The 42945-nt window shown below is 66.0% G+C and carries 38 protein-coding genes, 2 pseudogenes and 1 other annotated feature; of the genes and pseudogenes, 22 read left to right on the forward strand and 18 right to left on the reverse strand.

Annotated elements, in window-relative coordinates; all coding sequences use genetic code 11:
* From SI859A1_RS00815 to SI859A1_RS00830, 3 genes and pseudogenes are all read right to left on the reverse strand, one after another.
* Positions 1 to 745 (reverse strand): annotated as a pseudogene (locus SI859A1_RS00815) (IS256 family transposase); the annotation flags it as partial.
* 57 nt (positions 746 to 802) lie between these two features.
* Positions 803 to 1446: pseudogene (locus SI859A1_RS20645) on the reverse strand (IS3 family transposase); the annotation flags it as partial.
* Positions 1046 to 1162: a sequence feature (AL1L pseudoknot), on the reverse strand. Its footprint overlaps the pseudogene before it by 117 nt.
* On the reverse strand, positions 1403 to 2185 hold the full coding sequence (locus tag SI859A1_RS00830; protein ID WP_009207985.1) for a LysR family transcriptional regulator: 783 nt from the start codon (positions 2183 to 2185) through the stop codon (positions 1403 to 1405). The pseudogene SI859A1_RS20645 and the gene SI859A1_RS00830, both read right to left, overlap by 44 nt.
* 122 nt (positions 2186 to 2307) lie before the next feature.
* Between SI859A1_RS00830 and SI859A1_RS00835 the strand changes: the two genes are divergently transcribed.
* Positions 2308 to 3237 (forward strand): alpha/beta fold hydrolase, encoded by a 930-nt coding sequence (locus SI859A1_RS00835; protein WP_040326112.1) that lies wholly within the window; start codon positions 2308 to 2310, stop codon positions 3235 to 3237.
* Between the two features lie 254 nt (positions 3238 to 3491).
* Here the strand turns inward: SI859A1_RS00835 and SI859A1_RS00840 are convergent, their stop codons facing one another.
* From SI859A1_RS00840 to SI859A1_RS00865, 6 genes are all read right to left on the reverse strand, one after another.
* The gene (locus SI859A1_RS00840; RefSeq protein WP_009207987.1) at positions 3492 to 4865 is read right to left on the reverse strand and encodes a four-carbon acid sugar kinase family protein; all 1374 of its coding nucleotides are present in this window, start codon (positions 4863 to 4865) and stop codon (positions 3492 to 3494) included.
* Positions 4862 to 6103 carry a ribulose-bisphosphate carboxylase large subunit family protein gene (locus tag SI859A1_RS00845; RefSeq protein ID WP_009207988.1) on the reverse strand — a complete coding sequence of 414 codons (1242 nt, stop codon included), beginning with the start codon at positions 6101 to 6103 and terminating at the stop codon, positions 4862 to 4864. The genes SI859A1_RS00840 and SI859A1_RS00845 overlap by 4 nt, the downstream gene beginning before the upstream one ends.
* A 24-nt stretch (positions 6104 to 6127) precedes the next feature.
* The gene (locus tag SI859A1_RS00850) at positions 6128 to 7087 is read right to left on the reverse strand and encodes an NAD-dependent epimerase/dehydratase family protein (protein WP_009207989.1); all 960 of its coding nucleotides are present in this window, start codon (positions 7085 to 7087) and stop codon (positions 6128 to 6130) included.
* 32 nt (positions 7088 to 7119) lie between these two features.
* Positions 7120 to 8412: a TRAP transporter large permease gene (locus SI859A1_RS00855; RefSeq protein WP_009207990.1), complete on the reverse strand. Its 1293-nt coding sequence runs from the start codon at positions 8410 to 8412 to the stop codon at positions 7120 to 7122.
* Positions 8409 to 8927 (reverse strand): TRAP transporter small permease, encoded by a 519-nt coding sequence (locus SI859A1_RS00860; RefSeq protein ID WP_244400840.1) that lies wholly within the window; start codon positions 8925 to 8927, stop codon positions 8409 to 8411. The genes SI859A1_RS00855 and SI859A1_RS00860 overlap by 4 nt, the downstream gene beginning before the upstream one ends.
* A 75-nt stretch (positions 8928 to 9002) precedes the next feature.
* Positions 9003 to 9968 carry a TRAP transporter substrate-binding protein gene (locus SI859A1_RS00865; RefSeq protein WP_040324934.1) on the reverse strand — a complete coding sequence of 322 codons (966 nt, stop codon included), beginning with the start codon at positions 9966 to 9968 and terminating at the stop codon, positions 9003 to 9005.
* 247 nt (positions 9969 to 10215) lie between these two features.
* Here SI859A1_RS00865 and SI859A1_RS00870 point away from each other — a divergent pair, with 247 nt between their 5' ends.
* Entirely contained in the window at positions 10216 to 10899 is a 684-nt protein-coding gene (locus tag SI859A1_RS00870) for an FCD domain-containing protein (RefSeq protein WP_040324936.1), read from the forward strand.
* 261 nt (positions 10900 to 11160) lie between these two features.
* Positions 11161 to 12138, forward strand: coding sequence for a nucleoside recognition domain-containing protein (locus tag SI859A1_RS00875; protein ID WP_009207994.1), 978 nt, complete (start codon positions 11161 to 11163; stop codon positions 12136 to 12138).
* Between the two features lie 167 nt (positions 12139 to 12305).
* On the opposite strand, the gene SI859A1_RS00880 is transcribed toward SI859A1_RS00875, so the two are convergent.
* Positions 12306 to 13127 carry an amidase family protein gene (locus SI859A1_RS00880; protein WP_081451299.1) on the reverse strand — a complete coding sequence of 274 codons (822 nt, stop codon included), beginning with the start codon at positions 13125 to 13127 and terminating at the stop codon, positions 12306 to 12308.
* A 138-nt stretch (positions 13128 to 13265) separates the two neighbouring features.
* On the opposite strand from SI859A1_RS00880, the gene SI859A1_RS00885 reads away from it, so the two are divergent.
* Positions 13266 to 14015 carry a transcriptional regulator gene (locus SI859A1_RS00885; RefSeq protein ID WP_161600096.1) on the forward strand — a complete coding sequence of 250 codons (750 nt, stop codon included), beginning with the start codon at positions 13266 to 13268 and terminating at the stop codon, positions 14013 to 14015.
* Between the two features lie 86 nt (positions 14016 to 14101).
* Here SI859A1_RS00885 and SI859A1_RS00890 read toward each other — a convergent pair whose 3' ends face one another.
* The gene (locus SI859A1_RS00890) at positions 14102 to 15010 is read right to left on the reverse strand and encodes a LysR family transcriptional regulator (protein WP_009207997.1); all 909 of its coding nucleotides are present in this window, start codon (positions 15008 to 15010) and stop codon (positions 14102 to 14104) included.
* Positions 15011 to 15112: 102 nt separating this feature from the next.
* Between SI859A1_RS00890 and SI859A1_RS00895 the strand changes: the two genes are divergently transcribed.
* The 9 genes from SI859A1_RS00895 to SI859A1_RS00935 all read left to right on the forward strand — a co-directional run bounded on the left by SI859A1_RS00895 (position 15113) and on the right by SI859A1_RS00935 (position 24032).
* Positions 15113 to 15787, forward strand: a complete 675-nt coding sequence (locus SI859A1_RS00895) for an RraA family protein (RefSeq protein ID WP_202797858.1) — start codon at positions 15113 to 15115, stop codon at positions 15785 to 15787.
* A 65-nt stretch (positions 15788 to 15852) separates the two neighbouring features.
* On the forward strand, positions 15853 to 16815 hold the full coding sequence (locus tag SI859A1_RS00900) for a Bug family tripartite tricarboxylate transporter substrate binding protein (RefSeq protein WP_244400844.1): 963 nt from the start codon (positions 15853 to 15855) through the stop codon (positions 16813 to 16815).
* Entirely contained in the window at positions 16812 to 17276 is a 465-nt protein-coding gene (locus SI859A1_RS00905; RefSeq protein ID WP_009208000.1) for a tripartite tricarboxylate transporter TctB family protein, read from the forward strand. Before SI859A1_RS00900 ends, SI859A1_RS00905 begins: the two co-directional genes overlap by 4 nt.
* Positions 17277 to 17306: 30 nt before the next feature.
* On the forward strand, positions 17307 to 18812 hold the full coding sequence (locus tag SI859A1_RS00910) for a tripartite tricarboxylate transporter permease (RefSeq protein ID WP_244400846.1): 1506 nt from the start codon (positions 17307 to 17309) through the stop codon (positions 18810 to 18812).
* Positions 18809 to 19708, forward strand: a complete 900-nt coding sequence (locus tag SI859A1_RS00915; RefSeq protein ID WP_040324940.1) for an NAD(P)-dependent oxidoreductase — start codon at positions 18809 to 18811, stop codon at positions 19706 to 19708. The genes SI859A1_RS00910 and SI859A1_RS00915 overlap by 4 nt, the downstream gene beginning before the upstream one ends.
* Complete coding sequence (locus SI859A1_RS00920; RefSeq protein ID WP_009208002.1) at positions 19705 to 20763, forward strand: Ldh family oxidoreductase; 1059 nt, start codon at positions 19705 to 19707, stop codon at positions 20761 to 20763. Before SI859A1_RS00915 ends, SI859A1_RS00920 begins: the two co-directional genes overlap by 4 nt.
* Before the next feature lie 320 nt (positions 20764 to 21083).
* Positions 21084 to 21380 carry a GntR family transcriptional regulator gene (locus SI859A1_RS21715; protein ID WP_161600097.1) on the forward strand — a complete coding sequence of 99 codons (297 nt, stop codon included), beginning with the start codon at positions 21084 to 21086 and terminating at the stop codon, positions 21378 to 21380.
* An 82-nt stretch (positions 21381 to 21462) separates the two neighbouring features.
* Complete coding sequence (locus SI859A1_RS00930; RefSeq protein ID WP_009208003.1) at positions 21463 to 22419, forward strand: hydroxymethylglutaryl-CoA lyase; 957 nt, start codon at positions 21463 to 21465, stop codon at positions 22417 to 22419.
* 413 nt (positions 22420 to 22832) lie between these two features.
* Complete coding sequence (locus SI859A1_RS00935) at positions 22833 to 24032, forward strand: CaiB/BaiF CoA transferase family protein (protein WP_244400848.1); 1200 nt, start codon at positions 22833 to 22835, stop codon at positions 24030 to 24032.
* 30 nt (positions 24033 to 24062) lie between these two features.
* Here the strand turns inward: SI859A1_RS00935 and SI859A1_RS00940 are convergent, their stop codons facing one another.
* From SI859A1_RS00940 to SI859A1_RS00955, 4 genes are read right to left on the reverse strand one after another with little or no spacing between them, the layout of a single operon-like run.
* The gene (locus tag SI859A1_RS00940) at positions 24063 to 25007 is read right to left on the reverse strand and encodes an ABC transporter permease (RefSeq protein ID WP_009208005.1); all 945 of its coding nucleotides are present in this window, start codon (positions 25005 to 25007) and stop codon (positions 24063 to 24065) included.
* The gene (locus SI859A1_RS00945) at positions 25004 to 25939 is read right to left on the reverse strand and encodes an ABC transporter permease (RefSeq protein WP_009208006.1); all 936 of its coding nucleotides are present in this window, start codon (positions 25937 to 25939) and stop codon (positions 25004 to 25006) included. Before SI859A1_RS00945 ends, SI859A1_RS00940 begins: the two co-directional genes overlap by 4 nt.
* The gene (locus SI859A1_RS00950; RefSeq protein WP_009208007.1) at positions 25936 to 27405 is read right to left on the reverse strand and encodes an ATP-binding cassette domain-containing protein; all 1470 of its coding nucleotides are present in this window, start codon (positions 27403 to 27405) and stop codon (positions 25936 to 25938) included. The genes SI859A1_RS00945 and SI859A1_RS00950 overlap by 4 nt, the downstream gene beginning before the upstream one ends.
* 10 nt (positions 27406 to 27415) lie before the next feature.
* Positions 27416 to 28426 (reverse strand): ABC transporter substrate-binding protein, encoded by a 1011-nt coding sequence (locus SI859A1_RS00955; protein ID WP_009208008.1) that lies wholly within the window; start codon positions 28424 to 28426, stop codon positions 27416 to 27418.
* Between the two features lie 353 nt (positions 28427 to 28779).
* Between SI859A1_RS00955 and SI859A1_RS00960 the strand changes: the two genes are divergently transcribed.
* A complete protein-coding gene (locus tag SI859A1_RS00960; RefSeq protein WP_040326116.1) occupies positions 28780 to 29550 on the forward strand; it encodes an SDR family oxidoreductase in 771 nt (256 codons plus the stop codon).
* A 77-nt stretch (positions 29551 to 29627) separates the two neighbouring features.
* On the forward strand, positions 29628 to 30719 hold the full coding sequence (locus tag SI859A1_RS00965; RefSeq protein WP_009208010.1) for a TRAP transporter substrate-binding protein: 1092 nt from the start codon (positions 29628 to 29630) through the stop codon (positions 30717 to 30719).
* Positions 30720 to 30794: 75 nt separating this feature from the next.
* Here SI859A1_RS00965 and SI859A1_RS00970 read toward each other — a convergent pair whose 3' ends face one another.
* The 3 genes from SI859A1_RS00970 to SI859A1_RS00980 form a co-directional block, all read right to left on the reverse strand.
* Positions 30795 to 31565 (reverse strand): MauE/DoxX family redox-associated membrane protein, encoded by a 771-nt coding sequence (locus SI859A1_RS00970; protein ID WP_009208011.1) that lies wholly within the window; start codon positions 31563 to 31565, stop codon positions 30795 to 30797.
* A gap of 184 nt (positions 31566 to 31749) precedes the next feature.
* Positions 31750 to 32649, reverse strand: a complete 900-nt coding sequence (locus SI859A1_RS00975) for a response regulator transcription factor (protein WP_009208012.1) — start codon at positions 32647 to 32649, stop codon at positions 31750 to 31752.
* Positions 32646 to 36029 carry a hybrid sensor histidine kinase/response regulator gene (locus tag SI859A1_RS00980; RefSeq protein ID WP_009208013.1) on the reverse strand — a complete coding sequence of 1128 codons (3384 nt, stop codon included), beginning with the start codon at positions 36027 to 36029 and terminating at the stop codon, positions 32646 to 32648. The genes SI859A1_RS00975 and SI859A1_RS00980 overlap by 4 nt, the downstream gene beginning before the upstream one ends.
* Positions 36030 to 36338: 309 nt before the next feature.
* On the opposite strand from SI859A1_RS00980, the gene urtA reads away from it, so the two are divergent.
* From urtA to SI859A1_RS01015, 7 genes are all read left to right on the forward strand, one after another.
* Positions 36339 to 37607, forward strand: a complete 1269-nt coding sequence (gene urtA / locus SI859A1_RS00985) for an urea ABC transporter substrate-binding protein (protein WP_050767389.1) — start codon at positions 36339 to 36341, stop codon at positions 37605 to 37607.
* Positions 37608 to 37761: 154 nt separating this feature from the next.
* Positions 37762 to 38688: an urea ABC transporter permease subunit UrtB gene (gene urtB, locus SI859A1_RS00990; protein ID WP_009208015.1), complete on the forward strand. Its 927-nt coding sequence runs from the start codon at positions 37762 to 37764 to the stop codon at positions 38686 to 38688.
* A gap of 10 nt (positions 38689 to 38698) precedes the next feature.
* Positions 38699 to 39847 carry an urea ABC transporter permease subunit UrtC gene (gene urtC / locus SI859A1_RS00995; RefSeq protein ID WP_009208016.1) on the forward strand — a complete coding sequence of 383 codons (1149 nt, stop codon included), beginning with the start codon at positions 38699 to 38701 and terminating at the stop codon, positions 39845 to 39847.
* 11 nt (positions 39848 to 39858) lie between these two features.
* A complete protein-coding gene (gene urtD, locus SI859A1_RS01000; RefSeq protein ID WP_009208017.1) occupies positions 39859 to 40605 on the forward strand; it encodes an urea ABC transporter ATP-binding protein UrtD in 747 nt (248 codons plus the stop codon).
* 11 nt (positions 40606 to 40616) lie between these two features.
* Positions 40617 to 41306: an urea ABC transporter ATP-binding subunit UrtE gene (gene urtE, locus SI859A1_RS01005; RefSeq protein ID WP_009208018.1), complete on the forward strand. Its 690-nt coding sequence runs from the start codon at positions 40617 to 40619 to the stop codon at positions 41304 to 41306.
* Between the two features lie 42 nt (positions 41307 to 41348).
* Positions 41349 to 42578 carry a formamidase gene (gene fmdA, locus SI859A1_RS01010; RefSeq protein ID WP_009208020.1) on the forward strand — a complete coding sequence of 410 codons (1230 nt, stop codon included), beginning with the start codon at positions 41349 to 41351 and terminating at the stop codon, positions 42576 to 42578.
* A gap of 4 nt (positions 42579 to 42582) precedes the next feature.
* Positions 42583 to 42924 carry an FmdB family zinc ribbon protein gene (locus tag SI859A1_RS01015; protein ID WP_009208021.1) on the forward strand — a complete coding sequence of 114 codons (342 nt, stop codon included), beginning with the start codon at positions 42583 to 42585 and terminating at the stop codon, positions 42922 to 42924.
* Positions 42925 to 42945: the final 21 nt, after the last annotated feature.

A 42945-nucleotide genomic window follows, 5' to 3' on the forward strand; every position in this document is an offset into this window, starting at 1 on the left:
TTCAGGGAAGACGGCGACGATGGCTCAGGAAAGCCCTTCAGCCGTCGACGATGGCAAGCAGGACGTCCTCAACGCCGCGGTGCTTCATCTCGTTCATGACCCGCAGCCAGAACTTGGCGCCCTCGTTCTGCTCGAGCCAGAGGCCGAGGATTTCCTTGGTGCCGTCGGCGCGCACGCCAAGGGCGATGTGGACCGCCTTGTTTCTGACGAAGCCTTCGTCGCGGATCTTCACACGCAGAGCATCGAAGAACACGATCGGATAGACCGCCTCCAGTGGCCTGGCCTGCCAGGCGGCGACCTCTTCCAGAACGGCGTCCGTGACCACCGAAATCAGGTCCGCAGAAACATCGACGCCGTAGAGATCGTGAAGGTGCCCAACAATCTCCCGATTGCTCATTCCCCGGGCATACATCGAGATGATCTTCTCGTCGAAGCCCGGGAACCGCCGCTGATATTTGGCAATGAGCTGCGGGTCGAAGCTGCCCTGCCGATCCCGCGGCACGGCAAGATTGAACTTGCCGCTGTCCGTCGTCACGGTCTTGCGGCCGTAGCCATTACGGCCGTTTCCGGCGCCGTTCTCGCCGGCCAGATGGTGATCCATCTCGGCGTTCAGGGCACGCTCGGCGAATGCCTTCTTCAGGCCGTCGAGCAAACCGCCCGGGTCGAAGGCAGTCTTCGGATCGGCGCCAGACAGAAGCTGGTCGAGAAGCGCGTCAGGAATGCTGGGTTCTTTGCGGCGGGCCATGGGTCTCTCCTTCGGTCCCATTATGCCCGCTCACACACGGAATTCCTGACAGTCCCTCTTCACCGGCTTGCCACGCACGACACCCTTCAGGCCCATGCTTCTCATCAGCCGGGCGACCGTGCAGCGGGCAACGTCGATGCCCTCGCGCTTCATCTGGCGCCAGACCTTGCGGACGCCGTAGACGCCGAAGTTCGTCTCGAAGACGCGGCGGATGTCCTCGCAGAGCTTGCCATCGCGGTGCTCCCGGGCCGGCCTGCGAGACGAATCCCGTTTGCGAGCAGCGTGCTCGTGGTAGGTCGACGGGGCGATCGGCAGAACCCGGCAGATCGGCTCGACCCCATAGACGTCACGATGATTGTCGATGAACGCTGTCATGGCTTGAACCGGCGGTCGAGCTCCGCCTGGGCAAAATACGCCGACGCCTTGCGCAGGATCTCATTGGCCTGGCGAAGTTCGCGGACCTCGCGTTCAAGAGCCTTGATCCGGTCCCGTTCCTCGCTCGTCTGTCCAGCACGACCGCCCTGATCACGCTCGGCCTGCTGCACCCACTTGCGCAGCGTCTCGCCTGAGCAGCCGATCTTGGCCGCAATGGATGAAATCGCCTCCCACCGGGAAGCGTGATCAGCTCGATGCTCTCGCACCATTCGGACAGCCCGCTCACGAACCTCTGGCGAATATCTCTTCGATGTCGATTTTGTCATGATGACCCCATTCTCTCAGGAAATGAGGTCTCCGGAAAACCCGGCGCGGTTCATCCCTCATCACGTCGCCGTTGTTGGTATGAAGCCCTGCAGGGGCGCGGATAACCCGTGCTGTCGAGGTGCCTGCCTCGGCAAACCGCCAGTCTGCCACGCCACGGTTTATGTAGTAGATGGCTCTATGGGACGTGAGTTCATCGAGGGATCGAGGCGTGCCCCAGCAATCGAGATAGGCAGGAGACGCAACAAGCAGGCGCAGACTAGGCGCAAGCTGCCAAGCAACGAGGCGGGTATCGTCGATCGTCCCGTGTCTGATCACCGCGTCATATCCGTCGGCCGCGGGGTCGACACGCCGGTCGTCCAAGACGAGAGACAGCTCGATGCCGGGATGCTGTGCAAGGAAGTCGCAGATGGCCGGCCCGAGATGCATGCGCCCAAAGGTGACCGGAGCGGAGATCCGAAGAGGCCCTATCAATTTTCCCCGACGCTGTGCCACGTCGGCGGCCGTGTTTTCGACATCGTGCAAGATGCCGATTGCCCGATCGAGAAGCGCCACGCCGTCGTCGGTCAAGGTGAGCCGCCTCGTTGTTCGTCTGACGAGGATGGTTCCCAGACTGCGCTCGAGTTCGGCCAGCCGCTCGCTGACCACGGACTTGGAAAGCCGAAGGCGCCGGCCGGCTTCGCTGATCGAGCCAGCTTCCGAGACAGCCACGAAGGCGGCGAGCCCATCAAGCTTCATCATCGTTCGGCGTTTCCGGATACGAGTTCCGCGATATGCATCCTTATCTGGAAGCCGCGGCGCAGTCATACCTAGACAGCCGGACCATCAATCGCCGTTCGGTTTTCTTGACCGGAGTCCGAACAATGATACACCAACTCGCATGCGTAGCGACGCTCCTTGCGGCTTTGTTCGCAACGCAACCAGTGCTCGCGACCGATGCATTCACTTTTCCTGAAGGCTTTCAAGTCGAGGAGATCGCCGCACCTGGAGCGACGATCCATGTCCGGTATGGGGGACAGGGACCGGCTGTCCTCCTTCTTCACGGCTATGGTGAGACAGGCGACATGTGGGTGCCGATGGCCAAGGACCTGATGCACGACCATACGGTCGTCGTTCCAGACTTGCGCGGTCTCGGTTTGTCCTCGAAACCGAGAGGCGGCTTCGACAAGAAGTCCCAGGCGCAGGATGTCGCTGCTGTCCTTGACGCTTTGAAGATTGCAAGCGTGGACTTGGTCGCGCATGACATCGGCAACATGGTCGGGTACGCATTCGCCGCGCAGTACCCCACGCGCGTTAGCCGCCTCGTTCTCATTGATGCCCCGGTCCCAGGCATCGGTCCGTGGGAAGAGATCCTGAAGAACCCTCTCCTCTGGCACTTTCGCTTTGGAGGTCCCGATATGGAGCGCCTGGTCGAGGGTCGGGAGCGGATCTACCTGGATCGATTTTGGAACGAGTTCTCCGCAGATCCCGTGAAGTTCACGGAAGATGCCCGCGAGCATTATGCCAAGCTTTACGCGCTACCCGGTGCCATGCATTCGGGTTTTTCTCAGTTTGCCGCGTTTGACCAGGATGTCATCGACAACCGAGCATTTCTCGCATCAGCCAAGCTAACGATGCCCGTGCTTGCAGTCGGAGGGGAATACTCCTTCGGGCCCACGATGGCGACCGTAATGCGCTTTGCGGCCACCGATGTGCAGGAGGCGATCGTCCTTGGCTCCGGGCATTGGATCATGGAAGAAAATCCAAAGGCGACGGTCGAGATGGTCCGAGCATTCCTTGATGCGACACGCTGATCGCCTTCAGTTCATCGGCAGCGGATGTCCGCTTCCAGGTTTCGCGAAACGCCGATGAACGATCTACAGGGACCGGATGCTGAATGGCGGCTTTCGCATCTGTAGATGCTTGGAAGCTGCCAGTCTCCTTTCGGCCCCTCATTGCCCAACCTGGCCGCGAGTGATCTGGACGAGCGGGAAGTGGCGGACGGCTTTGTCGCCGGTCTCGGAGTTCCGCAAGACCACGGCCTTCGAAGCCGTTCTTGGAACCGTGATCAGAACGTTTGCCGCGTTCCCAGAGCATCAACGAACAGTGACGGCGATCCGAGTTGTCCGCCCTTGAGAACCACCTGGAGTCCATCGAACTCCCGTGCGCGGCTGTGGCAGCGGCAGATCGGCGCTCCCTTGCCGAGCGGGTGCGCGATTTCCAGCGCCGTCACCGGCGACGCCTCAAGGACCCGCCCGGACGTATCGCCTCCCGCAACGACGATCCGCTGCAGGCCAAGGCGCGGGACGGCCGTGGCGGCGATCCGGCCGAGCGCACGGCCGATGGAATCCTGGGCGTCCGAAAAGGAAATGTTGCGATCGGCGGCCGTCCGCTGGAGGGCGGCGAAGGCCGGATCGTCGACGGTCCTGGCGGCAAAGACGATGACGCGGCCGCAGCGCTCGATCGCCGCGTCGACCGCCGTCTCGATCCTGGCGAGTTCAGTCGCCGCGGTCTCGGGGGCGATGGCCTGCACCACGTCGAGACGGATAGTTTCAAAGCCGCTCGCTTCGGCGATCTCGATCTGCTCGGCCGTGACCGGCGAGCAGCTGCCCGACAGCACCAGCAGGCGATCGACCGGCGGGACCGGCGCGAACGGGGCCGGGGTCTGAGCCAACATCCCAGCCCGGTGCCAGTGCGCCACCAGCGCGTATTGCAGTCCCGAGGAGGACGCGCTGAACACGGGTTCGTCGCTGCCGTCCCAGACGAGCCGGCCGGCTTCGGCCTGCGTCATCTCGTCGGCGACATCGATGAAGGCAATCGTACCCGGCTTGTCGCGTACCCTGTCGGCGGCTTCGTCGGCGGTTCCGCCGGCGATCGCCGCGACGTCGATCGCGACAATGTCCCGTTCGGTCTGCGCGGCCAGATGCAGGCGCAGATCAGCTTCGCGCATGGGTGTCACGGGATGCCGCGACATCGTCGGATGCCGATCGATGCGATAGCGTGTACCGCCGGCGGCGGCGAAGAGATTGGCGAAAACCTGCCACCGGCCGAGTTGCGGGGCGCCGACGATCGACGGCGACCAGGGGCCGGCGACAAGGCTGTCGCCGATATCGATGGCGCGTCCGATCGAGCCGACGTCTGCGGCGGAATCGAAGGTCGAGCAAACCTTGTACTGGAGAATTCTGGGCGAAAGGTCGGCCAGCGCCCGGAACGGGCCCGGCAGGTTTTGGTCCATCCACTCCGGGCTTCGCGAGCGCGCGGTTCCGGCGATGCCGACCACCGGATAGTCGGCGAAGCTGGCGAGATCCCGCGCGTTGGGCGTGCGGGTGAACAGCACGGTGCGCAGCCCGGCGAAGGCGGTGACCTCCATGGCATCGGTCGATCCGGTGAAGTCGTCTCCATAAAAGGCGAGGAGGACGCCGTCCGGCAATCCGCCCGTCATGCGAACGTCTTCACGGCGACGGCCAGGTCGGGCGAGGCTGCGGCGGCTTCCTGCAACGGCACGCCCTGCATCGCGGCGTCCCAAGCTTCTCGCAGGGATCGCACCCCGGCGGCGATTCCCGAGGGATGCGCGACGATGCCGCCGCCCGCGCAGTAGATGAGATCCGGCGACCCCAGATGCCGCCAGGTGCCCTCCGCCTGCTTGACGCTCTGTCCGGACGAGAAGACCGGCATCACCACGTCCGGGCGGGCCGGGGACAGCGGTGTCAGGCACGCCTTAGCCGAAGCGACGACGCTGTCGTCCGGCTCCCAGAACTTGTTGGCCAGGCCGTTGACATGCATGTGGTCGACGCCGGCCAGCCGCCAGATCTTCTGCCAGGCGACATAGGACCAGCCGTTGTCCGGCGAGCGGCCGAGATAGCCCCAGCCATTGCGGTGCGCGTGGATCGGCAGGCGGGCATGCCGCCGCAGGGCAGTCAGGCCTGTCAGGCCGACACTGTTGAGGCTGACCATGACGCAGGTGCCGCCGGCCGCCTCGACCTGGTCGTGCCGCCGGAGCATCTCGTCGATCTCACCGGTCAGATTGACGGCATACATCACCTTGCGGCCGGTCCGCTCGGCATGGCGCGCGATCACCGTCGTCACAGCCGCAAGCCGCTCCTCGAAGGGACAGATCGCACCGTCGGCCTGCAGTTCGTCGTCCTTGATGAAATCGATGCCGCCGTCGCAGAGCTGGTCCACCAATGCGGCCGTTTCGGCCGGGTTCAGGCCGATCGACGGCTTGATGATGGTGCCGATCACGGGACGATCCACAACGCCTGTCAGTTGCCGCGTTCCCTCCACGCCGAAGGCCGGACCGGGATAGCGGTCTGCGAAGGCTGGGGGCAGGCGCAGATCGACCAGCTTGAGTCCGGCGACCTCGCGGAGCTCGAAGAGATTGCCGGCGAGGGTGGCCAGAAGGTTCGGCAGCGACGGCCCGACATTGGCAAGCGGCCAGGACAGGGTCATCCGATAGCTGCGCGGAGCTTCCCCAATCGCGCCCGGCAGCATCGGCAGACCGCTATCCTCGATCTCCTCCAGGCGATCGACCGTGGCGGCGGATCGTGCCTTCAGTTCCTCGCTCTCTCCGGGGATCGCGATGAATGTCCCCGAGGATTGCTCGCCGGCAATGATATCCGCGACACGATGCGGATCCCCAGCCGTTCTGAGGATGTATTCGGCGACGATCCGCTGATCCATGTTTCCTCTCCGCAGTTCGTGAGATCAGTGAGGGCGGGCGCCCTGCAGCCACGCGCGATAGTCGCGCAGGCCCTCGCGGATGTCGGCGAAGCGGGGCTCGAAACCCAGGCGCGCACGAGCCTTGGAGATGTCCAGCGGCGCACCGCGTTCGAAGAACAGGCCCGAGCCGAGCGTGACCTTGCTTTCGTGTCCGACGATGTCGGCGACGTGACCGACAATGTCGCGATGGGCCACGGCGACACCGCTGGAAATGTTGAAGGCCTCACCTGACACATCCGCCGGAGCGTCGAGCAGAGCGACGACGCCGGCCGCCGTGTCGCGGACATGCGTCCAGTCGAGCGACTGGTCGCCGCCCTTCGGCGAATCTGCCTCGGTCGGACCCTCCAGCGGGCCGAACATCGCCTGGTAGAGCACGTGCATCCGCGACGGCAGCTTGCCCGGGCCGTAGACGAAATAGAGCCGCGCGTTGCGAACGTCGATTCCGTAGGTCTGCCCGTATTGCAGTGCCAGCACCTCGTTCGACGCCTTGGTCGCTCCGTAGAGGTCGGTCACCTTGACCGGCAGGTCCTCGGTCTGGCCGCCGGCCTGGTCGCCATAGACGGCGCCGGAGCTGAGATTGATGAATTTCGGCACGCCGAAGATGCGGCAGGCCTCGATCACGTTCAGCATCCCGACCGTGTTGATCTGGATGTGGCGGAACGGCCGCTTGGCGAAGTTCGGACCGGCGATGACGGCGACGCCGAAGATGACGGCGTCGATCCGCCCTTCATAGGCGCGCATCCGTTCGAACAGGGTGTGGACATCGAGTACGTCGACGTTCTCGAAGGTCAGCCGGTCGCGATAGGGCTCGAGATAGTCGAGGCCCAATCCGTCGAGGCCGGCCGCGCCGAGATCGAAGATCACGACATCCTCGCCACGTGCTGCCAGATCATGGGAAATCCAGGACCCGACATGTCCTAGCCCGCCGAAGACGAGGGTTGCCATCAGAATGCTCCGTTTTGAAAAGTTGTCCGGGCTCAGTTCAGCAGAAGGTTCGGAACCGCGAGGACCAGCCAGGGCACGAAAGTGATCGCGATCAGCATCGCGAACAACGGAATGTAGAAGGGGAGGATTTCCTTCACGAGGTGGCCGAAGGGAATGTCGGCCACCCGCTGCACGGTGAACAGAACCGTACCGACCGGGGGCGTCACCAGCCCGATCATCAGGTTGAAGATCATCATCACGCCGAAATGCACCGGGTCGATCCCGTAGCTGACCACCAGCGGGGTCAGGATGGGCGTCAGCAGGAACAGCGCCGGCACCGAGTCGATGAAGCAGCCGACCAGCAGGATGAAGACGTTGAGGAGCGCCAGCAGCACATACTTGTTGTCGATGTTGGCTGCGAGGTAGTCGATGATCTGCGAGGTGACCTGATAGCGCGCCAGAACCCAGGCATAGAGGGCGGAGCCGGCAATGATCACGAGGAGTGCCGCGGTGTCGATCGCGGTATCCTTGCAGATCACCCAGAACTCGCGCACCGTGATGGTGCCATAGACCAGGAAGGCGATGAGGGTGCAGTAGACCACGGCAATCGCCGAGGCCTCGGTCGGCGTGAAGATGCCGGACAAAATGCCCGCGATGATGATGATCGGCGTCAGGATTGGCAGGAAGCCCGCACTGCAGGCGGCGGCGATCTGACGAAGAGTCGCACGCTTGGCGATCGGATAGCCGCGCTTGTGCGACAGATAGGCGACGAGGGCCATCAGGCCGAGACCCATCAATACGCCAGGAACGATGGATCCGAGGAACACGGCGGCGATCGAGACATTGGCGAGCGCGCCATAGATCACGGCAGGGATGCTCGGCGGAATGATCGGTCCGATGGTCGCCGAACTGGCAGTGACCGCCGCGCTGAAGCCGCGGTCGTAGCCGTCGCGCTCCATGGCCCGCATCTGCAGCGGGCCGAGGCCCCCCGCATCGGCGACGGCCGAGCCGGACATGCCTGCGAAGATCATGCTGGACAGGACGTTCACGTGGCCGAGGCCGCCGCGCAGATGCCCGACAAGCGAGCGGGCGATGTTGAAGACGCGGTCGGAAATGCCGGAGGCGTTCATCAGCCGGCCGATCAGCAGAAACGCGGGGATGGCGAGGAGGGTGAAGCTGTTGACGCCGTAGAGGGTACGCTGGGCGAGCATCTCGTAGGGAATGCTGTCGAAGCCACGTGTGGCTGCGAGCACCGAGATCGAGGCGCCGATCATCGCGAAGCCGACAGGCACGCCGATGAAGAGCAGAAGGAGAAGCGTGCCGAAGAGGGCGAGGAAAATGATCATGACATGCTGTCCGTCTGACCTGCGCCGCGGAAAGCGTCGGCGATGTCCTTGAGGAGGAGGGCGATCAGCATGATCAGACCGACCGCCTGGATCAGGTAGAGATTGGCGAAGGAGACCGGGATGGTGCTGGCGCTGACATTCTGGGTCCGGCCCATCATCTCGAAGGCGCCGACGACCACCAGAATGGCGATGGCTGCCGTCAGGACGTCGCCGAGAATGTCGAACCAGCGCCGCACGCGCGCCGACAGCAGGTCGAGCAGGACGGTGATCCTGATCTGCGCGCCGTATCGCTGGGCGATGGCCGCGCCGAGAAAGATCTCGGCGATGAAGAGAAAGCGGGACGTCTCGTCGGTCCAGGGGACGCCGATGCCGAGTGCGTAGCGCGATGCCACCTGGATGAACATCACGACCAGCATGGCGATGAAGGCGAGGGTCATGACGACCTCGACGAACCGCCAGAAATAGCCTGCAAGTCTGTTCGGAAAGCCGCTGCTTCCCTGCTCAATCGACGCCACCGCGCGATCCCCCCGAAACCGTTCAGTCGACGGCACGCCCGTCGCTGGACGGGCGTGCCGCATGCTAAGGATGCGTCAGTTCAGCTTGGACAGGACGTAGTCCCGGACCTCAGGTGCGAAGCCGTCCGCTATCTTGCGGATGGCCGGGGCCGCCTTGGCACGGAACGCGGCGACGTCCGGCTCAACGACCTGCATGCCCTTCTCCTGGAGCTGCTCGTACAGCTTGGCCTCGTTGCCAGTGACCAGCTCGTCGCCCCAGGCAATTGCCTCGTCGACGGATTCCTGCAGCATCGCCCGGTCCTCCTCGGAGAGGCCCTGGTAGAAATCCTCGTTCATCAGCCAGTGAAAGAACGAATAGACGTGCTGCGTCTTGGCGACGTAGGACTGCACCTCGAAGAGCTTGCCCGACCAGATGTAGTCGACGGGATTTTCCTGCATGTCGATGACGCCGGTCTGCAGGGCGGTGTAGACCTCCGGCCAGGCGATCGGGCTCGGCAGGGCGCCGATTTCCGTCCAGATCTGCACCCAGGGGGCGATTTCCGGCACCCGCATGCGAACGCCCTGGATGTCGTCCGGAGTCTTCACCGGGTTCTTCGAGGTGAGGTTGCGCGGGTTGCGGATCGACAGGCCGACCAGCTCCAGATTGCCGGTCTCGCGGACGGCCTGGCGCAGCTGCTCGCCCATCTCGCCTTCATAGACCTTCTTGGCGTCGGCGCTGGCATCGAACACGAAGGGCAGGTCAGCGCCCGCATATTTCGGCGCGTACAGGGTCATCGGCATCGAGCCGCCCAGTGCGATCTGGTACTCGCCGCTGCTGGCGCCCTCGAGGTGATCGCGCTCGCCGCCGACTTCGGTGCCAAGCAGCGTGACCGTGAAGCGACCCTCGGATTTCTCCTCGATGTTCTTCTTCAGTCGCTCACCGACCTGGAACATCTCGTGGCCGGGCTCGACGTGGAGCGCGATGGCGATGTCCTCGGCAAGCGCCGGAAAGGCAACGCTGGCAGCGCCGAGAACCAGCGCCGCGAACAAAGATTTCTGCATGAAGAACCTCCCAATTGGCGAGTCGGACCGCATCCCTCCCGGATGGCGGCTCCGCTGCAAACTGGTCCGACCATCAGACGTTCCAGCCAGCTGATGACTTTCTGGCGCATGCTGACTAGGCTTGTCAACGGGCGCATTCATCGCTCTATCGATCCTGGCAAAAGGGGAGAGCGCAGTGGTCGCTGACACCGAGAAGGCCAAGCCGGCCAGACAGAGACGTGCGGGGAGGATCGTGCGGCGGCGGCGCATGCACGAGGATCTCGTGGACATGCTGGCGACCGACATTCGCGCCGGGGTCTACGAGATGGGCGACGCGCTACCCTCCGAACGCGACCTCATGGATGAGTTCGGCGTCTCGCGGCTCACGGTGCGCGAGGCGACCGCCGCGCTGGAAAGCAAGGGCTTCATCGAGACCCGGCCGGGCACGCGCGCCCGTGTTTGCGGGCCCCGGCCGGACTTTCTCCTCGGCATGCTGTCGGAGGCCGCGGCCTTCCATCTGACCGAACCGGGCGGCCTGCGCTCCTTCATGGAGATCCGGGCGATCGTCGAGACGGGCGTCGCCCGAATTGCCGCGGAGCGCATTGCCAAAGACCAGATCGCCGGACTTCGGGCTGAACTGGAGCGGAACCGTAATGCCGTGGGCGACATGGACGAGTTCGGGCGCACCGACGTCGAGTTTCACTCCGCGATCGCCCGGGTCGTGGAAAACCCGATCATCGACGCGTTCTTCGTGGCAATCGACGAGTGGCTCCGGGAGGTCCGCCGGACGAGCCTGCTGAACAGTGGTCAGATGGAGACAGCCTACGCTGCCCATGCCCGCATCTTTGCGGCTCTCGAAGCCCATGATCCCGATCGGGCGGCTGCCGAGATGCGAGGGCACCTCGACCAACTGTCCCAGATCTACCCGCCCCCGGAGGGTCATCGGACCTGACTTCGAGCGGGTAGGCGGGCTTAGAGACATGTTCGTCCTAAGCAGCGCGAGAAGGTGGCTGACGCCTCGGAAGGCGAGCGACTGGCGACAGGCATCCAGCCGCAAGCAGTCGGCGCGCTTGGCTCATAGGCTGGGGTCATCCGGCCGAGGCGCTCGCTTGAGCGAGGTCCAGCCGCCACCGCAAGGCTTGGCTGATCGTTCCTTCACTTGGCATGGGCGGCAGTCGGGGCCTCTCATGACCCTTTTCCGGGACGACCGCCGATGCCGCTTCTGAACCGGGCGCTTCGCAGGACGCAGGAGACGCTCGCCATCTACTGGATGCTCGCCCGGATCGTGGTGCCGATCACGATCCTCACCGAGATCTTGTCGCGGATGGGGGTGATCGAGGCCATGGCTCCCGCATTCGGGCCGGTGATGCGAGTCTTCGGCCTGCCCCCGGAACTGGGCCTTGCCTGGTTGAGCGGGCTCTTGGTCGGGATCTGGGGGGCAATTCCCTTGATCTACGTGCTGGTGCCGGTGGCCGATCTGAGCGTCGGCGACATCACCGTCTTCTCGGCGCTTCTGCTGTTCGCCCATGGCCTGCCCATCGAGCAGAAGATCATCCAGAAGGCCGGGCCGGCGCTGATCGTCACGACGGTCCTCCGCCTCCTCGGTGGTGTCCTCTACGCCTTCCTGCTGCACCGCTTGCTCATGGCGACCGGTTGGCTGGCGTCCCCGGTGAATCCTGCCTGGATACCGATGAACGTCGAGCCAGGCTGGGGGGACTTCCTTCTCGGCCTGCTGGAGACGATGGCCACGATGCTTGTCATCTTCCTGGCTCTGTCATGGATGCTGGACATCCTGAAGGCCACCGGGCTGCTGGACCTCATGATGCGAGGACTGGCGCCCCTCCTGCGGCTCGCCGGAATACGCGGGGAGGCGGGAGAGTTCACGGCGGTCGGCCTGCTTCTTGGGATCTCCTATGGCGGCGGCCTGCTGATCCGCGAGGCGCGATCGGGCGCGATTTCCCCGCGCCAGATATTTCTCGCCTGCGTCTTCATGGGCTTTGCCCATGGCGTCATCGAAGACACGCTGGTCGTCGTCGCGCTCGGCGCCGATGCGACGGGCGTCCTCGTCGGCCGCCTGGTCTTTGCCGTCGCGGCGACGGCTGCGATTTCGGTTCTGATTGGACTGATGTCGGAAAGAACCTTCGCCAGATGGGCCTTCCGCAGCGGGCCTCGACCAATCCTGGATATCTAGCCGCTGTTCAGTCCGGCCGCCGCATCGCGATGGAGTCGAGTGCTCTTCCGCGCGTTCGCTTGAGATGCGAATTCCTGCATCTTCGATGTGTGGCGATAGCCGGCAAAGGTGGCGAACCGCACTCACCTGTCTGCAGCCGGTGGGCGGCAGGCACGACCGGTTCACGTTCAGTCTTCAATGACCAGATTGCGCTGCTGCATGGCAGCCTGCAGTTTTGCCGCCACGGCCATGACGAGGTCCTCGCGACCGTGTCGCGCGCAGATCTGCATGCCGATGGGCAGGCCGATCGCGGTCGTGGCCACCGGCACCGAGATCGCGCAGAGATCGAGATAGTTCGCCAGTCTCGTCAGGCGCGACATGGGGAAGACTGCCTCGTCGACATCGGCCAGCCGGCAGGCGGGAAACGGCGTCGTCGGCAAGAGGATGACATCGTCCTTTCCGAGAATCTCCTCGAGTGCGCCAAGCGCCTGGTGACGCGCAGCGACCCGTACGGCGTGAGCCACATCGTCGATGGCGGCGCCCTGGCGGACGCGGCTGCGCACGGCCGGGTCTAGCGGCAGGTCGGGATCCTCGACGAGGTGGCGCAGCGCGCCATAAGCCTCCTTCGCCATGATCGCGCCGGTCTCGGCCTGATAGTCGACGAATGCACGCGGCAGGACGAGTGGCTGCACCAATAGGCCATCGTCCGAGAGGGCCGCGATGCTGGCAAGGAACGCAGCCGCAACGGCCGGATCGAGCGGGTCCAGTTCGGCCCGCGGCGGTGTTCGAACGATGCCGATCGACCTGTTCGGATCCGACATGGCAGTCGACACTGTCGCCGACGGATCGCGCATGGCCGCAAAGATCAGCGTGGCATCGTCGATGTGGTGGGTGAGGGGCCCGATCGTGTCGAAGCTCGGGGACAGCGGCGCAACGCCGTCGGTGTCAAAGTGTGGGCCGAGAAGCGCTATCGACGCAATCGGCAGAAACGACTTGATCTGAAGCAGAATGGCGTTCCTATAGCGTCACTCAGCGACAGGAGCCGACCAAGTGAATGCCGATTTCATCCCAAATCTCAACTCCTGTGCAGCTATCAGCGGTCGACGGCCGACGTGTGTCGCAAACTGCGGATGAACCGCCAGCAATTCATGAAATACCTCGGCGGGGGAGCCTTTCCCTCAAACCGAAGCCTGCGGCGCATCTGCGACTTCTTCGGCGTCGACGAGTACGAAATCCTGATGCCCCACGACCAGTTCCGGGATATCGTCCGCCTCAGGCCCGTTCAGCACGAGGCCGACGATCTGCTGCCGGCTGCCGTGAAGCGCATCGCAGAGCATGCGGCGCGCCAGCATGCCCAGCTGGCGAAATATTGCGGCTATTACTACAAATACTTCTACTCGTTCTCCACGCCGAGTTTCGTGTTGCGGTCGCTCGTCTGCGTGGGCCAGGTCGGCGAGATGACCTACTACAAGACGATCGAGCGATTGACCCCGGCCGGCAACCGGCATGCGCCGGGCGATCTGTTCAAGTACAGCGGCGTTGTCCTGCCGGTCGGTGACAGGATTCACCTGATCGATCATGAATCGGTGGTGGGCAACGAGATGTCGCAGACGATCCTGTATCCACCCTATCGCAACCGGGTGTCGACGTTGATCGGATTGATGATGGGCATCACGGCGACCGAGGCGCACCAGCCGGTGGCAGCCCGTGTCGTGATGGAATATCTCGGCCGCCGCGTCGATCACCGACAGGCGATCCGAGGTTGCGGACTCTACGAGGAGGACGCCCAGGAAATTTCCCGGCCAATGCTCGATTATCTCCGAGAACCGTCGCCAACGGACGGTTTTCTCATCCGAGCGGGCTCGACCTACGAAAAGGTGCAGATGCGAAGCCGATAGGCCAGGCTCGGGCCCACCGGCCTTCCGGTAGCCGTGTGCTTCACGCCCGCGCTGCCTGTGTCTGCTCAACAGACCGACGCCGCTCTTCATTCGCCAGCGGTTTCGGCGGCGAGGCGGGCGCTGGTTTCGGCGTGATCGCAGAAGGCGGCGAGGATGGGGGAGGTGTCGCTGGCCCGCCAGCCGAGGCAGACCTGCACCGTGGGCGGTGTATCGGCGATCTCCACGTAAGCGACGCCCGGAATGTTCAGGCTGCGCGCAACCTCGGGCACGATCGCCACGCCCATGCCGGCGCTGACGAGGCCGATCATCGTGTGGATCTGGGTGGCATATTGCTCGACCCGCGGGACGAAGCCGGCCTTTTCGCACATGCCGATGATGCGGGCGTAGAAGAGCGGGCTCTTGCGCTGGGTGAAGAGAATGAAGCCGTCCTCGGAGAGGTCGCGCAGATGCAGGCGGTCGGTGGCGGCGAGGCGATGGTCGTGCGGCAGCGCCACCACGAAGCGCTCCTCGCGCAAGGGCCGGGCGCGCAGGCTGGGATCCGAGATCGGCGGGCGCAGGATGCCGACGTCGATCTGGCCGTCGCGCAGCGCCGCCAGCTGCTCCTGGATGGTCATCTCGAACAGTTCGAGATCGACGCGCGGGAAAGCCAGGCGGAACCGGCGCAGGACGAGTGGCGTGACGCCGTAGGTGGAGGAGTGGATGAACCCCACCGACAGCCGGCCTTCCTGCCCTGCCTCGACCCGTCGCACCTCCTTGGCTGCCTGTTCCAGATCCGCCAGAATCCGGTAGGAGCGCTCCAGGAACATCCGGCCGGCCGGGGTCAGGGTCACGATGCGCTGATTGCGATTGAGCAAGGTCGCCTGCAGCCGCTCCTCAAGCTGCTGGATCTGCCGGGTCAGGGCCGGCTGGGCAATGTGAAGGCGGCGGGCGGCACGGCCGAAATGCAGCTCCTCGGCGACGCAGACGAAGGATCGGAGCAGGCGCGTCTCGACCATCAGTGATGCCCTGTCGCTATCATTGAAGTGCCAACAATGTATTGGACGGAATGACCGGCCTCGGTCAAGCTCCCCGTGATGAAGAGCGGCAGGGAGGCCGGAGTGGCAGCAGGATTTCGTGTACTGAACGGGCACGTGCGCAGTGACCGATCGCTGGTGGAGGCGTTCGCGCAGATTCCGTCGGCGATCATCAGCGACAATCTGAACCGCATGGTCGCCGCCGGACCGTCGGTGCGTCCGATGCACAAGGGGGGCACGCTGGCCGGCACGGCGCTGACCGTGAAGACCCGGCCCGGCGACAATCTGATGATCCACAAGGCGGCCGACATCGCCCAGCCCGGCGACGTGATCGTCGTCGATGCGGGCGGCGACCTCACCAACGCGCTGATCGGCGAGCTGATCATCAGCCATGCCCGTTCGCGCGGGGTCGTCGGCTTCGTCGTCAACGGCGCGGTGCGCGACATGGACGTGATCGCGGTCGACGACTATCCGGTCTATGGCGCCGGCGTCAGCCATCGCGGTCCCTACAAGGACGGCCCGGGCGAGGTGAACGTGCCGATCGCGCTGGACGGCATGGTGATCTCGCCGGGCGACATCGTCATCGGCGATCTCGACGGCGTCGTGTGCATTCCCCGCGAGGAGGCGGAGAGCGTGCTGGCGGCGTCGCGGGCTCAGCAGGAGAAGGAAGCCGGCATTCAGGCGGCTATCGCGGGCGCCGGATGGGATCGCGCCTGGGTGGACGAGATCCTGAAGGCCAAGGGCTGCGAAGGCGTGTGAGGAGGGATGGGGCGCCGTCCGCGGCGGCCCGTCGGAAGACCAATCAGCACAAGAGGGAGGACATCATGAAATTCGTCAAGACGATTGCCGTCACCATGGGGCTCGCCGCCGCCGCGTTGGCGTCGCCGGCCAGCGCCGAATGGAAGCCGGAGCGCCCGATCGAGATCATCGTCGGCTTCGCGCCCGGCGGCGGCACCGACCAAACCGCCCGACTGATCGCCTCGGCCGCGCAGGAATTCTTCCCCGTGCCGCTGGTGGTGGTGAACCGCCCGGGCGCATCCGGCACGCTGGCCGCCGAGACCGTCGCCAAGGCCGAGCCCGACGGCTACACGCTGCTCGTCGCCGGCGGCAGCGAGAGCACCTCGGTGCCCAACCATCGCGAGATTTCCTACAGCCTCGACGATTTCCGCGGCATCCTGCGGGTCAATCGCGAGCACATGGTGATCGTCACGAAGCAGGGCAGTGGCCTCGACAGCGTCGAAGCGGTGGTCGAGGCGGCCAAGGCCGATCCGGGCAAGCTCGCCTACGCGTCCTCCGGTCCTGCCGGCATCCTGCATTCGGCCTTCCTGGTGTTTGAGAAGAAGGCCGGTATCCAGATCCAGCACGTGCCCTATCAGGGCGGCGCGCCGGCGCTTGCGGCCCTGCTCGGCGGTCATGTCGACATGGCGATCATCACGCCGGGCGACGCCGCGGCGCAGGTCGAGGCCGGCAATGTCAACGCCATCGCCACGACCTCTGACCGGGCCGAGCAGCTGCCCGACGTACCGTCGCTGACCGAGGCTGGCTATGACGTCGATCTGGAGAACATGAAGGGGCTCGTCGCCCCGGCCGGCATCCCGGACGAAGTGGCCGAATATCTGCAGGACCGCTTCACCAAGGCGATCGAGTCCGACACCTTCAAGACGCTGGCCGAGCGCGGCAACATCACGCCGGGCTATCTGAACGGCGCCGATTTCGAGAAGGCAATGCGCGACATGTCGGATTCGATCGCCGACGCCATGGGCGACACGCCGAAGACTGCCCAATGACAGCCACACGGGTTGTCGCCATCGTCTGCGGTCTGGCCTCCGTCTACTTCCTGGCGATCCTCGTCCCGGAAGTAGGAGCCAGCGCCGCTGCGATGGGAACCGGCGATTTCTATTCGGTGGGGCCGACGGCCCTGCCGAACTTCGCCGGGGCGGTGACGCTGCTCCTGAGCGTCGGCGTCTTCGCCACCAGCGGCCCGGCTGCGGCCGAGGGCGATCGCCGCTTCGACCGCGGGCTCGGCGCAGGCCTCGTCTTCACCGTCATGCTGGTGGTCTACGCCATCGCCATGCCCTCGATCGGCTTCCTGGCCGCCTCGGTGCTGTTCATGGGAGCGGTGTTCCTCGTCTACCGCCCCGCCAGCTGGTTCATCGCCCTGGTCCTGACGCTCGCCGTTCCGGTGCTGGTCGATCAGGTGCTGCGCAAGCTCTTCCTGATCCCGCTGCCGTCCGGGGCGTGGTTCTAACCACCCGAAGGGGTATCAATGGACCCGTTGTTGCAGGCCTTCTGGGGCTTGATGGAGCCGGTCACCCTGCTCACCCTGCTCGTCTCGGTGACGGTGGGGCTGATCATCGGCGCCATTCCCGGCCTCTCGGTCAATATCGCGGTGGCGTTGGCCGTGCCGCTGACCATCTTCATGCCCATGGACCAGGCGCTGGCGACGCTGATCGGCCTTTATGGCGCCGGCATCTTCGGCGGCTCGATCTCGGCGATCCTGCTCAACGCGCCGGGCACCCCGGCGTCCGCGGCGACCATCTTCGACGGCTATCCCATGGCCCAGCAGGGGCTGGCGACCAAGGCGCTGCGGATCTCGCTGATCGCCTCGGCCTTCGGCTCGATCTTCAGCATCGTCCTGCTGGTGCTCCTCGCCCCGCAACTGGCGAATTTCGCGCTGCGCTTCGGGCCGGTGGAAATCGCTTCGCTGCTGTTCTTCACCTTCCTGATCATCGGCATCCTGTCCGGCAACTCCCTGATGAAGGGGCTGCTGTCCGGCGCGATCGGCATGCTGCTGGCCACCGTCGGCACCGATCCCATGGTCGGCACGCCGCGCTTCACCTTCGGCTCGACGGCGCTGATGGACGGGCTGACCTACGTGCCGTTGCTGGTCGGCCTGTTCGCCGTGGCGGAAATCATCGAGGAGGCCACCCGCCGCTTCTCCCAGGGCACGCGCAAGTTCGACCTTGGCGACGAGAACGTGGAGGCCAACCGCCTGCGCTGGACCGAGTTCAAAGGCATGCTCATGCCGATGACCCGCGCCTCGGCGATCGGCTCGGCCATCGGCATCATGCCCGGTATCGGCGCCACGATCGCGTCGTTCATGTCCTATGCCGACGCCAAGCGGTCGCTCAACAAGGACAACACCTTCGGCAAGGGCGACCCGCGCGGCGTCGCCGTCTCGGAAAGCGCCAACAATGCCGTCGTCGGCGCGACCTTCATCCCGACCCTGGCGCTGGGCGTGCCCGGCGACGCGGTCACCGCGATCCTGCTCGGGGCGCTCGTCCTGCAGGGCGTGACGCCCGGACCGCTGATCTTCATCACCTCGCCGGACATCGTCTACACGATCTATTTCGCGCTGCTGTTCGCTACGCTCCTGATGGTCGCGATCGGCTATTTCGCCGTGCGGCCGCTGGCGATGACGCTGCGCATCCCGAAGATCTACCTGATGCCCTGCGTCGCGCTGGTGTGCGTGGCCGGCAGCTATGTCACCCGCAACAACCTCATGGACATCTATGTGATGCTGGGGGCGGGCGTGCTCGGCTTCATCTTCAACCGGACCGACATCCCGGTTGCGCCGCTGCTCATCACCTTCATCATCACGCCGCCCTTCGAACAGGCCCTGCGGCAGGCGCTCACCCGGTCCCAGGGATCGTTCGAGCCGTTCCTGACCAATCCCGTCTCGCTGACCCTCGGCGTGGCGGCGCTCGCCCTGTTCGTCCTCGCCGCCTACCGCAGCCGGCGCCAGGGAACGGTACCGCCAGTCGAAAGGACACAGAACCCATGACGGACACCATCGGATTCATCGGGCTCGGCGTGATGGGCGCCGGCATGGCGAAGAACATCCTGAAGGCCGGCTTCAGGCTGGTGGCGACGACCTCGTCGGCCGAGAAGGCCGATGCCTTCCGGGCGCTCGGGGCCGAGATCGTCGACAGCCCGGCCGAGATCGCCGGCCGCACGGGGCTGATCGTCACCTGCGTGCCGGATGCGGCAGCTTTGCGACAGACGCTGTCCGGCGACAATGGTCTGGCATCGGCGCAGTGGGACGGCGGGCTTCTCGTCGACTGCTCCACCATCGCGCCCTTCGAGGCCGAGGAGATGGGGGCCGCCCTGGCGAATGCCGGCGCGGCGCTGGTCGATGCGCCGGTCAGCGGCGGTCGCAAGGGCGCCGAAGAGGGCAAGCTGACGATCATGTGTGGCGGCAGCGACGCCGATGTCGCGCGCGCCCGTCCGGTTCTCGACGCCATGGGCACCAACATCCACCATGTCGGTCCGCTCGGTGCCGGGCAGGCGGTGAAGGCCTGCAACCAGCTGATGGTCGCGGTCAACATGATGGGCGCCTTCGAGGCGGTGGCGCTCGCCCGCGCCGCGGGTGTCGATCCGAAGGTGATGCGCGAGGTGCTGTCCTCCGGCGCGGCGCGCAGCGGCGTCCTCGAAGCCCATGCCCTGCGCTACATCGAGGGCAATCTGGAGCCCGGCTTCCGGGCCGAGCTGATGCGCAAGGATCTCGGCATCGCGGCGGCCGTCGGCGCCCATTACCGGCGCGCCCAGCCGGCGACGGGCCTTGCCCATCAGCTCCTGGTCGCGGCCTGCAACAGCGGCATCGCCAAACTCGACAGCGCGGCCCTCGGGCTCCTCTACGACCAGATGAACGGCACCGACGACGAAAGGCCGACCCGATGACCCGCTTTTCCCTTGCGACGCTCCGGCCGTTCGCCAACGCGCTCTTCGAGGCCAGCGGACTGAGCCAGGATCATGCGGCGCTGGTCACCGACGTCCTGATCCATGCCGATCTGCGCGGCCACGGCTCGCACGGCCTGACGCGCATTCCGATCTATGCGGAGCGTATCGCCGCCGGCGCGGTCAACGCCCGGCCCGACATCCGCTTCGAGCGGCCGGCGCCAGCCTTCCTGCAGGTCGATGGCGACAACGGGCCCGGGCCGGTGGTCAGCGACGCGGCGGTCGAGGCGGCCATCGCCACGGCGAAGGAGCAGGGGGTCTGCGTGGCGGCCGTCGCCCGCAGCAACCACAACGGCTCCGGTTCCTTCTATGTCGAGAAGGCGGTGGCTGCCGGATGCATCGCGCTGGCGATGACCAATGCGCCGCCGTCCATGGCGGTCTTCGGCGGTCGGCAGGCGGTGATCGGCACCAATCCGGTGACCTTCGGGACGCCGGTGGACGGCGGCACGCCGATCATGATGGACATGGCGACCTCGGTGGTCGCGCGCGGCAAGGTGGTCGAGGCGGCCAAGCGCGGCGAGGCGATCCCGGAAGGCTGGGCGCTCGACGCCGACGGCAAGCCGACCTGCGACGGTCGTGCGGCCGAACGCGGCGTCGTCCTGCCGCTCTCCGGTCCGAAAGGGTCGGCCCTGGCGATCATGGTCGAGGTGCTGTGCGGCGTCCTGTCGGGCGGCCGTTTCGCCGGCTCGCTCGGCAATCTCTACAGCGATTTCGAGACGCCACAGGATATCGGCCATTTCATGCTGCTGATCGACGTCTCACGCATTCATGCATCGAGCGGCTATGCGGCGCGGGTGCGCGATCTCGTCCTCGAACTGAAGGACAGCGCCACCGCCGAAGGCTTCTCCGAGATCAAGATGCCCGGAGAGGTCGAGATGGAGCGTGCGCGCAGCAACAGCGCCGAGGGTATCGACCTGCCGGACAATGTCGTCGCCGACCTCAACGCCATCGCCGCCAAATTCGCCCTGGCGCCCCTGGCCGAGACGGAACAGGCCTGATCAGAAAGGCCCGGTCGTTTCTCTTGACCGGCCTGCCACGCCGACGGCGTCACGGCCAGCGACATCTACCGCTAGCACATCGTCGCTGACGTGCAGGTCAGCGATACAGGATCTCCATGCCAGCGGCCATTGACGCTCGCCGCGGTCATTCCCCGATGCACCCGTCCGCCATCGGCACTCACCGCAAGTGCACGTTGCTTTCAGCAACCGGTCCATCGCAGACATGCGGGGCCGCGCGGGCAGGTGGGCCTGTGCTATTGTTCCGGTCGAACGTCCGGCATTTCGAAATGGATGCCGATTCCAAACGGGCATGGGCCGACATGAGCAGATCGGATGTCTCGCGCGGCGAGACCGTTTACCAGCAGTTGAAAGCCCCCAGCCAGGCCGGCGAGATGCCGCCCGGATCGCGGGTCAGGGAACTGGAGATCGCCGAGCGTCTCGGCCTCAGCCGCACGCCGGCCCGCGAGGCGATCCGCCGGCTCGAGGCGGAGAGGCAGATCTCCTTCACCCCGCGATTCGGCGCCGTGGTCTCCAAGCTCGATCACCAGGAGACCATGCGCCAGGAATATCCGTCGCGCTCCAGCGACGAGGACGAGCCCGGCATCACCGGCGATTGACCCGATCCGGCAGCGTCGCCGACCGCCGGGATGTCGTCCGGCGGTCCCACGCAGAGTCCGTTCAACACCCAGGGAGACCAGCATGGCCGACTATCCGACACGCGTGAGGATCAACGAGGAGGGACCGCGCGAGGGCTTCCAGTTCGAGAAGGGACCGATCGCGACGGCCGACAAGATCGCGCTGATCGATGCCCTGTCGCAGGCGCGGCTGCCGCAGATCCAGGTGGCGTCCTTCGTCAATCCGGCCCGAGTGCCGGGCATGGCCGATGCCGACGCCGTGGTCGCCGGCATCACCCGCGCGCCGGGCACGACCTACACAGCGCTGTGGCTGAACGAGAAGGGTTTTGACCGGGCGCTGGCCCATCGCGGCCAGATCGATCTCAAAGGCTCGATCTCGATGGTCGCGTCGGAAAGCTTCATGCTGCGCAACCAGAACCGGGATTTCGCGGAGAACCGCCGGGTCCAGACGCGCATGGTGGCGCGCTATGTGGAGGCGGGGCTGACCGTCGAGCGGGCGTCGATGATGGCGGCCTTCGGCTGCAATTTCGAGGGCGAGGTGCCGGTCGCGCGCGTCCTCGCAGTGATGGCCGAGACCTTCGAGATCGCCGCGGAATGCGGCGTCACGATCAAGACCTATTCCCTGGCCGACACCATGGCCTGGGCGACGCCTGCGGCGGTGCAGCGGGTCGTCGGCGCAGTGCGCGAGCGCTGGCCGGACCTGAAGGTCGCGCTGCATCTGCATGACACGCGCGGCATGGGCATCGCCAATGCCTTTGCCGGTCTGCAGATGGGCGTCGACACCTTCGATGCCTCGGTCGCCGGGCTCGGCGGCTGTCCGTTCGCCGGGCACAAGGCCGCCGCCGGCAATGTGTGCAGCGAGGATCTAGCGTTTCTCTGCGAGGAAATGGGCATCGAGACCGGGATCGATCTGGAGGCCCTGTCGGAAGCAGCGCGGCTTGCCGAACAGGTCGTCGGCCATGCGCTGCCCGGCAGCGTGATGAAGGCCGGCCGCCTCAACGCCTATCGCCGCGCCGCCTGAGGGATCAAGTGCGTCCGGGGCGGGCTCTCAGTCCGTTCCGGCCCGGTCGCGCCTCTGGTGGTGGCGGTCTCAAAGGATGCCCGCGTGGCGACGGATGCGAAGACCGCGAGGTCGCGCAGTTCCATTGGACATCGGACGTGACCGTTCAGGCGAAGCTGGTGGGTGGAAAGAGATCGGACAATCACGCATGACTCGGCATGCGATGCCGTGCCGCCGGGGGAGGCGGCCCGTCGTAGCGGCGGAGCAGATCGCACGCCCGCTTCGCAAAGGGGGGAGGACTTATGACAAGGCATGCTGCGAACATGGTTGCGCTGGGGAACGTGGACGAGATGATCGCCAATTCGATGCCGGTCCGCGTGCCGGGCGTGGGCGCCCCGTTCCCCGACCCGTCCATCCGGAGCTGAGCCATGGGCATGGAACCAGCCACGCGCCTGCCGCTTGCCGGCATTCGCGTCCTCGACTTTGGACATACGGTGATGGGCCCGACCTGCGGGCTGATCCTGGCTGATCTCGGGGCCGACGTGATCAAGATCGAGCCCGCTCCCCGCGGCGATCCGACCCGGACCCTGACAGGCTTCGGGACCGGCTTCTTCGGCTTCTTCAACCGCAACAAGCGCTCGATCGCGCTCGATCTGAAGACGGCGGAGGGGCAGGAGATCGCCCATCGCCTGGTGCGCAGCGCCGACGTCCTGGTGGAGAATTTCGCGCCGGGCACGATGGACCGGCTGGGCCTGTCGGCCGAGACGGTGGCCGCGCTCAATCCGCGCCTCGTCAATGCCAGCCTGAAGGGATTCCTCAAGGGGCCCTACGACAACCGGCTGGCGCTGGACGAAGTCGTGCAGATGATGACCGGCCTCGCCTACATGACGGGGCCGCCGGGACAGCCGCTGCGGGCGGGCACCTCGGTGGTCGACATCACCGGAGGCATGTTCGCGGTGATCGGCATCCTTGCGGCCCTGATGCAGCGGGGCGAGACCGGCAAGGGCGCAGCCGTCGGCTCTGCCCTGTTCGAATCCTGCGTGTTCCTGGTCGGCCAGCATCTGGCCTATGCCTCGCAGATCGACGAAAAGGTGCCGCCGATGCCGGCGCGCCGCTCGTCCTGGGCGGTCTACGAGCTGTTCACCCTCGAGGATGGCGAGCAGATGTTCGTCGGGATCACCACCGACGCCCACTGGCAGCGTTTTTGCGCGGCCCTGCAGCGTGATGATCTGGGCAGCGATCCGGAACTGGCGACCAACAACCAGCGCGTCGCCGCGCGCGGCCGGCTGATCCCGGTCATCCAGGAGATCTTCCGCGGTCTCGATTCGGCGGCGGCGACCGCGCTCTGCGAGGCGGCGCGCATTCCCTTCGCCCCGATCGCGGAGCCGGCGGATCTGTTCGACGATCCGCATCTGGAAGCGACCGGCGGGCTTCTGCCCGTCACCATGCCCAACGGGACGAAGACGAGGCTGCCGCGGCTGCCGTTCCAGATCGCCGGCCACGATCTCGGCATCCGGTCCGATCCTCCGGCCATGGGCGCGGACACCGACGCGCTGCTCAAGGAACTGGGTTATGACGACACGGCGATCGCCACGCTGCGCCAGTCCGGGGTCATCGTGAGCCCGGCGGACTGAGACACCTGACTCCCCGATCGCTACCGGTTCTCAGCCTCTGACCGGCCGACTGCCGGCGGCGACGATGGCGATGATGATGAGGCCGGTCATCAAGAGGCGGACGCCGGCGCCGAGGCCGTAGGAATTCAGCATCGAGACGATGAGGAACAGGAACAGCGCGCCGGCCCAGATGCCGGGGACGTTGGAGCGGCCGCCGCCAATGGATGAGCCGCCGATGACCACGACGGCGATCGAGGTCAGGAGATATTCGGTGCCCATGTTCAGCGCGGCCCCGCCGGAAAAGCATGAGAGCAGGAAGCCGGTGAGCCCGGCGAGCCCGGCGCAGAGAACGTAAGTGATGGCCCGCACCGCATCGACGGGCACGCCGGCGAGCCGCGCGGCGCGCGGGTTCTGGCCGCTAGCGGACAGATTGCGCCCATAGGCGGCGCGATTGAGCGCCACCCAGGCGATGACCGCGATGACGAGCGCCAGCCAGGCGACGTTCGGCACGCCGAGGCTGCGACCGATGGCGAAATCGGACAGCGCCTCGGGCGGCTTGATGCGGATGCCACGGTTCGACCAGATCGCCAGCGACAGATAGACGAAGGACGAGGCAAGGGTCGCGATGATCGGCGGGATGCGCAGGAGCTTGATCAGCGCGAAATTGGCGATGCCGGCACCAAGGCCGATGCCCAGCGCGACCAGAAGGCCGACAAGCGCGACATCCGCCCCGGCCGCGCCGCCCATGTATTTCAGCGATACGGTGCCCGCGAGCGTCATGGTCGCCGGGATCGACAGGTCGACATTGCCCGGTCCCAGCGTGATGACGAACATCTGGCCGAGACCGACGATGACCGAAAAGGCCGAGAAGGTCAGCGCCGCGACCAGAAGGCCGGTGCCGCCGGCGGTCTGCCCGATGGCGGCTGTGAAGGCGAAGGTGATGCCCGCCGCGACGAAGGCCCAGATCCAGGCGCGCGAGAAGAGCGTCGCGATCATGCCGCCACGCCCCGGTTGCGCCGCCGGACCGAAAGAAGCAGCCGCGCCGCGAGCACGATGATCAGGATGAACCCCTGGGCGCCGATCTGCCAGTCGGGCGACAGGCGGATGAACGACAGGAAGCTGCCGGCCAGGGCCAGCGTCAGGGCGCCGATCACCGCACCGACGGGCGAGATGCGGCCGCCGGTGAACTCGCCGCCGCCCAGAATGACGCCGGCGATCGACAGCAGCGTGTAGCGCAGCGCGATATTGGCGTCCGCGGCGGTCGACAGGCCGACCAGTGTCATGCCCGACAGGATGCCGAAGACCGCCGACAGGGCATAGGCGCTGGCGCGCAGGCGGATCAGCGACCAGCCGGCCCGGGCCAGCGTCCGCTCGTTGCCGCCGAAGCCGCGCAGCACGGTGCCGAAGGAGGAGCGCATGATCAGGAGATGGGCGAGGCCGGCAATGAGCACGCTGGCGACGATCGCCATCGGCGCGATCGGTGGCTTGGCCGTCATCAGCCAGCGCAACCAGCCCGGCGAGGCACCGCCCGGCGAGGGCAGGATCATCAGCGCCAGCCCGGCCCAGACGAAGGACATGCCGAGGGTGACGACGATGGCCGGCAGGCCGCGGGCCTGGATCAGCGCACCCAGCCCGGCATAGGCCAGAACCGACGCCGCCAGGATCGCGGCGCCGATCAGCGGCGCGTCGTTCAGCCATGTGGCGGTGACGCAGGCCACGAAGCTGACGAAGGTGCCGACCGACAGGTCGATGTCGTTGACCATGATGATGATCATCTGGGCGACCGTGGCGAGCGCGATCGGCACCGCCAGGTTGAACAGCAGGTTCAGCCCCAGATAGCTCATCGTGCGGGGCTGGATGACGAAGACCGCCCCGAGCAGGAGCGCCAGCGAGAGCACCGGCAGGAGAATGCGCAGATTGGGCTTCATGCGGCCTGACCCTGCATTTCGAAGCTGTTCGACAGGATCTGCTCCTCGGAGATCGCGGCGCCGGTCAGCTCGGCGGCGATGGCGCCGTTGCGATAGACGAAGACGCGGTCGCACAGGCACGTCTCGTCGATCTCGGTCGAATACCAGAGGAAGGTGCGGCCGGCGTCGGCCTCGTGTCGGATCATCTCGTAGACCTGGGTCTTGGTGCCGATGTCGACGCCGCGCATCGGGTCGTCCATGACGACGATCGGGGCCTGCGTCGCCAGTGCCCGGGCGAACAGCACCTTCTGCTGGTTGCCGCCGGACAGGGACAGGATCGGGTTGTCGATGTCGTCGGTGCGGATGCCGATCTTCTCGCGCCAGTCGTCGGCGAGGGTCCGTTCGCCGTCTGCGTCGACCATGCCCCGGCGTGTCAGGCGCGGCAGGGCGGCAAGCGTGGCATTGCGCAGGATCGACCACAGCGGAAAGATGCCGTCGCGGCCGCGGTCACCCGCGACGAAGACCGCCTGCGGTGCCCGGGCCCGCCAGTTCGAGGTCTGCGACAGGTAGAAGGCGGCCAGCGCTTCGGCCTGGCCGTGGCCGGCCAGCCCGGCAAGGCCGACGATCTCGCCGCGCCGTGCCTTCAGCCCTTCGGGCGTCGACAGGATGTCGTCGCCCTGCGGGCGCACACGCTGTGCGGCCTTTTCTGAGGCGACATGGCCCATCGCCGAGACCAGCGATTGCCGGGTGAAGTGCCCGGCCTCGCGGTCAGCGATGACGCGGCCGTCCTTCATCACGGCGATCCGGGTCGCCACGTCGAAGACCTCGCCCAGCATGTGGGAGATGAAGATGACCGAGCCGCCCCCGGCGCAGAAGCGGCGGACATGGGCAAGCAACTGCCCGGCGATCGAGCCGTCCAGCGAGGAGGTTGGTTCATCCAGAATGACCAGCCGCGCCGGTTCGGCGCCGTCGGCAAAGCCGATCGCCACCTCGACCATCTGGCGCTCGGTCAGCGTCAGGTCGCCGACGATTGCCTCGGGCTGAATGCGGTGGCCGAGAAAGATCTTGTCGAGCGCGGCCATCACGCGGCGCGCCGCCCGGCCGCGCCAGCCGCGACCGGTGAGGTCGCGCTGGGAGATGCGAACATTCTCGGCGACGGTCAGATTGGGGCAAAGCGACAGTTCCTGATGCACGGCGCGCACGCCGGCACGGCGCCGCGCGATCTGGCCCGAACCGTCGGTGCCGTCGGCAAAGCCATATCGGACCGCGCCGTCGGTCGGCTCCAGATTGCCGTTGATCAGATTGACCAGGGTCGACTTGCCGGCCCCGTTATGGCCGACGAGGGCGAGGCATTCGCCGCCCGTCACCGTCAGATCGACCGTATCGAGAGCCCGGACCGGCCCGAAGGATTTGCGCGCGCTTTGAAGCGCGACCAGAATGTTTCCCCGGGGGCCGGCTGCCCCCGGAGCGTCACTGCCTGTCGTCATCGGGCCGAACTCAGTTGGTGCCGGCGATCACGCCCTGGGCGTCTTCCAGCGTGTACTCGACATTGGCGACGCCGCCCTCGGGCGTCGTCTTCAGGGCCTCGTCGAGCCCGTCCTGGTCGATCCGCAGGAACGGCACGGTCAGATCCTTCGGCACCTCCTTGCCGTCGAGGATCTGCTGGGCGACCCAGAAGGCGAGGGTGGACACACCCGGCGCGATCGAGACCGACATGGTCTCGTAGCCATTGGCGTCGCGCTGCTCGGCCCACCAGGTCAGCTCGTCCTGGCGGTTGCCCATGACGATGATCGGCGTCGGTCGGCCAGCGGCCTCAAAGGCTTGGGCGGCGCCGTAGCCGTCGCCGCCCTGGGTCGCGACGCCGACGACTTCCGGCAGCGACGGCAGCACGCCGGCGACGGCCTTCTGCGCCACGTCCTGCGCCCAGTCGCCATGCACCGAGCCGACGATCTTGAACTGCGGGTTGGCCTCGACGCCGGCGTGGATGCCGGACGAGATGGCGTCGTCGACGAAGACGCCGGCGAGGCCTCGGATCTCGAGCAGATTGCCGCCGTCGGGCAGGCGGCCCTTCAGATAATCGATCTGGTCGGCGCCCATCTGCTTGAAGTCGACGGCGATCCGCCAGGCGCAGGGCTCCTCGACGATGCCATCGAAGGAGACGACCGTGATGCCGGCATCGCAGGCTTCCTTGATGGCGCCGTTGAGCGCCGTCGGCGACGCCGCATTGATGACGATGGCGTCGTAGCCCTGCAGGATCATGTTCTGGATCTGCGCGGCCTGTTCGGTGGCCTGGTTCTCGGCGGTGGTGAAGGCGTCGGCTTCGGCGACGATACCGTCGGCCACGGCCTTGTCGGTCACGGTCTTCCAGCTTTCCAGCATGGCCTGGCGCCAGGAATTGCCGGCGTAATTGTTGGACAGCGCGATGCGCTTGTCGGCGGTCTCGGCATGGGCGCCGGTCGCAAGCATGATGGTGGCTGCCGATACGGCAGCTTTCAGAAGCCTCGTCATGATGTCCTCCCAGACGGTGATCGGCCGCACTTCTCCCGATGCGGCAAAGCACCGATGAACCGGCGCCTCGGGAAGGTAATCACAGAGTGCGGCGCACAAACCAGTGCGATCTGTCGTCGGGCCGCGAAACTTTGCCGTTATCTTGCGGACAGCGCGTGTTTCTGCCGCGGCCGCTTACTCGCTTAATACCGCATGACAGTCCGGGACGAATCGTATCGTATGCCATCCGCTGCGAGGGGAGGGTGGACGCCGGATACGGGGGCATCCAGCGGCCGGGAGACTGGATGGCGGACATGGCGATAGACGAAAAAGGCCGGACCGTGGCGAAGCGCGTGACGTCACGATCCGCGCCGATTGCCGTGCCCGGCCTGTTTTCGCTCGACGGGCAGGTGGCGCTGGTCACCGGCGCGAGCCGGGGGCTCGGCCTGGAGGTCGCGCGGGCCATGGCAGAGGCGGGTGCCCGGGTCGTTCTGGCCGGCCGCGACCGGTCGCGCGTGGAAGCGGCGGCCGGCAGCATCCGCGGGACCGCGCATGAGCCGGTCGGCGCCGTCTTCGATTTCACCGACCCCGATGCGACACGTGAAGCGCTGCGCCGAATCCATGCAGACGCTGGCCGGATCGACATCCTCGTGCACAATGCCGGGGCCCGCGATCGCAAGCCGCTGGCGGAGTTTTCCGACGCCGACATCCGCGCGCTCATCGACACCAATCTGACCGCCGGCATCGTCCTTGCCCGCGAGGCGGCGGCGCTCATGGTGCCGCAGGGTTCTGGCCGGCTGATCATGATGACGTCGATCGCCGGACATGTCGCCCGCGCCAACGACGCGGTCTATACGGCCTCCAAGCACGGCCTGACCGGTCTGGTGCGGGCGCTGGCGGCCGAATACGGCCCGCACGGCATCACCAGCAACGCGATCGCGCCCGGCGGTTTCGCGACGGAAGCCAATGCCGAGATGATCGCCGATCCGAAGGCCGTGGAGCATTTCGCCGGCCGGTCGCTGATCGGGCGCTGGGGACAGCCGCGGGAGATCGCCGGCGCGGCCGTGTTCCTGGCCTCGCCCGCGGCATCCTACGTCACGGGGCATGTCCTCGTGGTGGACGGGGGCCTGACGACGGCGATGTGAACATGCGGCGCGGCGCCAAGCGCACGCGTCGGGGAGGTGCCCGGACCCCATCCGGGCATGAAAACGGGGGAAGAGCAATGGACCGCAGAAACTTCATGGCGACGGCCGGACTGGGCGCCGTCGGCAGTACGCTCGCCGCACCGGCGCTGGCGCAGTCGCAGCCGGAGGTGATCTGGCGCCTGCAATCGAGCTATCCGAAATCGCTGAACACGATCTACGGCGCGGCCGATTCCTTTGCGAAGGCCGTGACCGAGGCGACGGACGGTCGCTTCCAGATCCAGGTCTTTGCCGCCGGCGAGATCATTCCGCCGCTGAGCATCGTCGACGGCGTCCAGCGCGGCACGGTCGAGATGGGCCAGACCGGCTCGTATTTCTATATCGGCCAGGACCCGGCCTTCGCCTTCGGCACCTGCATTCCGTTCGGCCCGAATGCCCGCCAGCAGAATGGCTGGTTCTACGAGGGCGGCGGCAACGACCTCTTCAACGAGTTCTGCGCGACCTACGATCTGGTCCATTTCCCGGCCGGCAACACCGGCACCCAGATGGGCGGCTGGTTCCGCAAGGAGATCAACAGCGCCGAGGATCTGAAGGGCTTGAAGATGCGGATCGGCGGCCTCGCCGGCAACGTCCTGCAGCGGCTCGGCCTCGTCCCCACGCAGATCGCAGCGGGCGACATCTATCCCTCGCTGGAGCGCGGCACGATCGACGCGGCCGAATTCGTCGGCCCGCAGGACGATCAGAATCTCGGCCTGTCGAAGATCGCGCCCTTCTATTACTTCCCGGGCTTCTGGGAGGGCGCCGCGTCGCTCAGCTTCTTCATCAATCTGGAGAAGTGGAAGGCGCTGCCGGCCAGCTACCAGTCGATCGTGCGGACCGCGGCAATGGCCGCCGGCACCGAGATGACGGCGAAATACGACGTCCAGAACCCGATCGCCCTTGCCCGCCTGCTGTCCGAGGGCACGCAATTGCGCGCCTTCCCGCAGGACGTCCTGCAGAAGAGCTACGCTGCGGCGAGAGAAGTCTATGCGGAACTCGGCGAGAAGAGCCCGGCTTTCAAGAAGCTGCTCGACCACCAGATGGAATATCGCGACCGGACCTACCAGTGGTGGCGGATCTCCGACTACAGCTATGACACGCTGATGCTGCGCGCCGCGCAGGAACAATGGTGAGCAAGGTCGGCTGAGCGAACAGATTCCAGGCGGCGAGGTGTCAGCCTTGCCGCCCCCGGATAGCAGTGCCGGGTCTCAGCCCCACAGCATCATGCGAAGGGGCATCCACAGGCCCATGCCGATCATCACGAGGTTCTCGGTCAGCGACACGAAGCCCAGGGGCACGTTCGAGCCGCCGCCGACGCAGGCGCATTTGAGTTCGCGCTTCTGCACATAGACCGCATAGAAGACCGACACGGCGCCGATGGTTCCGATGATCAGCGCGATCGGCGCCGACAGCCAGGTGAGGGTGCCGGCGATCATCAGCACGCCGGCCAGCGTCTCGCCGAACGGGTAGATCTTGCCGTAGCGCACCCATCGCTTGGCCAAGAGGTCGTAATTCAGGAGCATGGTCGAGAAACTCTCGACGTCCTGCAGCTTCTGGATGCCGAGCAGGCACATGGAGATGGCGAAGAACCACTCGATCGCCCGCAGGGTGAAGATCGTCTGATAGGCGGCGAAAGAGACCGCCAGCGCCATCAGGAAGGCGACCGAGAAGATGGCGATCACCGGCTGGTAGGTGGTCTCGTCCTCAGACTGGACCGACTTGCCGAAATGTTCGCGCAGGTCGGTGTAGCCGCCGACGCGATCGCCGCCGATGAAGATCTGCGGCGTCGTCTCGACCCCATGCTTCGCCTTGAAGGCGTCGGTCTCCTCGCGGGTGGTCAGCCAGTTGTCGTCGACCGTGAACCCTTCGCGCTCGAGAAGGTCCTTCGACTTCAGCCCGTAGGGGCAGACATGCTCCTCCATGACCATCCGGTAGAGGACGGCCGACGGATTCCTGTCGTTCGCTGCGGCGTTGCTCATGCCTCATTATCCTTCCTGCGGCGTCCCTCTTGCCGCCTTGCCGTTACCTTTTCGGGCTAAGCAGTTGCGGGCGCAGAAGTTCCCGCAGGTCGCCGCCGGGTGCAGGATCTGCCGGAATCTCGAACGGGAACGGGTGAAGGAATAGGACGGCCGGGGAACGGGCCGCGCTCTTGCCGGCGGGCGATCAGACGAATTCGCGGATCTGCTCCATGGCGATCGCCGTGGCGGCCGAACGGTTCTCGACGCCGAGCTTGCGGAAAATCGTCTCCAGATGCTTGTTCACCGTCCGCACGCTGAGCTTTAGGATGTCGGCAATGTCCTGGTTGGACTTGCCGCGCGACAGCCACAGCAGCACCTCGGCCTCGCGCGGCGAGATCGGCAGTTTCGCATTGAGGGACGCGATCAGCGTCGCGTCGCTGGCGACCTGCGAGACCCGCAGCAGGAACTCGCCGTCCCCTGCCTCGCCGAGGAAGGCGAAGCTCAGCCCGGTGCCGGTGTCCGTCGCCGATGCACGGCCCTGGCGCAGGCTGGCGAGGATGGTCTTCAGGACGCCTGCGGCGATCGGACCCTCAGCGGCCTCCAGAATGTGGCGGCGGGCCCATGGCGTCGTCCAGAGAACTTCGCCCGACGCGTCGATGGCAAAGAGATGCCGACCGGCGCTGTCGAGGGCAAGCCGAGCCGAACGGGTCTTGCGGGCATTCGCCTGGTGGACGCGCATGCGGGCGAAGACCTGCTCGATGACGACGGGCTTGGTGACGTAGTCGACACCGCCGGCCTCGAAGGCCTCAAGCACGTGCTCGGTCTCGCTGAGCCCGGTCATGAAGATTACCGGAATGTCGGCCAGACGGCTGTCGGCCTTGATCTGGCGGGTGGTCTCGAACCCGTCGGTGCCGGGCATGACGGCATCCATCAGGATGATGTCGGGGATCGTTCGGCGGGCGATGGCGAGTGCCCGCGACCCGCTGGCCGCCACGAGTACTGTCATGCCCTCGTCCTCCAGCGCCGTGCGCAACAGGCTGATCGTGTCGGGCGAATCGTCGACCACGAGGACGGTGGTGCGGTGGCCGCCGCGTTCCGCGATCATCGCCCGCCTCCCGCCAGAAGCGCCTCGACGGCATCGAAATCCATGCGCTCGACGGCGGAACGGAGCTGCGCGACTCCGGCCGCGACGCCCGGGTCACGACGGGCGATCTCGTCCAGCTTGGCGTTGATCCCCCGCATATGGCCGATCTCCACCAGCGCCAGCAGGTCGCTGCGGTCGATCTCCGCAAGATCGCGAACGCCGCCGAGATCGGCACTTTCACCGGACGCCGCGGCCGGTGCGACCAGCACATCGTCCGCCGCTTCGTCGTCATGTAGCCATTCGAGGCCCAGCGTGCGGGCGATGGTGTCGAGCAGGGTGTCGATCACCAGCGGCTTGGACACCCAGTCCGCGATCGGTCCGCTGATCGACTGGGGCCGGGCGTCGGCCGACAGCATGACGATCCGGCTCGCGATCCCGCCCGCGGCGATGCGTTCGGCGACCTCCCAGCCGCTCTGGCCGGGCATGCTGACGTCGAGAATGACGAGGTCCGGCTCGGCGAGACGGGCCATGCGCAGGCCGGTCTCGCCGCCGTCGGCTGTGAGCACGGTGAAGCCGATCGGCGTCAGGATTTCCTCGACCAGCTGCCGATGCACCGGCTCGTCGTCGATGACCAACACGGTCCGGCGTTCGCCGCGATAGCCGGTGACTTCCCGGCGCTGGGTCACTACCCCGACGGGGGCGACGACGGTCGCCAGCATCAGGCGGACCGTGAAGGTGCTTCCGACCCCGAGCGTCGAGGCCAGGCGGACGTCGCCGCCCAGGATCTCGGCAAGCAGCTTGGTGATGGTAAGCCCGAGCCCCATGCCGGGCACCGGCCGTGCGGCGCCGTCCTCGATGCGCTCGAAGGGCTCGAAGACGCGTTCGACATGCTCCTCGGCGATCCCCGGTCCGGTGTCGGAAATGGCGAATTCGGCGATCTGGCTGCGATAGCGCACCGTCAGGGTCACCTGACCCTCGCGGGTGAACTTGATGGCGTTCGACAGGAGATTGATCAAGATCTGCCGGGTGCGCTTGGCGTCGCCGCGCACGATGTCCGGCAGGGCCCCCTCGACCCTGTAGACGAAGCCGATGCCGGCATTGCCGGCCTGCAGCCGGAACATTTCGACGATCTGCGACAGGAGCGGGCCGAGGCCGAATTCGTCGCGGTAGATTTCCAGCTTGCCGGCCTCGATGCGAGAGATGTCGAGCAGCCCGTCGATCAGCCCGGCCAGATGCTCGCCGCTGCGGCGGATCACCTTCACGCCCTCGCGGCGCTTTTCGGGAATGGCCGTATCCTTGTCGAGGATCTGGGCGAAGCCGAGCAGCGAATTGAGCGGCGTGCGCAATTCGTGGCTCATGCCGACGACGAAGCGCGTCTTGGCGAGGCTCGCCGCCTCGGCCTTTTCCTTGGCCCGCTGCAACTCGGCGTCGGTGATGCGATGCGCCTCGATCTCGCGGGTCAGAAGCCCGGTCTGGTGCCGTGTCTCCTCGAGCGCGACGCGGCGGCTTTCATGGGCGAGGACGAAGACCCAGGAGGCGATGCCGATGAAGATGATCAGGATGACGAAGACCTGCGCCAGCACCATGGCCGCGGTGGACGGATCGGCCGAGCGGGTCAGGGTCGCCTGCAGGTAGATCAGCGACAGGGCGGCGGCGCTGAAGCCGATCAGGGTCAGGAAGATCGCCAGATAATGGCCGCGGGCGGAATCGGCGAAGGCGGCGAGGCGGGTGGAGACGTTGCGCGCCAGCCCGTCGACGATCTGTTCGCGGGCCCGGCTGCCGGTCTTGCAGAGGTCGTTGCAGCGCGCGTCGAGCGTGCAGCAGAGCGAGCAGATCGGCCCGGCATAGGCCGGACAGGACGCCATGTCCTCGCGCTCGAATTCGTGCTCGCAGATGCAGCAGGCCAGTGTCGGCAGACCGGCCCAATCATCGCGCGCCCTGCGGGCCAGATAATAGCGGCCGTCGGTGGCATAGGCGATTGCCGGAGCCGCGACGAAGGCGGCGATCAGCGTGACGAACACCGACAGGGCGGCCAGGAGCTCGCCGAACAGGCCCACATGGGCGAGGGCGCCGAGGATGATGCCGGTGCCCATGGCGCCGAAGCCGACCGGGTTGATGTCGTAGAGATGCGCCCGTTTGAACTCGATATGGGCCGGCGACAGGCCGAGCGGCTTGTTGACGACGAGATCGGCGACGAGGGGCGCGACCCAGGCGACCGCGAGGATCGCGTAGAGCGCCAGGATTTCCTCCAGCGCCTGGAGGATGCCCATCTCCATCAACAGGACGGCGATGGCGACGTTGAAGATCACCCAGACGACGCGGCCCGGATGGCTGTGGGTGAGCCGGGAGAAGAAGTTCGACCAGGCGATCGACCCGGCATAGGCGTTGGTGACGTTGATCTTCATCTGGGCGATGACGACGAACAGTCCGGTGGTCCACAGCGCCGCGGTCGCGTCCGGAATGATCGCCTCATAGGCGGTCAGATACATCACGGTGGGATGATGGGCCTCGGCGATTGACAGGCCCTGCCCGACCACGAAGACCGCCAGCATCGAGCCGGCGAGGATCTTCAGCGTGCCGACGATGATCCAGCCGGGGCCGCCGGCGATCAGCGCGGTCCACCATGCGACGCTTCGGCCGGCCCGGCGCCGCGGCATGAAGCGCAGGAAGTCGACCTGTTCGCCGAGCTGCGCGGTCAGGGCGAAGAGGATCGCCGTCGCGCCGCCGAACAGCAGGATGTCGAAGCTGCCGTCGCCGCGGGTGCCGGTATAGGCCGCCCATTCGGCGTCGGGCAGGCCGCCGGCCAGCGCAAGGGCGACGAAGGGGGCGACGTTGAGCAGCACCCAGATCGGCTGGGTGATCGTCTGGAAACGACTGATCAGGGCGATGCCGTGGGTCACGATGGGGATGACGGCGACGGCGCAGACGATGTAGCCGGCCCATAGCGGCAGGCCGATGGTTATCTTCAGCGCCATCGCCATGATCGCCGCCTCGATGGCGAGGAAGATGAAGGTGAAGCTCGCATAGATCAGCGAGGTCACCGTCGAGCCGAGATAGCCGAAGCCGGCACCGCGGGTCAGGAGGTCGATGTCAACGCCGTATTTGGCGGCGTAGAACGAGATCGGCAGGCCGGCCAGGAAGATCAGGATGGCGACGCAGGCGATGGCGGGCAGGGCGTTGGCGACGCCGTAGCTCAGCGTCACCGTGCCGCCGATGGCTTCCAGCGCCAGGAACGAGATGCCGCCCAGCGCCGTCATGGCGATCTGCATGGGGGTGAAGCGCCGGGCGCTCTTGGCGGTGAAGCGGAGGGCGTAGTCTTCCAGCGTCTCGTCGGCGACGAACTGGTTGTAGCTGCGGCGCACCCGGAGGATGCGCTGGGGCGCGCTGCGCGGGTCGTTCACGCCGCGTCCCGGGAGAGGCACAGACAGCCGTCCTGCATTCGCGTCCTCACATTGTCGCCGCGCCGTGTGGCGTGGTCGATGGATGACAGCGACCGCCGGCCCGCGGTCCCCGTTTCCGCACACAGGAATCTGCCGCCCGTCCTGTCGCAAAGGCCCGTCCGCATGGCGGGATGATGGGGCCTGACGGTCAGCACCGGAATACGTCAATCTGCGTATTGTTGCCCTGCAGCATTCGTCGCGATGATCGCCCTGTCAACCGAGTGGTCAGTCCGGACCGCCGGGCTCATTCATCCAAAGACGGGGTTTCAGATGACAGACGCGACCAGAGGTGACGGCCTGCGCTCCAGGCTGCGACGCCAGCTTCTGCTGGGAACCGCGGCGGCGTTGACGCTTGCCGTGACCGGTGCGGGCGCCGCCTTCGCCCAGACGCCGCCGACCGAGGAGGTGAACACCACCGGCCTCGCGGTCACCGAAGACACCGTGAAGGTGGGTATCCTGCATTCGGTCACCGGCACCATGGCGATCTCGGAGACCGGCTCCGTCCAGGCCGAGAAGCTCGCCATCGAGCAGATCAACGCCATGGGCGGCGTCCTCGGCCGCAAGATCGAATACACCCAGGAAGACGGCGCCTCTGACTGGCCGACCTTCGCCGAGAAGGCCAAGAAGCTGCTCGTCGAGGACAAGGTCGCGGCGGTGTTCGGCTGCTGGACCTCGGCATCGCGCAAGGCGGTTCTGCCGGTCTTCGAGCAGTATAACGGCATGCTCTACTACCCGACCTTCTACGAGGGTCTCGAGGAGTCGCCCAATGTGATCTACACGGGTCAGGAAGCGACCCAGCAGATCCTGTCCGGCATAGACTGGGTGGCCAAGAACAAGGACGCCAAGAGCTTCTACCTGCTCGGCTCGGACTATATCTGGCCGCGCACCTCCAACAAGATCGCGCGCAAGCACATCGAGAAGCTCGGCCTGAAGGTCGTCGGCGAGGACTATTATCCGCTCGGCCACACCCAGTTCAACTCGGTCATCAACAAGATCAAGCTGAAGAAGCCGGACGTCATCTACGCCATCGTCGTCGGCGGCTCCAACGTCGCCTTCTACAAGCAGCTCAAGGCCGCCGGCATCGACATGACCAAGGAGGACCCGGTCCTCCTGACGATCTCGGTGACCGAGGACGAGATTCGCGGCATCGGCGGCGAGAACATCGAGGGCGCCTACGCCGCGATGAAGTATTTCGAGAGCCTGCCGAACGAGAACAATCAGAAGTTCGTCGCCGACTTCAAGAACATGTGGGGCGAGGACATCGTCATCGGCGACGTGACCCAGGCCGCCTATCTCGGCCCCTGGCTGTGGAAGGCCGCGGTCGAGAAGGCCGGCAGCTTCGACATCGACGCGGTTCGCGAAGCGTCCCCGGGCATCGAGCTGACCACCGCACCGGAAGGCTATGTGCGGATCCACGAGAACCATCACCTCTGGTCCAAGACGCGCATCGGCCACGCCCAGGCCGACGGCCAGTACAAGGTGGTCTACGAGACCAAGGAACTGATGGAGCCCGATCCATTCCCGGAAGGCTACCAATAAGCCGCAACGCTCCGGCGGGCCGTCCCTTGCGGACGGTCCGCCGATCGGGCGGCCCGCCGGCCCTTGCCCGATCCAGCCGTCTTCCCGCCCGCGCCTCGTTCCGCTTCCCGCGACCCGTGCGCCGAGCCCCCTTCCGCCCAACAAGGAGCCCCGGATGTTCTCCGACTATTCCTGGAGCGAACTCGGATCGATCTTCGCCATGCAGGGCTTTGCCGGGCTGGTGCTGTTCTCGGTCCTGGTGCTCATGGCCCTCGGCCTCGCGATCATCTTCGGCCAGATGGGCGTCATCAACATGGCCCATGGCGAGTTCATGATCCTGGGCGCCTATGTGACCTATCTGGTCGCTGGCTTCTTCGAAGCCTTCCTGCCGGCGCTGGTGCCGATCTCCTTCTTTGTGGCGGTTGTTCTGGCGTTCTTCGCCTCCGGCGCCCTCGGCGTCGCGGTCGAGATGAGCCTGATCCGCTTTCTCTACAAGCGTCCGCTCGACACGCTGCTGGCGACTTGGGGCCTGTCGCTGATCCTGCAGCAGACCTATCGCACCGTCTTCGGCGCACGTGAGGTCGGCGTCACCCTGCCAAGCTGGATGATGGGCTCGCTGCCTCTCACCGACATCATCGAGATCCCGATCAACGGGTTGATCGTCATGGCGATCACGCTTCTGATCACCCTCGGCGTCTACCTCGTCATGTTCCGCTCGCGGCTCGGCGCGCAGACCCGCGCCGTCGTCCAGAACCGCACCATGGCGGGGGCCGTCGGCATCGACACCGAAAAGGTCGACCGGATGACCTTCGGGCTGGGCTGCGGCATCGCCGGCGTCGCCGGCAGCGCCTTCACCATGATCGGCTCGACCGGGCCGAGCGCCGGCCAGCTCTACATCGTCGACACCTTCCTGGTCGTCGTCTTCGGCGGCGCGGCAAGCCTTCTGGGCACCATCGCCTCGGCCTTCACCATCTCCCAGGCCCAGTCGACCATGGAATTCTTCCTGTCCGGGTCGATGGCCAAGGTGCTGACCCTCCTGACCGTCGTCGGCATCCTGATGCTGCGACCGCAGGGCCTGTTCACCCTCAAAGTCCGCCGGTGAGGATCAAGCCATGACGAAGTTCCTGTCTTCCAACGGCCGATACGAGGCGATCGGCTTCCTCCTCCTCGCAGCCCTCCTGATCGTCGTGATCCCCGCGATGACCGACGCCTTTCGCCTCAACCTCGTCGGCAAGTACCTGACCTACGCCTTCGTCGCTGTGGGCCTCGTCCTGTGTTGGGGCTCGGCCGGCATCCTCAGCCTCGGGCAGGGCATCTTCTTCGGCCTCGGCGGCTACTGCATGGCCATGTTCCTGAAGCTGGAGGCCTCGACGCCGGAGGCGACGGCGATCCAGTCCACCCCGGGCATTCCGGACTTCATGGACTGGAACCAGCTGACCGAGCTGCCTTTCTTCTGGGAGCCGTTCCACTCCTTCGGCTTCACCCTTCTGGCGGTGGTGCTGGTGCCGGCGATCCTGGCCTTCGTCATCGGCTTCGCGATGTTCACCCGGCGGGTCGGCGGCGTCTATTTCGCCATCATCACCCAGGCCATCGCCGCGATCCTGACCATCCTGATCATCGGCCAGCAGGGCTATACGGGCGGCGTCAACGGCATCACCGACCTGCGAACGCTGCACGGCTGGGACATCCGCACCGACGACGCCAAGACGATCCTCTATTTCGTCAACGCGCTGCTGCTGCTCGGCGCCATCGGCCTGTCGATGCTCGTGCGCAATTCCAAGCTCGGCCGCATCCTCGTCGCGCTGCGCGACAAGGAGGATCGGGTGCGCTTCTCCGGCTACGACGTCGCCGCCTTCAAGACCTTCGTGTTCTGCTTTGCCGCGGCGCTTGCCGGTGTCGGCGGGGCGATGTTCACCCTGCAGGTGGGCTTCATGTCGCCGACCTTCGTCGGCATCGTGCCGTCGATCGAGATGGTGATCTTCTGCGCCGTCGGCGGGCGCCTGTCGCTGATCGGCGCGGTCTACGGCACGCTGCTGGTCAACTGGGCCAAGACCTCCTTCTCCGAGAGCTTCCCGGAACTGTGGCTGTTCGCCATGGGCGCCCTGTTCATCGTCGTCGTCATGGTCTTCCCGAACGGCCTGGCCGGCATCTTCACCAGCCACGTGCGGCCGCTGATCGACCGGTTCCTGCGCCGCTCGCCCGCACCGCTCGCCGACCGCCGAACGCCCGATGCCGCGGTCGGTCCCGCCGCCGCCGAATAAGGATCCGCGCCATGACGACACCCAAAGAGTTTCTTCTGGCCGTGGAAGGTCTCACCGTCTCCTTCGATGGCTTCAAGGCGGTGGACGATCTCTCCTTCTACGTCGATCCAGACGAGATCCGCGTCATCATCGGCCCGAACGGCGCCGGCAAGACGACGGCCCTCGACCTGATCTGCGGGCGCACCAAGGCGTCCTCCGGCTCGATCCGCTTTCGCGGCCAGGAGCTGACGAAGATGAAAGAGCACCAGATCGTCCATGCCGGCGTCGGGCGGAAATTCCAGAACCCGTCGATCTACGACGATTTGACGGTCTTCGAGAATCTGGAGATTTCCTTTCCGCGGGGACGCACGGTGTTCGGAGCGCTGGCCTTCAAGCGCGACGCGGAGGTGCGCGACCGGGTGGAGGAGATCGCCGAGATGATCTTCCTCGCCGACCATCTGGACGATCGCGCCGAGTTCCTCAGCCACGGCCAGAAGCAGTGGCTGGAGATCGGCATGCTGCTGATCCAGGACCCCGAGCTCCTGATGCTCGACGAGCCCGTCGCCGGGATGAGCGTGTCGGAGCGGGTCAAGACCGCCGAACTCCTCAATCGCATCATCAAGGGCCGCTCGGTGATCGTCATCGAGCACGACATGAAGTTCGCCGAGGACATCGCGACACGGGTCACCGTGCTGCACCAGGGCAAGGTCATCTCCGAGGGCGACATGGCCCATGTGAAGGCCGATCCCAAGGTCGTCGAAGTCTATCTCGGACACTGAGGAACACGCCGATGCTGAACATTTCCGACCTGCATGTCGCCTATGGCTCGAGCGAGGTGCTGCACGGGCTGACCTTCGACGTGGCGCCCGGCGAGATCGTCGCCGTCATGGGCCGCAACGGCATGGGCAAGACGACGCTGATGAAGTCGCTGATGGGGATCGTGCCTCAGTCCTCCGGCGCCGTGATGGTGGACGGCACCGACATGTCGGGCGCGAAGAGCCACCAGCGGGTGAAGGGCGGTCTTGGCTACGTTCCGCAGGGGCGTATGATCTTTTCCACCATGACGGTGCGCGAGAACATCGAGACCGGCCTGACGGTGACCGGCGAGAGCCAGGTGCCGGAGGACATCTACGAGCTGTTTCCAGTGCTTCTCGAGATGAAGGGGCGGCGCGGCGGCAATCTGTCCGGCGGCCAGCAGCAGCAACTGGCGATCGCCCGCGCGCTCGCCTCGCGGCCCAAGGTCCTGCTCCTCGACGAACCGACCGAAGGCATCCAGCCCTCGATCATCCGCGAAATGGGCCGCACCCTGAAGCGCATCCGCGACGAGAAGGGCCTGTCCATCGTCGTCTCCGAACAGGTCCTGTCCTTCGCCCTCGACATCGCCGACCGCGTGCTCGTCCTGGAGAACGGCGACCTCGTCCATGACGAGCCGGTGGACGGCGCCGACGAGGCGCGGATCGCCAAATATCTGTCGGTCTGACCGGCAACCATTCCCGAAGCCGAAACGAAGGAGCGCAACGGCATGACCGACACCCTGATCAAGGTCGATTTGACCCAGTCGCCGCATGACAACGAGATGGTCCACAATCGCTGGCATCCCGACATTCCGATGGCCTGTTGGGTCAATCCGGGCGACGACTTCAAGGTCGAGACCCATGACTGGACCGGCGGCCAGATCAAGAACGACAACGACGCTTCCGACGTGCGCGACGTCGAGCTCGAACAGGTGCATTACCTGTCCGGCCCGATCGGGGTGAAGGGCGCCGAGCCAGGCGATCTCCTCGTCGTCGACATCCTCGACATCGGCGCCTTCGAGGAGAGCCTGTGGGGCTTCAACGGCTTCTTCTCCAAGCAGAATGGCGGCGGCTTCCTGACCGAGCACTACCCGCTGGCCCAGAAGTCGATCTGGGATTTCGAGGGCATGTTCACCAAGTCGCGCCACGTGCCGGGCGTGCGCTATGCCGGTCTCATCCATCCGGGCCTGATCGGCTGCCTGCCGGACCGGGCCATGCTGGACGACTGGAACACCCGCGAGAAGGCGCTGTTCGACACCGATCCGGACCGGGTGCCGACGCTGGCGGCCCTGCCTAACACCCAGTCGGCTCACATGGGCAAGCTGACGGGCGAGGCGAAGGCCAAGGCGGCGGCCGAGGGCGCGCGCACCGTGCCGCCGCGCGAGCATGGCGGCAATTGCGACATCAAGGATCTGTCGCGCGGCTCGAAGGTCTATTTCCCGGTCTATGTCGACGGGGCCGGGCTCTCCATGGGCGATCTCCACTTCAGCCAGGGCGACGGCGAGATCACCTTCTGCGGCGCCATCGAGATGGCCGGCTGGCTGCACATCAAGGTCAGCCTGATCAAGGGCGGCATGAAGAAATACGGGGTTAAGAACCCGATCTTCCGGCCTTCGCCGATCACGCCGAAATACGACGACTACCTCATCTTCGAGGGCATCTCCGTCGACGAGGCCGGCAAGCAGCATTATCTCGACGTCCACATCGCCTATCGCCAGGCCTGTCTCAACGCCATCGAATATCTGAAGAAGTTCGGCTATTCCGGCGCCCAGGCCTATTCGATCCTCGGCACCGCGCCGGTCCAGGGTCACATCTCGGGCGTCGTCGACGTGCCGAATGCCTGCGCCACCCTGTGGCTGCCGACGGACATCTTCGAGTTCGACATCATGCCGGGCAATGACGGGCCGACGAAGTTCCTCGACGGCTCGATCGACATGCCCATCGCGCAGGACCTGTAAGGCGATGCCCTTCTACGACTATGATTGTGCCGATTGCGGCACCTTCACCAGTCTGCGCCCCATGGCGCAGGCTGGTGAGCCCTGCGATTGCCCGTCCTGCGGCGACAGTGCTCGCCGAGTCATCCTCTCGGCACCGCGGCTGTCGACCATGGATGCCGGCCGCCGCACGGCCTTCGCTACCAACGAACGCAGCGCCAATGCGCCGCGCTCGGGTGGCAAGAAGCACGGCGCCGGCTGTTCCTGCTGCGCGGCGCCGGGCGGCCGGGCGAAAGCCGGTGCGACGCTGACCATGCCGACCGGCGCCAAGACCTTTCCCGCCAAGCGGCCGTGGATGATCAGCCACTGACTGGAAACGGGTAGGGGACAG

It is taken from the genome of Aurantimonas manganoxydans SI85-9A1 (assembly GCF_000153465.1).
Lineage (GTDB): Bacteria > Pseudomonadota > Alphaproteobacteria > Rhizobiales > Rhizobiaceae > Aurantimonas > Aurantimonas manganoxydans.

Coding starts and splice junctions, on each gene's coding strand:
- SI859A1_RS00830 (WP_009207985.1), bottom strand. CDS start 2,185: ATGATGAAGCTTGATGGGCTCGCCGCCTTCGTGGCTGTCTCGGAAGCT.
- SI859A1_RS00835 (WP_040326112.1), top strand. CDS start 2,308: ATGATACACCAACTCGCATGCGTAGCGACGCTCCTTGCGGCTTTGTTC.
- SI859A1_RS00840 (WP_009207987.1), bottom strand. CDS start 4,865: ATGACGGGCGGATTGCCGGACGGCGTCCTCCTCGCCTTTTATGGAGAC.
- SI859A1_RS00845 (WP_009207988.1), bottom strand. CDS start 6,103: ATGGATCAGCGGATCGTCGCCGAATACATCCTCAGAACGGCTGGGGAT.
- SI859A1_RS00850 (WP_009207989.1), bottom strand. CDS start 7,087: ATGGCAACCCTCGTCTTCGGCGGGCTAGGACATGTCGGGTCCTGGATT.
- SI859A1_RS00855 (WP_009207990.1), bottom strand. CDS start 8,412: ATGATCATTTTCCTCGCCCTCTTCGGCACGCTTCTCCTTCTGCTCTTC.
- SI859A1_RS00865 (WP_040324934.1), bottom strand. CDS start 9,968: ATGCAGAAATCTTTGTTCGCGGCGCTGGTTCTCGGCGCTGCCAGCGTT.
- SI859A1_RS00870 (WP_040324936.1), top strand. CDS start 10,216: ATGCACGAGGATCTCGTGGACATGCTGGCGACCGACATTCGCGCCGGG.
- SI859A1_RS00875 (WP_009207994.1), top strand. CDS start 11,161: ATGCCGCTTCTGAACCGGGCGCTTCGCAGGACGCAGGAGACGCTCGCC.
- SI859A1_RS00885 (WP_161600096.1), top strand. CDS start 13,266: ATGAAATACCTCGGCGGGGGAGCCTTTCCCTCAAACCGAAGCCTGCGG.
- SI859A1_RS00890 (WP_009207997.1), bottom strand. CDS start 15,010: ATGGTCGAGACGCGCCTGCTCCGATCCTTCGTCTGCGTCGCCGAGGAG.
- SI859A1_RS00900 (WP_244400844.1), top strand. CDS start 15,853: ATGAAATTCGTCAAGACGATTGCCGTCACCATGGGGCTCGCCGCCGCC.
- SI859A1_RS00905 (WP_009208000.1), top strand. CDS start 16,812: ATGACAGCCACACGGGTTGTCGCCATCGTCTGCGGTCTGGCCTCCGTC.
- SI859A1_RS00915 (WP_040324940.1), top strand. CDS start 18,809: ATGACGGACACCATCGGATTCATCGGGCTCGGCGTGATGGGCGCCGGC.
- SI859A1_RS00920 (WP_009208002.1), top strand. CDS start 19,705: ATGACCCGCTTTTCCCTTGCGACGCTCCGGCCGTTCGCCAACGCGCTC.
- SI859A1_RS21715 (WP_161600097.1), top strand. CDS start 21,084: ATGAGCAGATCGGATGTCTCGCGCGGCGAGACCGTTTACCAGCAGTTG.
- SI859A1_RS00930 (WP_009208003.1), top strand. CDS start 21,463: ATGGCCGACTATCCGACACGCGTGAGGATCAACGAGGAGGGACCGCGC.
- SI859A1_RS00935 (WP_244400848.1), top strand. CDS start 22,833: ATGGAACCAGCCACGCGCCTGCCGCTTGCCGGCATTCGCGTCCTCGAC.
- SI859A1_RS00940 (WP_009208005.1), bottom strand. CDS start 25,007: ATGATCGCGACGCTCTTCTCGCGCGCCTGGATCTGGGCCTTCGTCGCG.
- SI859A1_RS00945 (WP_009208006.1), bottom strand. CDS start 25,939: ATGAAGCCCAATCTGCGCATTCTCCTGCCGGTGCTCTCGCTGGCGCTC.
- SI859A1_RS00950 (WP_009208007.1), bottom strand. CDS start 27,405: ATGACGACAGGCAGTGACGCTCCGGGGGCAGCCGGCCCCCGGGGAAAC.
- SI859A1_RS00955 (WP_009208008.1), bottom strand. CDS start 28,426: ATGACGAGGCTTCTGAAAGCTGCCGTATCGGCAGCCACCATCATGCTT.
- SI859A1_RS00965 (WP_009208010.1), top strand. CDS start 29,628: ATGGACCGCAGAAACTTCATGGCGACGGCCGGACTGGGCGCCGTCGGC.
- SI859A1_RS00970 (WP_009208011.1), bottom strand. CDS start 31,565: ATGAGCAACGCCGCAGCGAACGACAGGAATCCGTCGGCCGTCCTCTAC.
- SI859A1_RS00975 (WP_009208012.1), bottom strand. CDS start 32,649: ATGATCGCGGAACGCGGCGGCCACCGCACCACCGTCCTCGTGGTCGAC.
- urtA (WP_050767389.1), top strand. CDS start 36,339: ATGACAGACGCGACCAGAGGTGACGGCCTGCGCTCCAGGCTGCGACGC.
- urtB (WP_009208015.1), top strand. CDS start 37,762: ATGTTCTCCGACTATTCCTGGAGCGAACTCGGATCGATCTTCGCCATG.
- urtC (WP_009208016.1), top strand. CDS start 38,699: ATGACGAAGTTCCTGTCTTCCAACGGCCGATACGAGGCGATCGGCTTC.
- urtD (WP_009208017.1), top strand. CDS start 39,859: ATGACGACACCCAAAGAGTTTCTTCTGGCCGTGGAAGGTCTCACCGTC.
- urtE (WP_009208018.1), top strand. CDS start 40,617: ATGCTGAACATTTCCGACCTGCATGTCGCCTATGGCTCGAGCGAGGTG.
- fmdA (WP_009208020.1), top strand. CDS start 41,349: ATGACCGACACCCTGATCAAGGTCGATTTGACCCAGTCGCCGCATGAC.
- SI859A1_RS01015 (WP_009208021.1), top strand. CDS start 42,583: ATGCCCTTCTACGACTATGATTGTGCCGATTGCGGCACCTTCACCAGT.